Below are 57671 nucleotides of genomic sequence, written 5' to 3' on the forward strand. Positions count from 1 at the left end.
ACGGCCGGGCCATCCACAACGCCGATCCTCCGCCTTGCGATCGCCGCTCGGCATCCAGGGAGGAATCAAGGCGCCGAGACGAAGAGAGCGCAGCGAACGCAGTGCACCAGACGCCGCGGCCTGATCCGCGAAAACCGACCGGACAGGACCTGGCGGAGATGGCCGACCGTCCCGCCGGACCTCAGGTCGCCGGGTCCAGCTCGCGCGCGTCCACGATCCTGAACCCCAGCCCCGCCGCCCGCAGCCGCCCCAGCAGCGCGTCGCCCATCGCCACCGCCGTGGTCACCTGGCCCGCGGTGTCGGGCAGCTCGTCCAGGGCGAGCGAGAGCGCCGACTCGGCCAGCATCTTCGCCGACTCGTCATAGCCGGGGTCGCCGCCCGAGACCTCGGTGAAGACCCGGTGCCCGCCGCCCGTGCCCACCAGGCGCAGCGTGAAGCTGCTCGCCCGCCTGCGTTCCAGGTCTGGTCCGGTGCCCGACTCGAACCGCCGCGTCAACCAGCTCCGGACCGCGGGAAGTTGGGCCAAGGCCACGCCAGCCCCGGCCGCCGCGCTCCCGCCCAGCGCCACCGGCAGTGTCCTCACCCCGGCGAAGTACCGGAAGCGGAAATCGGGGCCGTAGCGCGGCAGCGCCGCCGCCGAGCGCGCCACCACCTGTGCGTCGAGCGTCGGCAGCGGCAGCGCCCAGTACCCGGTCTCCCGGCTGAAGTGCGGTGCGCCGAGGGACCCCCGCGCGCGGCGGTCGAGCTGCCTCGGTTCGTACAGCCGCCGCTCCCGCGCGGCGTGCAGCGACTGCCGGCCGCGGCTCATGACCGTCATCACGGAAGCGAGCGTTCCGCCGGAGAAGAGGGCGTTGGAGCGTACGAACGCGTCCACGCGCAGCGGTACGTCCTCCGGCAGTTGCTGGACGGTGAGGTACGCGCCCAGATCGCTCGGGACCGCGTCGAAGCCGCAGGCGTGCACGAGCCGCGCCCCGGTCTCCCGGGCACGGACGTCGTACCGCAGATACATCCGGTCCAGGAACTCCGCCTCGCCGCACAGGTCGGCGTAGTCAGTCCCCGCCTCCGCGCACGCCGCGACGAGCCCCTCGCCGTACCAGATATACGGTCCGACGGTCGAGGCGACGACCTGCGCGGACTCGGCGAGGGCGCGCAGCGAGTCGGGGTCCGCCGAGTCGGCCTGCAGCACGGGGAGCACGGCGCAGCCCGGATTGAGCGCGGTGAGCCGCTCCCGCAGCCGCTCCAGCCGGGTGCGATCGCGTCCCGCGATGGCCCAGCGGCAGTTCTCGGGCGCGTGGGCCGCGAGATACTCCGCGGTCAGTGTCCCCACGAAGCCCGTCGCTCCGAAGAGCACGATGTCGTACGGGCGCTCCGTCCCGCTCCTCCTGCTGGCCATTGGTCCTCCGCCGTTCGCCCCGCGCCATTGCCGGTGCCCGACGCTAGCGTGAGATCTCATGGCAGTGAGCGGGAACGCTCATCGCGAACCGGTCCGGGTCGGCATAGGCTCGGCAGAGAACTAAGCGCTTGCTCGGCCCGAGGGGTTGTGCGGAGTGGAACACGTTCTTAGCATCACTGCTGTTACATCAGTTGTGTCACACAGTGCTGGGAGCCATATGGCAGCCGCAGGAAACGGTCCGCTGACCGGCGTACGCGTGGTCGAGCTGGCCGGTATCGGCCCCGGCCCCTTCGCCGCGATGACCCTCGCCGACCTCGGCGCCGATGTCGTACGGGTCGACCGTCCCGGCGGCGCGGGCCTCGGTATCGATCCGGCGTACGACCTGACCAACCGCAACAAGCGCTCCGTACTGATCGACCTCAAGACCGAGGACGGTGCGGCCCGCGTCCTCGATCTGGCCGAGCGCGCCGACGTACTCATCGAGGGATACCGGCCGGGGGTCGCCGAGCGCCTCGGCGTCGGCCCGCGGGAGTGTCTGGACCGCAACCCGCGGCTGGTGTACGGGCGGATGACCGGCTGGGGCCAGGACGGCCCGCTCGCCGAGCGCGCCGGGCACGACATCGGCTATATCGCCGTCACCGGCGCGCTCTCCATGATCGGCACGGCCGGGGAGCCCCCCGCGCTCCCGGCGAATCTGCTCGGTGACTACGCGGGCGGCTCGCTCTATCTGGTCATCGGGGTCCTCGCCGCGCTCCAGCACGCGCGTACGCCCGACGGCGCGGGGCAGGTGGTGGACGCGGCGATCGTCGACGGCACCGCCCATCTCACCACCATGATCCACGCCATGATGGGCGCGGGCGGCTGGCAGGACCGGCGGGGTGCCAATCTGCTCGACGGGGGCAGTCCGTTCTACGGTTCGTACGAGACCGCCGACGGCGAGTACATGGCGGTCGGCGCGCTGGAGCAGCGGTTCTACAACGAGTTCGTGGAGCTGCTGGGCATCGCCGAAGAGCTCCCGCCGCGCAAGGACTTCGGGCGCTGGGACGAACTGCGCGAGGCGGTCGCGGCCCGGTTCAGAACGAAGACCCGCCAGGAGTGGACGGCGGTCTTCGAGGGCTCCGACGCCTGTGTCGCGCCGGTGCTCTCCCTGCGCGAGGCCCCGGCCCACCCCCATCTGGCGGCCCGCGGCACCTTCACCGACCACGCGGGACTCACCCAGCCCGCCCCCGCGCCGCGGTTCTCCGTCACTCCCGGGTCGGTGCGCCGCCCGCCCGCGCGGCCCGGCGCGGACACCGCCGAGGTGGCCCGCGACTGGGATCTGCCCGTACGCGCCAAGGCCGAACGCGCCGAGCCCGAACGCGCCAAGGAGGACAGCTGAGTTGAAGCGCCAGATCTTCACCGCCGAGCACGAGGCGTTCCGCGCGACCGTCCGTACCTTCCTGGCCAAGGAGGTCCTGCCGCACTACGAACAGTGGGAGAAGGACGGGATCGTGAGCCGCGAGGCATGGCTCGCGGCGGGCCGGCAGGGGCTGCTGGGGCTCGCCGTCCCGGAGGAGTACGGAGGCGGCGGCGCCACCGACTTCCGCTACAGCGCCGTCCTCGCCGAGGAGTTCACCCGCGCGGGCGCCGCCGGGCCGGCGATCGGCCTGCACAACGACATCATCGGCCCCTACCTCACCACCCTGGGCACGGAGGAGCAGAAGCGGCGCTGGCTGCCCGGCTTCTGCTCCGGCGAGACCATCACCGCCATCGCGATGACGGAACCGGGCGCGGGCTCCGATCTCCAGGGCATCCGTACCGCCGCCGAGGACCGCGGTGACCACTGGCTGCTCAACGGCTCGAAGACCTTCATCTCCAACGGCATCCTCGCCGACCTGGTGATCGTGGTCGCGCGGACGACCCCCGAGGGCGGTGCCAAGGGGCTGTCCCTGCTGGTGGTCGAGCGCGGCACGGAAGGGTTCGAGCGCGGGCGGAACCTCGACAAGATCGGTCAGAAGTCCCAGGACACCGCCGAACTGTTCTTCCACGACGTACGGGTCCCCAAGGAGAACCTGCTCGGCGAACTCCACGGCGCCTTCGGTCATCTGATGACCCATCTGGCTCAGGAGCGGCTGCATATCGCGATGGCCGCGATCGCGGGCGCCGAGCATCTGCTGGAGATCACCACGCGATATGTGAAGGAGCGCGAGGCGTTCGGACGGCCGCTCTCCCAACTCCAGCACATCCGCTTCGAGATCGCGGAGATGGCCACCGAGTGCGCCGTCACCCGTACCTTCCTCGACCGCTGCATCACCGATCACACGCACGGCGAACTCGACGCCGTACACGCCTCGATGGCCAAGTGGTGGGCCACCGAACTCCAGAAGCGGGTCGCCGACCGCTGTCTTCAACTGCACGGCGGCTACGGCTATATGACGGAGTATCCGGTCGCACGGGCCTTCACCGACGGCCGGATACAGACGATCTACGGCGGTACGACCGAGATCATGAAGGAGATCATCGGCCGCTCGCTCCTCGCTCCTGATCCGCACGCCTGACCCCCCATCGTTTCGTTTGCCTCCCCCTCCCGAAAGGCAGTCGCCGTGAGTACCGAAGCGTTCGTCTACGACGCGATCCGCACCCCGCGCGGCCGGGGCAAGGCCCACGGCGCCCTGCACGGCACGAAGCCGATCGATCTCGTCGTCGGACTGATCCATGAGCTGCGCCGCCGCTTCCCCGGACTCGACCCGGCGGCGATCGATGACATCGTGCTCGGTGTGGTGAGCCCGCTCGGCGACCAGGGCTCGGACATCGCCAGGATCGCGGCCGTCGCCGCCGGACTGCCCGACTCCGTCGCCGGCGTACAGGAGAACCGCTTCTGCGCCTCCGGTCTGGAGGCCGTCAATCTGGCCGCCGCCAAGATCCGCTCCGGCTGGGAGGATCTGATTCTCGCGGGCGGCGTCGAGTCGATGTCGCGGGTGCCGATGGGCTCCGACGGCGGCGCCTGGGCGATGGACCCGATGACCAGCTTCGCGACGGGCTTCGCCCCGCAGGGCATCGGCGCCGACCTGATCGCCACCCTCGGCGGCTTCAGCAGGCGCGACGTGGACGAGTTCGCCGCGCTGTCCCAGGAGCGGGCGGCCACCGCGTGGAAGGAGGGCCGCTTCGACCGCTCGGTCGTGCCCGTCCTCGACCGCAACGGGCTCACCGTCCTCGACCACGACGAGCACATGCGCCCCGGCACCACCGCCGACTCGCTCGCCGCCCTGAAGCCGTCGTTCGCCAGGATCGGCGAGGCGGGCGGCTTCGACGCCGTCGTCCTCCAGAAGTACCACTGGGTCGAGAAGATCGACCATGTCCACCACGCGGGCAACTCGTCCGGCATCGTGGACGGCGCGGCCCTGGTCGCCATCGGCTCCCGGGAGACCGGCGAGCGTTACGGACTCACGCCCCGCGCCCGGATCGTCTCCGCGGCCGTCTCCGGCTCCGAGCCGACCATCATGCTGACCGGCCCCGCCCCCGCCAGCCGCAAGGCACTCGCCAAGGCCGGACTGACCATCGACGACATCGATCTCGTCGAGATCAACGAAGCCTTCGCGGCGGTCGTCCTGCGCTTCGTCGGGGAGATGGGCCTCTCGCTGGAGAAGGTCAACGTCAACGGCGGCGCCATCGCGCTCGGCCATCCGCTCGGGGCCACCGGCGCGATGATCCTCGGCACCCTCGTGGACGAACTGGAGCGCCAGGACAAGCGGTACGGCCTCGCCACGCTCTGCGTCGGCGGCGGCATGGGGGTCGCCACCGTCGTGGAACGCCTCTGACGGCCCGCACTCCCCGCCCCTCCCCGGACCCCTCCCGGACCCCCGCCCGGATTCCCCCGATACGGAGCAGCAGCATGAGCGAGTCCACCACCCCGGCCTCCCCGGCGATCCGCTGGGAGCAGGACGGGACCGGCGTCGTCACCCTCGTCCTCGACGACCCGGTCCAGTCCGCCAACACCATGAACCAGGCGTTCCGGCAGTCCATCGCGGCGGTCGCCGACCGCGCGGAGGCCGAGAAGGACAGCATCCGCGGAATCATCGTCACCTCCGCGAAGAAGACCTTCTTCGCGGGCGGCGACCTCAAGGACATGATCAAGCTCGGCCCGGCCGACGCCGGGCAGGTCTTCGAGAGCAGCATGGCCATGAAGCGCGCCCTGCGCAGTATCGAGACGCTCGGCAAGCCCGTCGTCGCGGCCCTCAACGGCGCGGCCCTGGGCGGCGGTTACGAGATCGCGCTCGCCTGCCACCACCGGATCGCCCTGGACGCGCCCGGCTCCAAGATCGGACTGCCCGAGGTGACGCTCGGACTGCTGCCCGCGGGCGGCGGAGTCACCCGTACCGTACGGCTGATGGGCATCGCGGACGCGCTGCTCAAGGTGCTGCTCCAGGGCACCCAGTACACCCCGAGGCGCGCCCTCGACAACGGGCTGATCCACGAGATCGCCGCCACCGGGGACGAGATGCTGGCCCGCGCCCGCGCGTTCATCGACGCGCACCCCGAGTCGTCCCAGCCATGGGACGTCAAGGGCTACAAGATCCCGGGCGGTACTCCGTCCAGCCCCCGCTTCGCCGCGAATCTGCCCGCGTTCCCCGCCAACCTGAAGAAGCAGACGGCGGGCGCCCCCTACCCGGCGCCGCGCAATATCCTCGCGGCGGCCGTCGAGGGCTCCCAGGTCGACTTCGAGACCGCGCAGACCATCGAGGCCCGCTACTTCGCCGAACTGGTCACCGGCCAGACCGCCAAGAACATGATCCAGGCGTTCTTCTTCGACCTCCAGGCCGTCAACTCCGGCGCGGGCCGCCCCCAGGACATCGCGCCGCGCGCCGTACGCAAGGTCGCCGTCCTCGGCGCCGGAATGATGGGCGCCGGCATCGCGTACTCCTGCGCGCGCGCCGGAATCGACGTCGTCCTGAAGGACGTGTCCGAGGAGGCCGCCGAGAAGGGGAAGGCGTACTCCGAGAAGCTGCTCGCCAAGGCGCTCTCCCGGGGCCGTACGACCGAGGCCGACCGCGACGCGCTGCTCGCCCGGATCACCCCCACCGCAGACCCCGCCGACCTCGCCGGATGCGACGCCGTGATCGAGGCGGTCTTCGAGGACACCGCGCTCAAGCACAAGGTGTTCCAGGAGATCCAGGACATCATCGAGCCCGACGCGCTGCTCTGCTCCAACACCTCCACGCTGCCCATCACGGTGCTCGCCGAGGGCGTCTCCCGGCCCGCCGGCTTCATCGGGCTGCACTTCTTCTCACCGGTCGACAAGATGCCGCTCGTGGAGATCATCAAGGGCGAGTGGACCGGGGACGAGGCGCTGGCCCGCGCCTTCGATCTGGTGCGCGCGATCAGGAAGACCCCGATCGTGGTCAACGACTCGCGCGGCTTCTTCACCTCGCGGGTGATCGGGCAGTTCATCAACGAGGGGGTGGCGCTGGTCGGCGAGGGCGTCGAGCCCGCCTCGGTCGAACAGGCCGCCGCGCAGGCCGGCTACCCCGCCAAGGTCCTCTCACTGATGGACGAGCTGACGCTCACCCTGCCCAGGAAGATCCGGAACGAGGCGAGGCGCGCGGTCGACGAGGCCGGCGGCACCTGGACCGCGCACCCGGCGGACGCCGTCATCGACCGGATGGTGGACGAGTTCGGCCGGCCGGGACGTAGCGGGGGCGCGGGCTTCTACGAGTACGACGAGGACGGCAGGCGAACCCGCCTCTGGCCGGGCCTGCGCGAGCACTTCGGCACGCCGGCCGGCGCGGCCCGCGCGGAGGTCCCCTTCCTCGACATGAAGGAGCGCATGCTCTTCTCGGAGGCGCTGGACTCCGTCCGCTGCCTGGAGGAGAACGTCCTCACGTCGGTCGCGGACGCCAATATCGGCTCCATCATGGGCATCGGCTTCCCGGCCTGGACGGGTGGAGTGCTCCAGTACATCAACGGGTACGAGGGCGGCCTGCCCGGCTTCGTGGCGCGCGCCCGGGAGCTGGCGGAGCGGTACGGCGCCCGGTTCGAGCCGCCCGCGCTGCTGGTCGAGAAGGCGGAGAGGGGCGAGACGTTCGGCGACGGGTGAGACGCGGTGCGCGCGGGTCGCGTTGCCGACGTACGAACGTCTCCTACGGAGTACTCACTCCGCCTGGAACGCGGCCCGCAGTTCCTCCTTCAGCGACCGCTGGAACGCCGTCACCAGCGCCTGCACTACTAGCGGCTGCATATGGGCCGAGAGCGACTTCATCGCCGCGACATGCTCGGGGTCGGACCCCTGGTTCCGGTACGGGGTCCACACCTCGTCCCGGAACAGCCGCGTCAGCTCGTACGCCGCCTCGCGCGTGTGCTCCAGCAGGACCGTGCGGGCGGCGAGGATCGTCTCGTGCGGGATGGGCACGTCCAGCAGCTCGACGCCGAGTCGCAGCAGCCCGAGATCGAGCCGGTAGCCGCCGTCCGGGCCGTCGGCGCGTACGAGGACGCCCATCGCGGCGAGCCGGTCGATGTCCTCCTCGGACAGCGCCCGCCCGGCCCGGCGCTCCAGCTCGGCCCGGGTCGCGTCCTCGGCGGAGTCCGGTGCCCAGGACGCCACCAGCGCCCGGTGGATGGCCAGGTCCTGCGCGCTCAGATCGGGCGGCAGCCGCTCCAGATAACGTTCGATCGCGGCGAGCGTCATCCCCAGGTGCTGAAGCTCCTCGATGAGGGCCAGCCGGGAGAGATGGTCGCGCCCGTAGTGCCCGACCCGGCGCGGCCCGATCACCGGCGGCGGCAGCAGCCCGCGGGTGCTGTAGAAGCGGATGGTGCGTACGGTGACCCCGGCACGGGCCGCCAGCTCATCGACGGTGAGCGTCGGCTCCTCGGTCCCTGTGGCCATTTCCGCGCCTCGCCTTCCGCTGCTGTGGGCCGACAGATCGACAGGTCGACTCGGTGCAACAGTATTGCTGTGCCACCGGCGCTGTGAAAGGGGCGCCACCTCGGGCGCCGCGGCCCGGGGTGGCGCCCCGGCGGAGGTCGGTCAGGGCCTGAACGTTCAGCCGCGGCTCAGTCCAGACCGCCCCGGCCGATGACCCTCGCGTACCAGCGCGCGCTGTCCTTCGCCGTGCGGCGCTGGGTCGCGAAGTCGACGTGGACGATGCCGAACCGCTTGCTGTAGCCGTACGCCCACTCGAAGTTGTCCAGCAGCGACCACAGGAAATAGCCGCGCACCTTCGCGCCGTCCGCGATCGCGCGGTGGACCGCGTGGAGATGGGCACGCAGATAGGCCACCCGCTCGGGGTCGTGGACCGCGCCGGACGGATCCGCGTAGTCGTCGTACGCCGCGCCGTTCTCGGTGACCATCAGCGGGGTGGCCGGCAGCTCGTCCCGCAGCCGCGTCAGCAGTTCGTACAGTCCGTCCGCGTCGACCGGCCAGTCCATCGCGGTGCGCGGTCCCGGCGCGGGTACGAACCGCACCCGCTCCTCCGCGCCGGGCCACGGGGACGGGGTGTCGCAGGAGCCGGCCGCGACGACCGTGGGGGAGTAGTAGTTGATCCCCAGCGAGTCGATGGGCGCGGAGGCTGTCGCCAGATCGCCGTCCCGGACGAACGACCAGTCCGTCAGCGCGGCGGTGTCCTCGACCAGATCCGCGGGCAGCCGCCCGTGGAACACCGGATCGAGGAAGATCCGGTTCCCCAGGGCATCGATCCTGCGCACCGCGTCGAGATCGGCCGCCGAGTCCGTCAGCGGCCGGACGGCGTGCAGATTGAGGGTCAGCGAGATCTCGGACCTCCGCGGCAGCGCGTCGCGCAGCGCGCGGGTGGCCAGACCATGGGCGAGATTGAAGTGGTGGGCGGCGCGCAGCGCGGCGACCGGATCCGTACGGCCCGGGGCGTGGACACCGGAGGCGTACCCCAGAAACGCCGCGCACCACGGCTCGTTGAGGGTGGTCCAGGTGGCCACCCGGTCGCCGAGGACCTCGGCGACGATCCGCGCGTACTCCGCGAACCGCTCGGCCGTGTCGCGCTGGGGCCAGCCGCCGGCGTTCTCCAGCTCCTGGGGCAGATCCCAGTGGTAGAGCGTGGCGACCGGCCGGATCCCCGCCGCCAGCAGCGCGTCCACCAGCCGCCGGTAGAAGTCCAGACCGCGCTGTACAGCCGGGCCGCGGCCGGTCGGCTGGACGCGCGGCCAGGCCACCGAGAACCGGTAGTCGGTGACCCCCAGCTCCTTCAGCAGCGCGACGTCCTCGTCCATCCGGTGGTAGTGGTCGGCGGCGATGTCGCCGGTGTCGCCGTTGCGGACCCGGCCGGGAGCGCGGCTGAAGGTGTCCCAGATGGACGGGGTACGGCCGTCCTCGGCGGCGGCCCCCTCGATCTGGTACGCGGCGGTGGCCGTCCCCCAGCGGAAACCGCCGGGGAAGCGCAGCTCCGCGGTGGTCTGGGGACGTGCGTCGACAGCGGTCATATGGAAGGAACTCCCGTGAGATGAGACAGAAGGGTGGGGGGAGGCGGCGGGGGACTCGTACGGGCGCGGTGGCGGGTGCGCGGCGGGCGGTGGGACGCGCGACAGGTGGGGGATCAGCCCTTGACGGCGCCCTGCATGATGCCGCCGACGATCTGCCGGCCCAGCAGACCGAAGACCAGCAGCACGGGCAGGGTGCCGAGCAGGGTGCCCGCCATGATCACGGACTGGTCGTGGACATAGCCGCCGCCGAGCTGGCGCAGCGCCACCTGCACGGTCGGATTCTGCGAGGAGAGCGCGATGATCGGCCAGAAGAAGTCGTTCCAGGCGGCCATGAACGTCAGCATGCCGAGCACGGCCATCCCCGGCCGGGCGATGGGCACCACGATCGACCAGAAGATCCGCGCCGTGGAGGCGCCGTCCACCCGGGCGGCCTCGATCAGCTCGTCGGGCAGCGACTGCACCAGATACTGCCGCATGAAGAACACCCCGAAGGCGGAGACGAGTCCGGGCAGGATGACGGCCTGGAGCTGGTTCACCCACTGGAGTTCGGCGATCAGCATGAACAGCGGGATCACCCCGAGCTGCGGCGGGATCATCATCGTGCCCACGGTCACGGCGAGCAGCGCGCCCCGGCCGCGGAAGCGCAGTTTGGCGAAGGCGAATCCGGCGAGGGTGCAGCAGAGCACCGTACCCACGGTGATCGAACCGGACACGATGAAGGAGTTGAGGAGGGCCTTGCCGATATCGGCCTCCTCCAGCACCGCCTCGAAGTTGCGGATCAGGTTCGGCCCCGGCAGCAGGCTCGGCGGCACCTTCGCCAGATCGGCGTTGGAGCGGCTGGCCGCGACGATCGTCCAGTAGAACGGGAACGCCGAGAAGAGCAGCGCGACGGCCAGGATCGCGTACGAGAGCCTGCCCCCGTGCATCGTGCGCCCGGCCCGGCTTCCGCGTCGTACGGACCGCCGTGGCCGGTCCTCGGTCCCCGGCGGCGGGGTGGGCGGTGCGGCGAGCGCGGTCATCGGCCGGCCTCCTTACGGGAACGGCGGCGGGCGATCAGGGCGTTGACGCCGACCAGCAGCAGGATCAGGACGAACATCACCCAGGCGATCGCGGCGGCCCGGCCCAGATGGAAGAAGCCCCAGCCCTGCTCGTACATGTACAGGCCGAGGGTCTGGTACTGATGCGCGATACCGCCCGAGATGGACCCCTCGAAGAGCAGCGGCTCACCGAAGAGCTGGGTGGCGCCGATCGTCGAGACGACGACGGTGAAGACGATCGTGGGGCGCAGCCCCGGCAGGGTGACATGGAGGAACTGCCGCCAGCGCGAGGCCCCGTCGACCTCGGCGGCCTCGTACAGCTCGCTGGGGATGGACTGCATCCCGGCCAGATAGATCAGCGCGTTGTAGCCGGTCCAGCGCCAGATGACGATGGACGACACGGCGATCTGCGAGGCGACCGTACCGGTCTGCCAGTCCACCGGACTGAAACCGACCAGCCCCAGCGCGTAGTTGATCAGACCGAAGTCGCGGCCGAAGAGCTGGGCGAAGACCAGCGTCGCTGCGGCGACCGAGGTGGCGTACGGCAGCAGGATCGCCGTACGGATGAAAGTCCGGCCGCGCAGCTTGTAGTTGAGCAGATGGGCCAAGCCCAGGGCCATCGCCAGCTGCGGGACGGTCGACAGCACCCCGATGGTGAAGGTGTTGCGCAGCGACATCCAGAAGAACTCGTCGGTGAACAGCGCGGTGTAGTTGCCGAGCCCGCGCCACTCCATGTCGCCGGGCGTCTGGAGTTCCACCCGGTAGAGCGAGACGAACGCGGTGTAGAGCAGCGGGAACAGCCCGAAGGCCGCGAACAGCGTGAAGAACGGGGCGATATAGGCGTACGGCGAGAAGGCGCGCCAGGCGCGGCGCACGGCGGAGGGCCGGGCGGCGGGGGGTCCGGGCGGCGGCGGGGGCGCGGCCTTCGCGGTGGCGGTGAGGGTCATGGAACGGCCTTCGGAAGCGGGGGCGAGGGGGAAGGACGGGACCGGGACCGGGGACAGGCCCTGAGCGGGGACGAGATGTGGAATCCGCCCGGAACCCGCCCCCGGGGACCGCGTCGGCTGACGCGGTGATCAGCCGATGACGATGCCGATGACGACGCCGACGTCAGCCGATGACGTTGTCGACGCCCTTCTTCGCGGTGGACCACGCCTTGTCGGACGAGGTGCCCTTGCGCTCCACCTCGCTCAGCGCGTTGGTGATCTGCTGGGCGACATTGGCGTCATGCACCCCGAGGACCTGCACGGGGGAGGACTTGGCCGCGTCACCGAAGATCTGGCCGATCGGCGCGTCCGAGAAATACGGGTCCTTGGCGCCGGAGACCTTCTCGATGGCGCCCGTGGCGGACGGGAAGAGCCCCTGCTTCTGGAAGAGCTTGGCCTGCTGCTCGGGCGCGGTCAGCCACTCGATCAGCTCGTACGCCTCCTTCTTGTGCTTGGCGGCGCGCGGGACGGAGAGATACGAGCCGCCCCAGTTGCCCGCGCCGCCGGGCAGCTTGGCGACATCCCACGTGCCCGAACCGCCCTTGCCGGCCTGGCCCTTGATATAGCTGAGCATCCAGGCGGGGCACGGAATGGTGGCGAACGAGCCGGCCGCGAACGCCTGGTTCCACTGCGGCGACCACTGGTCGAGCTTGGCGCTCAGCCCGGACTCCGCGGCCTCCACCGAGGTGTCCCAGGCGGTCTTCACCGCCGGGTTGTTCTCGTAGATCAGCTTTCCGGAGGCGTCGTAGTACCGCTCCTTCTCCTGGCCGATCATGATCGAGTAGAGGCTGCCGATGCTGTCGATCCAGGCGCCCTTCGCGGGCGCCTTCTTCTTGTACTCCTCGCCGAGCGCGAGATATCCGTCCCAGGTGGACCATTTCCGGCTGAGCTCGTCACGGTCCGTCGGCAGCCCCGCCTGCTTGAACAGATCCGTGCGGTAACACATCGCCTCGGGCCCGACATCCGTGCCGAGCCCCAGGATCCGGCCGTCCTCCGTCGTGGCGGCGGACCACTTGGCTTCGGCGAACTGGTCCTTCAGCTTCTCGGCGCCGTACTGCTTCAAGTCTTCGAATTTGTCGGACTGCTGCTGGGTGACCGACGCGATCCGGCCCACCTCGACGCCCTGTACGTCGCCGAGCCCGCCCCCGCCGGCCAGCCGGGTCTGGAGCGACTTCCAGTAGTCGGCCTCGTCCTCGGTGTCGCTCTGCTTGATCGTGATGTCCGGGTGGAGCTTCTGGTACTCCGCGTAGAGTCCCGCCTCCTTGTAGCCGAACGATCCGAAGAGGTCGACCGTCAGCGTGACCTTGCCACCCGCGCTGTCGGAGGTTCCCCCCGAGGAACCGGATCCGCACGCGGCGAGGAGTGCCCCGGAGAGCACGACCGCACCGATACGGACCGCGGCCCTCCTGGCGGCTCGGGCGTTGGGCATGGGAAGCCTCCCTTGGCTTCGGAATACAACGGAGTACCCGCGAGAGGCTTTTGAGAGCGCTCTCAAGAGATGGCTTGGAGCGTCCCCCGGCCTGCCACTCCTCGTCAAGACTCGAACACATAACAGCTGCCGGTCTGGACCAAGGCTCGCCTTGAACTGCCTTCCGCGCCACACGTATTGACACTTCTGTTTCAGGAGTTTTACGTTTCCTGCCATCTGAGAGCGCTCTCGGACGCCCTTGCCCCCCATGTCTTCGAGGTGCCGTCCATGTCCGTCTCCCGCGCCAGACCCGCCTCGGCGCTGATTCTGGCCACCGCCCTGGCCGCCGTCGGCCTGGGTCCCGCCGCGTCCCCGGCGCTGGCCGCCAATGTGCCTGTCGGCTCCGGCAGTTACTCGGACAGCCGGCCCGCCGGCACATCCGGCCCCACCACCAACACCGGCACTCCCGTCACCCCGAAGGTGACCGAGGCCGCGCGCGACCAGCCGCTGCCCACCAACGACTGGTGGTCCTCGCTGGCCTTCCAGCGGTACGGCGACAATCCGTACTCCACCCCCATGTACGGCCACCCGCTCACCTATCAGGCGACGGCGGGCGGTCTGGAGGTCGGCTATCCGACCACCCCGGCGATCGTCGGCGACGGCCGCCAGTACGAATACGCCCACAAGGCCGATCTCACCCTCGGCCTGACCGGGCTCAACTCGCCCGACACCAAGGCCGACGCCTGGTCCGACTGGACCGTCACGCCGTACTGGTCCGACGGCGCCCGCACCCTGCGGGCCACCATCGGCCACGGGCTGCCCTTCGTCTACGCCAAGGGCTCGGGCGGCGACGCGCGGATCACCACCGCCGCCGCGCCCGATGTCTTCGCCGACGACGGCAATGTCCTCGGTATCACCGTCGCGGGCCACCACTACGCCCTGTTCGCCCCGTCCGGCAGCGACTGGGCCGTCTCCGGATCCACCGTGACGGCCGGGCTCGGCGGCGCCGACTACTTCTCGCTGGCGGTCCTGCCGTCCACCGACGCGCTCGCGACGTACCGGAAGTACGCGTACAGCTTCGTCACCGGCTCGAAGGTGAGCTGGAGCGCCGAGGGCGGCACGGTCAGGGCGACCTACAGCCTCACCACCGAGCCGCAGGAGGGCACCGAGACCGGTACGCTCCAGGCCCTCTACCGGCACCAGTGGCTGAACACCACCGACGCGCTGACCCCGTACACCTATGTCTCACCACGCGGCACGATGAAGGTCCGCGAGTCCGCCTCCTTCACCACCTCCCAGGCGTCCTCCGGGGTGCTGCCCGCGCTGCCGAAGTCCAGTGGTGTCGATCAGGCGCGGCTCAAGGGCTATCTGGACGAAGTGGCGGGCGCGGCCGATCCGTTCTCGGGCGCGACCGACACGTACTGGACCGGCAAGGCGCTGGGCAGACTCGCCCAACTGGTGCCCATGGCCGACCAGATCGGCGAGAGCGCGACGCGCGACAAGCTCCTCGGGCTGCTCAAGAGCCGGCTGGAGGAGTGGTTCACGGCGGGCGGCGCGAGTGAGTTCTCGTACGACAAGGACTGGAAGACGCTGACCGGCTACCCGGCGTCCTACGGCAGTGACACCGAGCTCAACGACCACCACTTCCACTACAGCTACTACGTCTACGCGGCGGCGATCGTCGCGCAGTACGACCAGCAGTGGGCCGCCGACTCCGCCTGGGGCGGCATGGTCAAGACGCTGATCCGTGACGCCGCCAACCCCAGCCGCACCGACACCGCCTTCCCCTTCCTGCGCGGCTTCGATGTGTACGCGGGCCACAGCTGGGCCTCCGGACACCAGGGGTTCGCCGCGGGCAACAACCAGGAGTCGTCGTCGGAGTCCACCAATCTCAGTGCCGCACTCGTCCTGTGGGGCTCCGCGACCGGTGACGCCGAACTACGCGATCTGGGAAGCTACTTGCTGGCCACCGAGTCCGAGGCGATCGCCCAGTACTGGTTCGACGCCGACGAGGAGGTCTTCCCGTCCTCCTTCGGCCATGACACGGCCGGCATGGTGTGGGGCAGCGGCGCCGCGTACTCCACCTGGTGGACCGCCAATCCGGAGGAGATCCACGGCATCAACGTCCTGCCCGTGACCGGCGGTTCACTGCATCTGGCCCGGGAGAAGGCGGCGATCCAGCGCAATCTCGCCGAGCTGGAACGGGAGAACGGCGGCCCGGCCGTCGAATGGCGCGACATCCTCTGGGAGTTCGAGGCCCTCGCCGATCCGGCGGGCGCCAAGGCCAAGTGGGACGCGGGCAACGCGGGGTACACGCCGGAGGCCGGTGAGTCCAAGGCGCACACCTACCACTGGATCGCCACACTGGACGCGCTCGGCGCTCCCGACGCGACGGTGACCGGGTCCGTTCCGGCCTCGGCCGTCTTCAGCAAGGGCGGCGTGCGCACCTACGCGGCGCACAACTTCGAGTCGGCGGCGCGTACCGTCACCTTCTCGGACGGTACGACACTCGACGTACCGGCCCGCTCGACCGCGACGAAGTAGTCAGGCCGCCCATGACGATGGGCGGACGAGGTACGGCGGGCCCGGCTCAGGCCGAGGCCCGCCGTACCAGCGTGGTCGGGGTGATCACCGACGCCGGGGCCCGCTCGCCCTCGCGCTCGCGGTCGAGCCCGCGCAGCAGCAGCCGCGCCATCAGCCGGCCCTGCCCCTCGATGTCCTGCTGGACGGTGGTCAGCGGCGGATCGGTCACCGCGGCGACCGAGTCCATGTCGTCGAACCCCACCAGCGCCACCTCGTCGGGCACCGCGATCCCGCGCTCCTTGAGCACCCGCAGCGCGCCCGAGGCCATCAGATCGTTGGCGGCGAACACCGCGTCCAGCTCGGGACACCGCTCCAGCAGCTCGGTCATCGCCCGCGCCCCGCTCTCCTCGGTGAACGCCCCCTCGGCGATCAGCGCGGGATCCTCGTCCAGCAGCACATCGCGGTAGCCGTCGAGCCGGTCGACGGCCGAGGTCTGGTCGCGCGGCCCCGCGATATGCGCGATCCGCCGCCGGCCGAGATCCCACAGATACCGCACGGCCTCCCGGGCGCCGCCGCGGTTGTCGGCGTCCACATACGGCACGGCGCGGTGGTCCGGCGCCGACGTCCAGCTCGGCCGCCCGCCGTAGACCGTCGGCATCCCGGCCCGCCGGGTGATCTCGGGGATCGGATCGTCGGTGTGCAGCGAGAAGGCGAGCGCGCCGTCGACATGACCGCCCGCGAGATACCGGGCGATCCGGTCGTAGTCGCCGGGGCCTTCGAGGAGCAGCAGCACCAACTGGTAGTCGTGCGCGGTCAGTTCCTTGCTGATACCGCGGATCTGCTGGGAGAAGAACGGGTCGGAGAAGATCCGGATCTCCGGCTCGGCGATGATCACGGCGACGGCGCCGGTACGCCGGGTGACCAGCGTGCGGGCCGCGTGGTTCGGTACGTATCCCAGCTCCTCGACCGCCCGTTGCACCTTCTCGACCAGCGGCTGTCGCACCCCCGCACCGCCGTTGACGACCCGGGAGGCCGTGGCCCGGGAGACACCGGCGCGCGCCGCGACGGCTTCCAGAGTGGGGCGGGCCCCAGGGAACGGCTCGGTCAAGACATGCGCTCCTCGTCGGAGGGGATACGGGCTGCGGAGTACGGCGGGTACGGAGAGTACAAGGGACAGGACAACCCCCAGCCTAGCCGCTCCCGGCGCTTTTCTGAGAGCGCTCCCATGCCGCCCCAGCAGGGAAAGCGCCGTGCCGCGCCACCCGGGAAGGGCGGTGCGCCCGAAGTCGGGATCGAAGCGGGAGAGGTCCTGCCGGGCGGTGGCGAGAAGGGGCGCCGTGCCCGTACGGTCACCTCCCGCCCCTCGCCTCCCACGACTGCCCTCTTTTGCGGGCGAGTTGACGGGGGTACCTTCCGCCCCATGGAGATCCGTGCGCGGGGCGCCCGCTGGTCATGCAGAACGCTGGTCGCGGCAGCCTCCGCCGCGCTGCTGGGGGTGCTGCTCACCCCGACAGGAGCGCAAGGAGCACAGAGCGCGCGGCCGGCGGCGACGGCCGGGCCGCCCCCCCGCCAGAGCGAGCCCGTCTACTCCTACGAGAACGCCATCCGGGAGTCCGTCTGGGTGGACACCGGGATCGACGGCGACGCGAACGGCAGCACCGACCGGGTCGCCGTCGATGTCGTACGGCCCCGCGAGGCCGCGCAGGCGGGCCGGAAGATCCCCGTGATCATGGACGCCTCCCCCTACTACTCCTGCTGCGGACGCGGCAACGAGAGCCAGAAGAAGACCTATGACGCGAACGGCGACCCCGCCGGCTTCCCGCTGTACTACGACAACTACTTCGTGCCGCGCGGCTACGCCTTCGTCGCCGTCGATCTGACCGGCACCAACCGCTCCGACGGCTGTGTCGACGTCGGCGGACGCTCCGACGTCCTGTCGGCCAAGGCCGTGGTCGACTGGCTGAACGGCCGCGCCCGCGCGTACGGCAGCCGTACCGGCACCGACCCCGTACGGGCGTCCTGGACCACCGGCGCCACCGGCATGATCGGCAAGAGCTACGACGGCACGGTCGCCAACGGCGTGGCCGCGACCGGCGTCAAGGGACTCAAGACCATCGTCCCGATCGCCGCGATCAGCTCCTGGTACGACTACTACTTCCAACAGGGCGCCCCGCTCTACGACTCGGGACCCGAATGGCTCTCCGACTACGTCGAGAGCCCCGAGGCCCGCGCCCGCTGCGAGGCCGTCCAGCAGCGGCTGATCGACGAAGCGCCGCGCACCGGCGACTGGACCCGGCTGTGGAGCGAGCGCGACTACGTACGCGACGCCGACAAGGTCAGGGCCAGCGTCTTCGCCGTACACGGCATGCAGGATCTCAACGTCCGCACCAAACACCTCGGCCAGTGGTGGGACGCGCTCGCCGACGCGGGCGTGGAGCGCAAGATCTGGCTCTCCCAGACCGGCCATGTCGACCCGTTCGACTTCCGCCGCACCGAATGGGTGGCCACCCTGCACCGCTGGTTCGACCACTATCTGCTCGGTTACGCCAACGGCGTCGACCGCGAGCCCATGGCGGACATCGAGCGCGCCCCCGACCGCTGGGCCACCGACACGGTATGGCCGCCGCGCACCACCGCCGCCACGACCGTACGGCCCGCCGCGGGCACGGTCCCCGGCGTCGGCACACTCGGCCGCACCCCCGCCCGGCCCGGTACGACCGAGACCTTCACGGACGACCCGCGGCTGAGCGAGTCCGACTGGGCCGCGGACATCGACCGGTCCACCACCGCCAAGACCGGCTTCGTCACCCGGCCGCTCAGCCGCGATCTACGGCTCTCCGGCTCCTCCACGGTGACCGTCACCGCCACCCCGTCCACCTCGACCGCCCATCTCTCCGCGGTCCTTGTCGACCTCGGCCCCGACACCATCCGTGACTACGGGCACGCGGGCGAGGGCATCACCACCCTCACCGCACGCACCTGCTGGGGCCCGAGCACCACCGCCGACAGCTCCTGCTACCGGGAGACCGCGGCCAGGACGGCGGACGTCGACCACACCGTCTTCAGCCGGGGCTGGGCCGATCTCGGCACCTACGCCTCGGCCGGTCACGGCCGTCCGCTCACCCCCGGCAAGCCCCACACCCTCACCGTCCAACTCGCCGCGAGCGACCATGTCGTACCCGCCGGCCACCGGCTCGCCCTGATCATCGGCGGTACGGACCGGGGCCTGATCGACCCGCCGTCCACCACCCCGACCCTCACCCTCGATCTGGCCCGTACGTCCGCGAAGCTGCCGCTCGTCGGCGGCGCCGAGGCGTTCGCGCGCGCCACGACCGGCACCGTCCCGCCGCACAGCGCACCCCGAGAGTCCCGTCCGAACGGCGTGGCCGAGCCGCGCCGGACACCTCCGATCCCGGGAGACCGCACCTGATGACACCCCGTCTGCGTACCCTCGTCCTGGCCGTGACCGCCGCGGCCCTCGTGCTGCCGATCGCGGCCCTCCCCGCCCAGGCCACCTCCGCTCCTTCCGCCGCCGGTCAGGACGTCTCCGGTCCGGACGCGGCTTCCCTGCCACGTACGGAATTCGAGACCAGCGACGGCGCGAACTGGACCAGTCAGGCGCAGGAGCAGCGGTTCCTGGCCGCCGTCGACCAGGGCAGCGACCGCGCCACCCTCACCACCATCGGCACGACCAAACAGGGCCGGCCGCTCCAGCTCGTCGAACTCGGCGCCCGGCGCGCGCCCGCCACCGTGCTGCTGGTGTGCAGCCAGCACGGCGACGAACCGTCAGGCCGCGAGGCCTGTCTGACCACCGTCCGCGACCTCGCCTACGCCAAGGACCGCGCCACCCAGCGCTTCCTGGCCCGTACGACCGTGCTCGTCCTCCCGACCGCCAACCCGGACGGCCGGGCCGCCGACACCCGCGGCAACTCCGACGGCGTCGACATCAACCGCGACCACATCGCGCTGAAGACGGCCGAGGGCCGCGCGATGGCCGCCGTGATCCGCGACCGTCAGCCCGACATCATCTACGACCTGCACGAGTACGGCGCCACCCCGCCGTACTACGACGAGGACCTGTTCGACCTCTGGCCGCGCAATCTCAACACCGACGCGCGGGTGCACGACGAGGCGCAGGCGCTGTCGGAGCGGTACGTACGGCCCGCCGCGCGCGCGGCCGGCCACTCCATCGGCACGTACGGCATCTGGACCGACCCGGTGACCGGCGACCCCGTCAAGCAGACCGCCGGCGACGGCCAGGAGCGCATCCTGCGCAACGCCTCGGGCGTCAAGCACGCGATCGGCCTGCTCATCGAGAGCCGCGTCGATCCCCTCACGGACGCCGAGAAGGCCGACGAGGCGCTCAACAACCGGCGCCGCGTCACCAGCCAACTCGACTCCCTGAAGGGCCTGTTCTCCTTCACCGACGAGCGCAGGGCGCGGATCGTGACCGCCACGGCCACCGCCCGGCTGGCCGGACTCAAGGACCGCGGCCCGGTCTATCTCGGCGGCGCGGACAACGACCCCGCGGCGCCCGAGAAGATCCTCCAGGACCCGCCGTGCGGCTACCGTCTCGACGCGGCCCAGTACGCGGACGTCAAGGACGAACTGGCCCTGCACGGCGTGGTGTCCGTGCCGCTCGGCACGGGCGCGTTCGTACCGCTGCGCCAGTCGCAGCGGAGCCTGGTGCCGCTGCTGCTCGACGAGCGCGCGGAGTACCACCTGACGGCCGCGACGCCCGCTGCCTGTTGACCCTTCGTGCCGCCTCGTTCTAAACGGAGGCCACCGCCAGCCGGGCGGCGGCCTCCGCGCAGCCCCAGGCCACGGTGACACCCGCGCCGCCGTGCCCGTAGTTGTGCACCACCCGCCCGCCCCCGGGCACCGGTAAGGCCTCCAGCCGCACCCGGGGACGGGCGGGCCGCAGCCCCACCCGGTGCTCAAGCACCCGCGCCCCGGCCAGCTCGGGCCGGATCCGGGCGCAGCGCGCGACGATGGCCTCCGCCTCGGCCGGGTCGGGGCTCAGATCCCAGGAGTGATCGCTCGCCGTGCCGCCGAGCAGTACCCCGTACGGCTGAGGCAACAGATACGTCGTCTCGGAGGAGCCGGGCACGGCCGCCACGAACCACTCGTCGATCCCCGGGTTCTCCACGATCACTACCTGACCGCGCACCGGATACAGCGACGCGTCCCCCGCCAGCTCCCGGGCACCGAGCCCGCTGCAGTCGACCACGACCGACGCCTCGGCCGCGGGCTCGGCGAAGCCCGTGACCGACCGCCGCTCGACCGTGCCGCCCGCCGCGCGCAGCCGCGCCTTCAGGTACCGCAGATACACCGGCATGTCGATCAGCGGGACCGCGGCCCGCAGCCCCTGGGCGACGCCGTCGGGCAGCTCGTCCGTACGGGCCTCGCGCAGCTCGGGTACCCGGGAGGCCCAACTGCCCAGTCCCGTAAGCGGAGTGTCCGCCATCAGACCCGCCACGATACGGACCCCGGTCCTGTCCGGGATCCGCGCCAGCCGTACGTAGTGACGCAGCGACTCCTCCAGCCAGACCCCGACCTGGCGCGCGGGCTCGATGCGATAGGGCCAGACCAGGGCTCCCGCCACCGCCGAGGTGGTCCGCGCCACCGGATCGCGGGTCCACAGTCCGACACGGTGACCGCTCTCCGCGAGGACCACCGCCGTCGTCAGCCCTATGACTCCGCCGCCCACCACGATCACCTCAGTGTCTGTGCCGCTCATGCCCGGACCGTACCGGAATCCACCCCGGTAGGATCAGCGGTCTGATGACTGCCACGCTCGTAGCCAAAGACCTCGCCGCGGGACACGGCGACCGCTCACTGTTCTCCGGGCTCGATCTGGTCGTCGCGCCCGGCGATGTGATCGGACTCGTGGGTGCCAACGGCGCCGGGAAGTCCACCCTGCTCCGGCTGCTCGCCGGACTGGACAAGCCCGAGGACGGACAGCTGAGGCTGTCCCCGCCCACCGCCGCCGTCGGCCACCTCCCCCAGGAGCCCGAGCGGCGCCCGGGGGAGACCGTACGGGCCTTCCTGGGCCGCCGCACCGGCGTCACCGCCGCGCAGACCGCCCTGGACGAGGCGACGCAGGCGCTGGTCGACGGCGCGCCCGGCGCCGATGACGCCTACGCGACCGGTCTGGAGCGCTGGCTCGCCCTCGGCGGCGCCGACCTCGACGAACGGGCCGAGGAGGTCGCCGCCTCACTCGGGCTGACCGTCGGCCTCGACCAGCCCATGACCACGCTCTCCGGCGGCCAGGCCGCTCGCGCGAGTCTGGCCTCGCTGCTGCTCTCGCGCTACGACATCTTCCTGCTCGACGAGCCGACCAACGACCTCGATCTCGACGGCCTCGACCGACTTGAGGGCTTCGTCTCGGGCCTGCGCGCCGGCACGGTCGTCGTCAGCCACGACCGCGAGTTCCTGGTGCGCACCGTGACCAAGGTGCTCGAACTCGACCTGGCCCAGCAGAAGATCACACTCTTCGGCGGTGGCTACGAGGCGTATCTGGAGGAGCGCGAGACCGCGCGGCGCCATGCCCGTGAGGAGTTCGAGGAGTACGCCGACAAGAAGTCCGCCCTGGAGGCGCGGGCCCACACCCAGCGTTCCTGGATGGAGAAGGGCGTCAAGAACGCCCGGCGCAAGGCGGCCGACAACGACAAGATCGGCCGGAAGTTCCGTGCCGAATCCAGCGAACAGCAGGCGGCGAAGGCGCGCCAGACGCAGCGGCTGATCGAACGCCTCGATGTGGTCGAGGAGCCCCGCAAGGAGTGGGAACTGCGGATGGAGATCGCCTCCGCGGACCGGTCCGGAGCCGTGGTGGCCACGCTCCGCGCGGCCGAAGTGGCGCGCGGTGACTTCCACTTCGGGCCGGTCACACTCCAGGTCGACCGGGCGGACCGGGTCGCCATCACCGGAGCCAACGGCAGCGGCAAGTCCACGCTCCTGGCCGCCCTGCTGGGCCGCCTCCCGCTGGACGCGGGCCACGCCACGCTCGGCTCGGGCGTGGTCGTCGGGGAGGTGGACCAGGCACGCGCCCTCTTCCACGGTCCCGAGACCCTGCTGGACGCGTTCCGTCAGGCGGTCCCCGACACCGAACCGGCCGATATCCGTACGCTGCTCGCGAAGTTCGGCCTCAAGTCCGGCCATCTCCTGCGCCCCGCGACCACGCTCTCGCCGGGCGAGCGCACCCGCTCCGCGCTCGCGCTGCTCCAGGGCCGGGGCGTCAATCTCCTGGTCCTGGACGAGCCGACCAACCACCTCGACCTGCCGGCCATCGAACAGCTGGAATCGGCGCTCGACTCCTATGACGGCACGCTGCTGCTGGTCACCCATGACCGCAGGATGCTGAACGCGGTCCATACGACCCGCCGTCTCGATGTGGCGGACGGCAAGGTCATCGAGATCTGAGCCGGATGCGGGGGCTCCCGGTCGTCTCCGGAGCCCCCGCACCGCGCCCGGCGCCGCGACGCCTCAGCGCCGCTTGCCACCGCCGTTCGGATCCGTCAGACCGGCCCGCCGCAAGGCGTCCGCCATCGCGCTGTTCGCCGGAGGCGGGGCCGAAGCCTGGCGTCCGCCACCGCCCCCGCGTCCGCCACGTCCCGCTTGCCGCTGCTGCGGAGGCCGCCCGCCGCCCCCGGACCGCTCCCGGTCCTGCTTCGCCGGCTGCGCCTCGTCGTCCAGCCGCAGGGTCAGGGAGATCCGCTTACGGGGGATGTCGACGTCCATCACCTTCACCTTGACCACATCACCCGGCTTCACCACCTCCCGCGGGTCCTTCACAAAGGTCCTGGACATGGCGGAGACATGGACCAGACCGTCCTGGTGCACCCCGATGTCGACGAACGCGCCGAACGCCGCGACGTTCGTCACGACCCCCTCCAGCACCATCCCGGACGCCAGATCGCCGAGCTTCTCGACGCCGTCCTTGAACGTGGCCGTCTTGAACGCCGGCCTCGGGTCACGCCCCGGCTTCTCCAGCTCGCGCAGGATGTCGGTGACGGTCGGCAGACCGAAGGACTCGTTCACGAAATCGTCGGGCCGCAGCGTGCGCAGCACCGACGCGTTCCCGATCAGCGAGGCGACCTCACTGCCCGTCTTCTTCACCATCGACCGCACCACCGGATACGCCTCGGGGTGCACACTCGACGCGTCCAGCGGGTCGTCACCGCCGCGGATACGGAGGAAGCCCGCGCACTGCTCGTACGCCTTCGGACCGAGCCGCGCCACATCCTTGAGCGCGCGCCGCGAGCGGAACGGCCCGTTGGCGTCGCGGTGGGCCACGATGTTCTCGGCGAGCCCCGCTCCGATGCCCGACACCCGCGAGAGCAGCGGCGCGGAAGCGGTGTTGACGTCGACACCGACACCGTTCACACAGTCCTCGACGACCGCGTCCAGCGAACGGGACAGCTTCACCTCGGACAGATCGTGCTGGTACTGCCCGACACCGATCGACTTGGGGTCGATCTTCACCAGCTCGGCCAGCGGGTCCTGGAGCCGGCGTGCGATGGAGACCGCGCCACGGATCGACACATCCAGATCGGGCAGCTCCTGCGAGGCGAACGCGGAGGCGGAGTACACGGAAGCGCCCGCCTCCGAGACCATCACCTTCGTGAGTTTCAGCTCGGGGTGCTTGGCACAGAGCTCACCGGCGAGCTTGTCCGTCTCCCGGGACGCCGTGCCATTGCCGATGGCGATCAGATCGACGGAGTGCTCCTTCGCGAGCCGGGCCAGCTTCGCGAGCGACTCGTCCCACTTGTTCGCGGGCACATGCGGGTAGATCGTGTCGATGGCGACGACCTTGCCGGTCGCGTCGACCACGGCCACCTTCACGCCCGTACGGAACCCGGGGTCGAGCCCGAGCGTGGCGCGGGTGCCGGCCGGGGCGGCCAGCAGCAGATCGCGGAGGTTGGCGGCGAACACCCGTACCGCCTCGTCCTCGGCGGCGGTCCGCAGCCGGAGCCGGAGGTCGATCCCGAGATGCACCAGGACGCGGGTGCGCCATGCCCAGCGCACCGTGTCGGCGAGCCACTTGTCGGCGGGACGGCCGCGGTCGGCCACGCCGAAGCGGCGCGCGACCATGTTCTCGTACATGCTCGGGCCCGGCTGCTCCGATGGCTCCTCGGGCTCCAGGACCAGATCGAGGACATCCTCCTTCTCGCCCCGCAGCATCGCGAGCACGCGGTGCGAGGGCAGCTGGGAGAAGCCCTCCGCGAAGTCGAAGTAGTCGGCGAACTTGGCGCCGGCCTCCTCCTTGCCGTCCCGCACCTTCGCCACGAGCCGGCCCCGGGTCCACATCCGTTCACGCAGCTCACCGATGAGATCGGCGTCCTCGGAGAACCGCTCGGTGAGGATGGCGCGGGCGCCCTCCAGCGCCGCCGCGGGGTCGGCGACCCCCTTGTCCGCGTCCACGAACGCGCCGGCCGCCGCGAGCGGTTCCACCGACGGGTCGCTCAACAGCCCCTCGGCGAGCGGCTCCAGACCGGCCTCCCGGGCGATCTGCGCCTTCGTACGCCGCTTGGGCTTGAACGGCAGATAGATGTCCTCCAGCCGCGCCTTGGTGTCGGCGGCCCGGATCCGCGCCTCCAGGGCGTCGTCCAGCTTGCCCTGCTCGCGCACGGACTCCAGGATCGCTCCCCGCCGCTCTTCCAGTTCGCGCAGATAGCGCAGCCGCTCCTCAAGCGTGCGCAGCTGCGCGTCGTCGAGCATCTCGGTCGCTTCTTTGCGATAGCGCGCGATGAACGGCACGGTCGACCCGCCGTCGAGCAGCTCGACGGCCGCCTTCACCTGCCGCTCCCGTACGCCGAGTTCCCCGGCGATCCTGCCTTCGATGGACGTCGTCACGATCACGCTCCGCTGTTCAGTGGTCCGCCGTCTGCATTGTGGCAGGTGGCACCGACATCGGCGGGCACGACCGGCGGTGACGGGCCGGTGCAAGGTGCCGTACGGCAGACCTCGGCCCGGTCCCGAAGCGAAGAGGGACCGGGCCGGGGAACCGATCGGGCCCGCGGCGGGAGACCCTCATCCGTGTGCGGCGCCGCCGAAGAGACGGGCGAGCGCGCGGAAGGGGAGCGTCACCACGGAAGCGATCGTGGAGCCGATGGCACGAAGGACATCGGCGATGGCACTGAACACGTGGACCTCCTCCGGGTGGCTGTCGAGTCGTCGGCCGCGTCGGGCGCTTCGCGCACACGGCGTACGGGCCGGTGCCTGCGTACGGGGCACGCGCTGTGAGCACCCTCGAACGGGGTGAACCACGGCCTACCACCTACCTAAGCGAGTGTCCGTTCGAGGCGCGGGTAAACACTGTCCGCGGGCTTCAGTCGCGGCACCGCCCTCAGCGCTTCCCGATGAGGTCCGCGGGAAACGCGCCGGCCGCCTGCGCCGCTCCCGCGAGGGCCCCGCCCAGCTCGGTGAGGCGGGCCACGCCCGCCGCCCCCAGATGTTCGTACGGTGCCCGGTCCAGCCGGTCGGTCTCGTCCTCCAGGGCCTTGCGCAGCTCCGTACCCGCCGCGGTCAGTTCACCGCCGTCGTCCAGCAGCCCCCGCCCGCGCAGCCGCTTCTCGGCCGCCTCCCACTCCTCCTGGCTCCAGCCCCGGCTGGCCAGGACCCACTTCGGTGACATGCCCCGGCCGCTGGCGGTGTGGCTGGCCAGTGCCTCCAGCGGGTCGAGTCCGGCGCGCAGCAGAGCGGCCAGATGACCGTCACCGCGGTATTCCCGCAGCAGCGTGGCCGCGTGCCAGTACGCCAGATGCGGCGCCTCGGGCACCGGCAGATCGGCGTTGGCGGCGTACAGCGGACGCGCGGGGCGCGCGCACGCCTCGGTGGCCCGTAGCGCCAGCTCCGCCGCCTCGGCCAGCTCCTTCGAAGCGAGGACCTCCTCGCCCAGCAGCCGGCGCAGCAGCGAGTCGACCGCCCGCAGCCGCGCGTCGAGCGCGTCCTCGGGCGAGACGGACTCCCAGGCGCGCGGGATGTGCCGGGCGACGAGATCGTGCCGGAAGTTGTAGAAGGCCGCGGTGACGGTCCCCGCGCCGGCCCGGCCCAGGGGCGCGGCGCGGGCCGCGAAGTAGGCGGCGCGCGCGTCGTCCAGACCGGCGCGCGCGAACTCGCGTCCGAGGTCGGGCGAGAAGTAGAGGGCCGAGTGGAACGGATTGACGACGGCGTAACAGCGCCGCGCGGCACGCTCGGGCAGAGAGGTCATGCCCGTACGTTACCGACTGGTCGGTACGTGCGACAGAACGGGTGGGCAGCGGGCAGGGAATGGCAGGGAAGGCGGGGTATTCGTCATTGCGGCCGCCGCCCGTCGGGCCAAGGATGAGAACCATGACAGAACGATCCGTACTCGTCGTCCTCTTCGACGAGGTGCAGAGCCTCGATGTGACCGGCCCCGTGGAGGTGTTCCACGGCGCCGGGCTCGCCACCGGCGACCGCGACGCGTACCGGATCCGTACGGCATCTCTCGACGGCGCGCCTGTACGGACCTCCAGCGGGCTGACCCTCGTCCCCGACCTCGCGCTCACCGACGCCCCCGATCCGCACACCCTCGTCGTGCCCGGCGGAAACGGCACCCGCGGCCCCGATCCGCTGCTGATCGCATGGCTGCGCGAGCGGGCGCCGCGCGCCGGGCGGCTCGTCTCGATCTGTACGGGAGCCCTGCTGCTCGCCGCGGCGGGCCTGCTCGACGGGCGCCGCGCGACCACCCACTGGCGGGCCGCCGGCCTGCTGGCCACGCACTACCCCGCCGTCGAGGTCGACCCGGACCCGATCTACATACGCGACGGGGAGATCGCCACCTCCGCCGGCGTCACCTCGGGGATCGATCTCGCCCTCGCCCTCGTCGAGGAGGACCTCGGCCGCGAGGCGGCGCTCACCGTGGCCCGCCATCTCGTCGTCTTTCTGCGCCGACCCGGCAACCAGGCGCAGTTCAGCGCCCAGCTCGCCGCCCAGACCGCCCAGCGCGAGCCGCTGCGCGACGTACAGAGCTGGATCAGCGACCACCCCGGCGGCGATCTCTCGGTCGAGTCCCTGGCGGCGCGGGCCAGGCTCTCGCCACGGCACTTCGCGCGCGCCTTCCGGGCGGAGACCGGTATGACCCCGGGCCGCTATGTGGAGCGCGTACGGGTCGAACACGCCAGAAGGCTGCTGGAGGAGAGCGCCGACGGCGTCGAGGAGATCTCCCGCGCGTGCGGCTACGGCACGCCCGAAGCCATGCGCCGCGCGTTCATCAGAGCCCTCGGCACGGCGCCCGCCGAGTACCGCCGCCGCTTCCGTCCGACCACTGCCGTCGCACTCGTTGCGAACTGACCAGTGCCCCCGGCAACCCCACCGAAAGGCCCGTTATGAAGATCGCGATCGTCCTCTTCGAAGGCTTCACCGCGCTCGACGCCGTCGGCCCGTACCAGATGCTCTGTTACACCCCCGGCGCCGAGACGTTCTTCGTCGCCGAGAAGACCGGGCCCGTGACCGACGACGTCGGCTCTCTCTCGCTCGTCGCCGGGAAGACGCTCGCCGAGGTCCCCTCGCCGGACGTGCTGGTGGTGCCCGGCGGGCCCGGCCAGGAGGGTCAGATGGAGAACGAGACGCTTCTCGGCTGGCTGCGCGCGGCCGACGCCACCTCCACCTGGACCACCTCCGTCTGCACCGGCTCCCTGCTGCTCGCCGCCGCCGGGCCGCTCCGGGGGCGCCGGGCCACCTCCCACTGGCTGGCCGTGGAGACACTGCGTACGTACGGCGTCGAGCCCACCGGCGAACGCGTCGTCACCGACGGCAAGTACGTCACGGCCGCCGGGGTCTCCGCAGGGATCGACATGGGGCTCACCCTCGCGGGACGGCTCGCCGGCGACCGGTTCGCCCAGACCGTCCAACTGCTGACGGAGTACGACCCGCAGCCGCCCTACGACGCGGGCTCGGCGGACAAGGCGCCCGCCGATCTGGTCGCGGAGATGCGGGACGGGAGCCGTTTCATCCTTCAGTGACAGCCCCGCTCATCCTTCAGTGACAGCTCCGCCCGCTCCGGCGGGTCCGTAGGTCCAGCTGAAGCGCGGCTCACGGCGCTCCAGGAAAGCGGCGACCCCCTCCGCGGTGTCGCCGCTGCCGCGCGCCTGCGCCGCCCAGTACGCCGCACGGTCCGTACGGCCCGAGGCGAACTCCTTGGCCGCCGCCTGGGTCAGCCGCGAACGCGAGAGCAGTACCCGCGCGAACTCCGCCACCCGCTTGCCCAACTCGCCTTCCGGCAGCACCTCGTCGACGAGTCCCGTACGCAGCGCCCGTTCCGTCTCGATCAACTCGGCCGAGAACAACAGGTATTTGGCCGTGGCGGGCCCCACCAGCGAGGCCAGCCGGCGGGTGGACGACTCCGGGTAGACGATCCCGAGCCGCGCCGGAGTGACCCCGAACCGCGCCCCCTCCTCGGCGAACCGCAGATCACAGGCGGCGGCCAACTGGCAGCCGCCGCCCACGCAGTAGCCGCGTACGGCCGCGAGGGTCGGCTTGGGGAAGGCGGCCAGCGCCTCTTCCGCGGCCACCGCCAGCGACGACGGATCCTGGCCCGGCTCGCGCAGCGAGGAGATGTCGGCGCCCGCGCAGAAGGTGGCGCCCTCACCGGTCAGGACCAGCACCCGTACGGCGGGGTCGTCCGCCAGTACGCCGAGCAGCGGTGGCAGCTCCCGCCACATCCGCGCGGTCATCGCGTTGCGCTTGGCGGGATGGTGGATCACCACGGTCGCGATGCCGTCCGCGACGGTGTGCAGCAGCTGGGGCTCCATGCGCCGGATGCTATCGCCGCTCTCCGTGACACCGGCAACCGCTCCGAAATCGTCAGCAGATGAGCAGAGGCGATCGTGTCTTCGGTCGTGTCGCTCGAATGCGGTCGCGACGCGCCAATTCCGGCTGACTTCTGTTCAGTACTCCGGTACGGACGGCGCCGGTCCCAAGACTCGGTACCGATGGACGACACCGTTCGAGGCAAGGGTGGGTGCCGCACGATGGAGAGCCGCGGAAGTGTTCCGGCCCGGCCACTGTCGTACGAGGGGGTCTGGCGGTTCACCGCACCCGCCGTCGACATCTCCGTACCTCAGGCCAGACACGCCGTACGTGACCTGCTGAGACGTCAGCGCGTACCGGTCAGGGACGGGGTGGTCCAAGGGGCGCTGCTCATCGTCTCCGAGCTGGTCACCAACGCCGTACAGCACGCGGCCCTGCTCTCGCCGGAGATCGCCGTCGAGGTCGCCATCGGCGCGGCGTGGATCCGGGTGTCGGTCGAGGACAACCATCCGTACCGGCCCGCGGCGCTGGAGACGGATCACGCCCGGACGGGCGGGCGCGGGCTGCTGCTCGTACAGGAGACCTCGCGTGAGGCCGGCGGCGACTGCGGTGTGGAGCACACCGCCGGCGGCGGGAAGATCGTCTGGGCGGTGCTGCCCTTCCCGTCGCCGGTCGCGCCCGATGAGCCGCCGCCGCGAGGAAGTGTTACCAGCCCCCGGCAGACCCGGTGAGCTCTCTGATGGCCGGCCGCGCCGTGTCCAGGACGGTCATGAACCACGCGGAGAACGCGGCCTCGCCGTGCCGCTCGGTCAGCTCCGCCGGGGTGACGAACGCCGTCTCGCCGACCTCCTCGGGGTCCGGCCGCGGCGCGGACTGCGCGAGCCCGACGAAGAGATGGTTGTACTCCTGCTCGACCAGCCCCGAGGCCGGGTCGGGGTGGTTGTAGCGCACCGTCCCCGCCTCGGCGAGCAGCGAGGGCGAGATGCCCAGCTCCTCATGGGTACGGCGGGCGGCGGCGGCGAACGGCGCCTCGCCCGGGTACGGATGCCCGCAGCAGGTGTTCGACCAGACACCGGGGGAGTGGTACTTGCCGAGCGCGCGGCGCTGGATCAGCAGCCGGCCCTGCTCGTCGAAGAGGAAGACCGAGAACGCCCGGTGCAGTCTGCCCGGAGGCTGATGGGCCGAGAGCTTCTCGGCGGTGCCGATGGTATTGCCGTGCTCGTCGACCAGCTCCAGCATGATCGTTTCTTGTGCGCCGTTCGACGAGCTGTTCGCCGCAGTGACTGGTGTGGTCGGCATAACCATCCTTCGCATCGGGCCTCGGGGCCCAAGTCTGCCGTACAAAAGCCTCGTGTCCGCACTTCGGGAGCGTGGGCATGTCCGTTCGCCCCGTGGGCGTCAGTGGCAGAGCTTCGCCTCGTGCTCCGCATGGCCCCGGGGCTCCAGCTGGAAGGTGCAGTGCTCGACATCGAAGTGATGGCCCAGACATCCCTGCAGGTCATGGAGCATCTTCTCGTGCCCCACCGTGTCCAGCGCGTCCTGGTCCACCACCACATGCGCGGAGAGCACCGGCATCCCGGACGTGATCGTCCAGACATGGAGATCGTGTACGTCATCTACTCCGGGCAGTGCGAGCATATGTGCGCGTACCTCATTCATGTCCACGTTCTTGGGCGCCGCTTCCAGCAGGACGTTCAACGTCTCCCGCAACAGCTTCACCGTACGCGGGACGATCATGAGCCCGATCAGCAGGCCCGCGATCGGGTCGGCCGTCTGCCAGCCTGTGGTCAGGATCACGACGGCCGAGACCAGTACCGCGAGCGATCCCAGGGTGTCCGCGAGGACCTCCAGATACGCCCCGCGCACATTGAGGCTCTCCTTCTGCCCCCGCATCAGCAGCGAGAGGGAGACCATATTGGCGGCCATACCCACCAGGGCGAAGATGATCGTGAGCCCGCCCCTGGTCTCGGGCGGTACGAGGAAGCGCTCGATCGCCTCGTACAGCAGGAAGCCGCCGACCCCGAGCAGCAGCACGCAGTTGGCCAGCGCGGCGAGGATCTCGGCCCGCGCGAAACCGAAGGTGCGGGTCTCGTCCGCGGGCCGGGCGGCGAAGTGGATGGCCAGCAGGGCCATCCCGAGCCCCACCGCGTCCGTCGCCATATGCGCCGCGTCCGCGATCAGGGCGAGGGAGTCGGCGGCGATACCGCCGATGATCTCCACCACCATCACGGAAAGCGTGATCGACAGAGCGATCCGCAGCCGGCCCCGGTACGCGGCGGTCGTGGTGCCCGCCGGTGGTCCTCCGTGCGTGTGCCCGTGGTTGTGCCCTGCCCCCATTGAGGACGCCTCCCGGTCGTCTGGACGAACTGCCGACGAGGTCAGTGAACTACGGGCGGGGGGTATCCGGCAACACGGCACTGAACACCGTTGTCATATGCTCTGACCTGCGGAAATGGCCGCAGGTCAGAGCGCGGCACGGTCACCCGACCGAGGCTGCGGGATGGTGCAGCCGCCAGCCCTCCCAGGCCGACTCGACCATCTCGCGCACACCGCGACTCGCCGTCCACCCCAGCTCCTCGGCGATCAGCCCGACCGAGGCGACGGCCCGCGCGGCGTCGCCGGGGCGGCGAGCCTCGACCACCGGCTCCGTACGGTCGCCGGTCACCTCCGCCACCAGATCGGCCAGCTCACGCACCGAGACCCCCTCACCGCGGCCGATATTGACCGTGAGATCCCGGGCGCCCTCCTGGCCGGCCAGCCACCGGGCGGTGGCGAGATGGGCCTCGGCGAGATCGGCGACATGGATGTAGTCCCGGACGCAGGTGCCGTCCGGTGTCGGATAGTCGGCGCCGAAGATCCGCGGCGCCTCGCCCCGGCTGATCCGGTCGAAGAACATCGGGATGATGTTGAACACTCCGGTGTCCGCGAGCTCGGGGCGCCCGGCGCCCGCCACATTGAAGTAGCGCAGACAGCCGGTGGCGATGGAGTGCGCCCGCCCGGTCGCCCGCACCAGCCACTCGCCCGCGAGCTTGGTCTCGCCGTACGGATTGATCGGCACGGCGGGCGTCCGCTCCGTGATCAACTCCACATCCGGCACGCCGTACACGGCCGCCGAGGAGGAGAAGAGGAAGCGCCGCACCCGCGCCGCCACCACGGCCTCCAGCAGCACCGTGAGCCCGTGCACATTCTCCCGGTAGTACATCAGCGGCTGCTCGACGGACTCCCCGACCTGCTTCTTCGCCGCGAGATGCACGACTCCGGTGATCCCGTGCCCGGCGAGGGTACGGTCGACGAGCCCCCTGTCCAGCAAGGAGCCCCGTACGAGCGGGATCTCCGCGGGCAGCCGGTCGGCGACACCGGTCGACAGATCGTCGAGCACGACGACCCGCTCGCCCGCCGCGGCCATGGACCGCGCGACATGTGCCCCGATATAGCCCGCTCCACCTGTGATCAGCCATGTCATGCCGTCACCCTAGACGAGTAGGTCCGAAGTCCCGTCTGCCCGGGAACGCCCGGCACGCACGCTCTCCGCGTTTCCGAAATGTCCTGGTAGCTCCGCTACGAGGACACTCCGGCGCCCTGCGATCGCCGCTCGGCATCCCCCGCTCATGTCCTGTTCGCATCATGGCCCTGTCCACGGCGCCCACGGTTTGTGGGGCGGGCCGTCGATCGACAATGATGATCTCCACGCGGGCTGTTCCCGGCCCAGACCATGGCGTCCGGGGCGTAAACGGTCGGTGAACTAGGTCTTCCGTTCATCCGATAGCCTCTGCCGACGTGCCGCAGCCCGCATCCCGGGGCGTTCGCCGCGCACCCAGCCCTGTCAGCGCCAAGGAGTGAGTTCGTCTGTCGACCGCCATCCTCACCGGTCCTCCGGTACCCGGATCGTCGCTCGAAGGCGATCTGCGGTCGCTGGGTTTCGACGTGCGTACCGCGTCGGGCGCGGAAGAGGCCCGGGGCCTGCTCGCCGCCGCCCCCGCGACCGAGCGTGTCGCCCTGGTCGACGCCCGCTTCGTCGGTCATGTCCACGCCCTGCGGCTGGCCCTGACCGACCCACGCTTCCCCGCCGCCGCGGTGCCCGGCGCGCTCACCACCCAGCCGGGGGCCCGTGCCGCGCTGCTGCGCGCCATGACGGCCCTGGACGGGGACGAGGACGGCCCCCAGCCGGTCGGCGCCCCGGCGGAGGCGCAGCGGACCGCCGCCACGACCGTGGCTCCGTGTGAACCGCTCGCCGACCGGGTCGCCACCGCGCTCGACGCCGGCGGCACCGCCGTCACCCGACCCGAGCTCGGCTCGCTCGTCGCCGCCGTACCGGCCGACGCCGCCGCCCGGGAACGGGCCGAGGCCGCCGTCGCCGCCGTGGACGACGAGGCCGTACGGCTGCGCTCCGCCGTGAAGGCCCGCGACGGCTTCTTCACCACCTTCTGCATCAGCCCGTACTCCCGCTATCTCGCCCGCTGGTGCGCCCGCCGCGGCCTGACCCCCAACCAGGTCACCACCGCGTCGCTGGTCACCGCGCTGATAGCGGCGGCCTGCGCGGCCACCGGCACCCGCGGCGGCTATGTCGCCGCCGGCGCGCTGCTGCTCTTCTCGTTCGTCCTGGACTGCACCGACGGGCAGCTCGCCCGCTACTCGCTCCAGTACTCCACGATGGGCGCCTGGCTGGACGCGACGTTCGACCGCGCCAAGGAGTACGCCTTCTACGCCGGCCTGGCGCTCGGCGCCGCGCGAAGCGGCGACGACGTATGGGCGCTCGCCCTCGGCGCGATGGTCCTCCAGACCTGCCGCCATGTCGTCGACTTCTCGTTCAACGAGGCGAACGTCGATGCCACGGCCGCGAACGCCGAGGGCAAGGCCGTCGTCGGCACCCCCACCGCCGCCCTCTCCAGCAAGCTCGACAGCGTCGGCTGGACGGTCTGGGTGCGCCGGATGATCGTGCTGCCGATCGGCGAGCGCTGGGCGATGATCGCCGTCCTGACGGCCGTCACCACGCCCCGGATCGTCTTCTACGCGCTGCTCATCGGCTGCGCCTTCGCCGCCTGCTACACCACGGCCGGCCGCGTCATGCGCTCGGTGACCCGCAGGGCCACCCGTACCGACCGGGCCGCCCAGGCCCTCGCGGACCTCGCCGACTCCGGACCGCTCGCCGAGCTCGTCGCACGGGTGCTGCGGCGCCCGGCCCGGGTCCTCCCCGGCGTGCTGCCATTCCTGATCGCACTGGCCGGCGGCGTCGTGGTCGTCGCCACGGCGGCCTTCGCGCCGCTGAAGAGCCCCTGGCCCGGCTACGCGCCCTTCGACAGCCCCGTGCTCATTCTTGGCGCTCTGGTCTACGTCCTGACCTCGGGGTTCGCCGTCGCCCGCCGGATGGGCGGCGCCCTGGACTGGCTGATCCCACCGGTTTTCCGGGCGACCGAGTACACCACCATCCTGGTGTTCGCCGCCCGCGCCGATGTGCCCGGCGCGCTGCCCGCGGCATTCGGGCTGGTGGCGGCGGTCGCCTACCATCACTACGACACGGTGTACCGCATCCGCGGCGGCGCCGGCGCCCCGCCCCGCCGCCTCGTCAGGACACTCGGCGGACACGAGGGCCGTACGTTGCTGGTCACCTTGGCCGCCGCCCTCTCCACGCGCGAATTCGACTTCCCGCTGGAACTGACGGTGCTCGCCGCCGCCGTGGCGCTGGTCGCGCTCACGGAGTCCATCCGGTTCTGGATGTCCTCCGGAGCCCCCGCCGTACACGACGAAGGAGAACCCGCATGATCGGCCTCGTACTCGCCGCCGGTGCCGGAAGGCGTCTGCGCCCCTACACCGACACGCTGCCGAAGGCCCTCGTGCCGGTGGACCCGGCGGGGGAGGGGACCACCACGGTCCTCGACCTGACGCTCGGCAACTTCGCCGAGGTCGGCCTCACCGAGGCCGCGATCGTCGTCGGCTACCGCAAGGAGGCCGTGTACGAGCGCAAGGCCGCCCTGGAGAAGACGTACGGGCTGAAGCTCACCCTCGTCGACAACGACAAGGCCGAGGAGTGGAACAACGCCTACTCCCTCTGGTGCGCGCGCGATGTGCTGACGCAAGGGGTGATCCTCGCCAACGGCGACACCGTCCACCCGGTCTCTGTCGAGAAGACCCTCCTCGCCGCCCGCGGTGAGGGCCGCAGGATCATCCTGGCCCTCGATACGGTCAAGCGGCTGGCCGACGAGGAGATGAAGGTCATCACGGACGGCGCCAAGGGCGTACGCCGGATCACCAAACTGATGGACCCGGCCACCGCCACCGGCGAGTACATCGGGGTCACCCTGATCGAGCCCGAGGCCGCCGCGGACCTCGCCGACGCCCTGAAGACCACCTTCGAGCGCGACCCCGACCTCTACTACGAGGACGGCTACCAGGAGCTGGTGAACCGCGGCTTCACCCTCGACGTGGCGCCCATCGGCGACATCCCCTGGGTCGAGATCGACAACCACGACGACCTCGCGAAGGGCCGTGAGATCGCGTGCCAGTACTGACCCGGCTCATCCCGTCCCCGGTCGTCGTCGACATCAGCTGCGGCGCCCTGGACGATCTCGCCGGACTCCTGGCCGACCAGCGGATCTCCAGCTCGGGCCGGCTCGCCGTGGCCATAAGCGGCGGCTCCGGACAGGTGCTGCGCGAGCGGCTCGCGCCGGACCTGCCGGGCGCGGACTGGTTCTCGGTCGCGGACGGCACGATCGACTCGGCGGTCAGGCTCGCGGACGACATCAAGGGCAAGCGGTACGACGCCGTGGTCGGCCTCGGCGGCGGCAAGATCATCGACGTGACGAAGTACGCGGCGGCCCGGGTGGGCCTGCCGATGGTGGCCGTCGCCACCAATCTCTCGCACGACGGCCTGTGTTCACCGGTCGCGACGCTCGACAACGACAACGGCCGCGGCTCGTACGGCGTCCCCACCCCGATCGCCGTCGTCATCGACCTCGATGTGATCAGGGACGCACCGGTCCGCTTCGTCCGGTCCGGCATCGGCGACGCCATCTCGAACCTCTCGGCCATCGCGGACTGGGAGCTGTCGCACCGCACCAACGGCGAGCAGGTCGACGGACTGGCCGCCGCCATGGCCCGTACCGCCGGCGAGGCCGTGCTGCGCCACCCCGGCGGGGTCGGCGACGACGAGTTCCTCACCGTCCTGGCGGAGGCGCTGGTGCTCACCGGTATCGCCATGTCGATCAGCGGGGACACCCGCCCCTCGTCCGGTGCCTGTCATGAGATCAGTCACGCCTTCGACCTGCTCTACCCCAAGCGCGCCGCGCTCCATGGCGAACAGGTCGGCATCGGCGCCGCCTTCGCGATGCATCTGCGCGGCGCCCATGAGGAGTCACACCTGTTCACGGAGGTGCTGCACCGGCACGGGCTGCCCGTGCTGCCCGAGGAGATCGGGTTCACCGTGGGGGAGTTCGTACGGGCCGTCGCCTACGCGCCGCAGACCCGTCCGGGCCGCTTCACCATCCTTGAGCACCTCGACCTGTCCACCGACCAGATCAGGGACGCGTACGCCGACTATGCCAAGACCATCAGTAGCTGAACTCCGCCCGGTCGTACACCCGGAGGGGGTCAAGGACCGGCGCAGCGGTGAGCACTGGGCCGGGCGCCTGTACATGCGGGAGATCTCGCTGCGCGTCGACCGGTACCTGGTGAACACGCGGGTCACGCCCAACCAGGTGACGTACGTGATGACCGTCGCCGGTGCCCTCGCCGCCCCCGCCCTCCTGGTGCCGGGGATCACGGGCGCGGTGCTCGGCGTGCTGGCGGTCCAGCTCTATCTGCTGCTGGACTGCGTCGACGGCGAGCTCGCCCGCTGGAAGAAGCAGTACTCGATGACCGGGGTGTATCTGGACCGGGTCGCCGCCTACGTGTGCGATGCCGCCGTTCTGCTCGGCTTCGGGCTGCGCGCCGCCGACCTGTGGGGCACCGGACGGATCGACTGGCTGTGGGCCTTCCTCGGTACGCTCGCCGCCCTCGGCGCCATCATGGTCAAGGCAGAGACCGACCTGGTCGGCGTCGCCCGTCATCAGCAGGGACTGGCTCCGGTCAAGGAGGCGGCCTCCGAGCCGCGCTCGTCCGGTATGGCGCTGGCCCGCAGAGCCGCCGGGGCGTTGAAGTTCCACCGGCTCATCCTCGGGATCGAGGCGTCCCTGCTGATCCTTCTCCTGGCGATCCTGGACTCGGTCAGGGGCGATCTGTTCTTCACCCGCCTCGGGGTCGCGATCCTGGCCGGAATCGCCGTCGTACAGACCCTGCTGCATCTGGTCTCCATCCTGGCGTCCAGCAGGCTGAGGTGAGCGATATGCGGCTCGGCGCGGTGATCATCACGATGGGTGACCGCCCCGGCGAACTGCGTGCGCTGATCGACTCCGTCCTCCGCCAGAACGGCGACCCGGTCGAGATCGTCGTGGTCGGGAACGGCGCCCCCGTGGGCGCCGTCCCCGACGGCGTACGGACGGTCGAGCTGCCCGAGAACCTCGGTATCCCCGGCGGCCGCAATGTCGGGATCGAGGCGTTCGGGACCGCCGGCTCGGACGTGGACGCCCTGCTCTTCCTGGACGACGACGGTCTGCTGCCCCACACCGACACCACCGAGCTGATCCGCGGGGCCTTCGCGGCCGATCCCGTGCTGGGGATCGTCAGCTTCCGGATCACCGACCCGGAGACCGGTCTCACCCAGCGCCGCCATGTCCCGCGGCTGCGCGCCTCGGACCCGCTGCGCTCCTCCCGCGTGACGACCTTCCTCGGCGGCGCCAGTGCCGTACGGACGAAGGTCCTCGCGGAGGTCGGCGCGCTGCCCGGCGGTTTCTTCTACGCCCATGAGGAGACCGATCTCGCCTGGCGGGCGCTGGACGCCGGCTGGATGATCGACTACCGCGCCGACATGGTGCTGAACCACCCGACCATGCCGCCCTCCCGCCACGCGGTCTACCACCGCATGGTGGCCCGTAACCGGGTCTGGCTCGCCCGTCGCAATCTGCCCGCCGTCGTCGTCCCGTTCTATCTCGGCGTATGGGTCCTGCTCACCCTGGTCCGGCGCCCTTCCCCGAGCGCGCTGAAGGCGTGGTTCGGCGGGTTCAGGGAGGGCTGGGCGACCCCGTGCGGGCCGCGCCGTCCGATGAAGTGGCGTACGGTATGGCGGCTGACCCGGCTGGGCCGACCGCCTGTCATCTGACAAGCTCGGTTCTGAGAGCATCGGACAAGAGGCCGCCTGCCTCTTACCCCCCCGGGGCCGGGCCGTCCGCGCCCGCGCCCGACCGGCTGCGCATCTTGAACACGAAAGTTTCAACTTGTGAGTGACACAACCCAAGAGGGTGCGATCGCTGTGAGCGCCCCCCCGTCGCCCGACGACGGTCTGTCCGCGGCGGATCTCGCCGCCAAGTACGGTCTGTCGGTGAGCGGTGCCCGGCCAGGGCTGCGCGACTACATCCGGCAGCTGTGGGGCCGGCGTCATTTCATCCTGGCCTTCTCCCAGGCGAAGCTCACGGCCCAGTACAGCCAGGCGAAGCTGGGCCAGCTCTGGCAGGTGGCGACCCCCCTGCTGAACGCCTTTGTCTACTACTTGATCTTCGGCCTCATCCTGGGGACCAAGAAGGGCATCCCCCAGGATGTCTTCGTGCCCTTCCTGGTCACCGGGGTCTTCGTCTTCACCTTCACCCAGAGCTCGGTGATGGCAGGCGTCCGTGCCATCTCCGGCAATCTGGGGCTCGTCCGGGCCCTGCACTTCCCCCGGGCCTCGCTGCCGGTCTCCTTCTCCCTCCAGCAGCTCCAGCAGCTTCTCTTCTCGATGATCGTGCTGGTCGTCGTCGCGGTGGCCTTCGGCAGCTACCCGGCCCTGAGCTGGCTGCTGGTCGTGCCCGCGCTGGCGCTCCAGTTCGTCTTCAACACCGGGCTCGCGCTGATCATGGCGAGGCTGGGCAGCAAGACCCCCGACCTCGCCCAGCTGATGCCGTTCGTGATGCGCACCTGGATGTACGCCTCGGGCGTGATGTTCTCGATCCCGCTGATGCTTGAGGGCAGGCCCTCCTGGATCGCCGACGTACTCCAGTACAACCCGGCCGCCGTCTACATGGACCTGGTCAGGTACGCGCTGATCGACGGCTACGGTTCCTCGAACCTGCCCGCGCATGTCTGGCTGGTCGCGCTGGTGTGGGCCGTCCTCCTGGGCGTCGTCGGCTTCGTCTACTTCTGGAAGGCTGAGGAGCGCTACGGCCGTGGCTGAGGACAACACGCAGGGGCGTATCCCCACGGTCATCGCCGACGACGTGCACATCGTGTACCGCGTCAACGGCGGTGGCGGCGGCAAGGGCAGCGCCACCGCCGCGCTCAGCCGCATACTCCGCCGCGACAAGGGGGAGTCGCGGGGCGTCCGCAAGGTCCATGCCGTCCGGGGGGTCACCTTCACCGCGTACCGCGGCGAGGCCATCGGGCTGATCGGCACCAACGGCTCCGGCAAGTCGACCCTGCTGCGCGCGATCGCCGGTCTGCTGCCGGCGGAGAGCGGCAAGGTCTACACCGACGGCCAGCCGTCCCTGCTGGGCGTCAACGCGGCCCTGATGAACGATCTGACCGGTGAGCGCAATGTCATCCTCGGCGGTCTCGCCATGGGGATGACCCGCGAGCAGATCCGGGAGCGCTACCAGGGCATCGTCGACTTCTCCGGCATCAACGAGAAGGGCGACTTCATCACCCTCCCCATGCGGACGTACTCCTCCGGCATGGCCGCCAGGCTCCGGTTCTCCATCGCCGCCGCCAAGGACCACGACGTCCTGATGATCGACGAGGCGCTGGCCACCGGCGACCGCAAGTTCCAGATCCGCTCCGAGCAGCGGATCCGTGAGCTGCGCAAGGAGGCGGGTACGGTCTTCCTGGTCAGCCACAGCAACAAGTCCATCAGGGACACCTGCGACCGGGTGCTGTGGCTGGAGAAGGGCGAGCTCCTGATGGACGGCCCGACCGACGAGGTCATCAAGGCGTACGAGAAGGAGACCGGCAAGTAGCCCGGCCCTCCACGATCGAACGGGCCCCCGCCGGATCGCCCCGGCGGGGGCCTCCTGGTGGGCCGATCGTCAAAGATCGGTCAAGTCCGGTGGGTCGGGGGAAGGTTGGCGTGTATTGCGACGTTCTCGTAATGCGCGTAACACCCCGACGTGTTCCTCTTAGCTGTACAACGTAAGCTGTGCTGGGCTGATTCGCGGCAAGTATGGGGTCATTCCCACGGAGCACTCCGCCTGCCTGACAGCCTTCTGTACTCGGAGGGGCGGGCGGCGTGTCCGAAATGGGATGTATTGGGTCAGCAGTGTAGAACGGGAGATGTGACGGCAATGACGGAAAATCTCCAGCTCCGCGAGGATTCCGCCGTCCCCGTACCGGGCAGCACGCGATGACGGGCCCCCCGCAGGTACGCCCCGACGCCTCCTCGCGCATCACCCTGGACAAGGCCGCGGACGAGAACTTTCCCGTGGCCCCGTTCTTTCTGCCGCGCGCCTGGCGTGACGATCTGATGGCCGTGTACGGCTACGCGCGGCTCGTCGACGACATCGGCGACGGCGATCTCGCCCCCGGCGGCGGCGACGCCCGCCACCTGGGCGTCGCTCCCTCGCAGGCCGATGACCGGCTCGTCATGCTGGACGCCTTCGAGGCCGACCTGCGGCGCGTCTTCGACCCGCAGGGCCCCGCCCCGGCACATCCGCTGCTGCGCGCCCTGACCCCGACCGTACGGCGCCGCTCGCTCACCCCCGAGCCGTTCCTCGGACTGATCGCGGCCAACCGCCAGGACCAACTGGTACGCCGCTACGAGACCTATGACGACCTGCTCGCCTACTGCGAGCTGTCCGCGAATCCGGTCGGCCGGCTCGTCCTCCAGATCACCGGCACCGCGAGCCCGGAGCGCGTCCGCCGCTCCGACGCCGTCTGCACGGCGCTGCAGATCGTCGAACATCTCCAGGACGTCACCGAGGACCTCGGCCGCGACCGTATCTATCTGCCCGCTCAGGATATGAAGAGGTTTCATGTCACCGAGGCGGACCTGGCCGCGGGCACCGCGAACGCGTCGGTGCGCGCGCTGGTGGCCTTCGAGGCCGAACGTGCCGGGCAGCTGCTGAATGAGGGCACCCCCTTGGTGGGTAGCGTCCACGGCAGGCTCCGGCTGCTGCTCGCCGGATTCGTCGCCGGAGGGCGTGCCGCCCTCGCTTCGATCGCGGCCGCCGGGCACGATGTGCTCCCCGGACCGCCCAAACCCACCAAGCCGCGTCTGCTGCGCGAAGTGGGAGCTGTCCTGCGAAGTGCGCACAGAGAGGGGTGAGCCGGAACGTGGAGGGACAGACGCCCATGTCCGCGCCGGTACTGGCGGCCTACAGCTACTGCGAGGCCGTCACCGGGCAGCAGGCCCGTAATTTCGCCTATGGCATCAGGCTGCTGCCGGCCGAGAAGCGGCAGGCCATGTCCGCGCTGTACGCCCTCTCCCGGCGGGTGGACGACATCGGCGACGGCACACTCGCCCCGGAGGCCAAGCTGGCACGCCTCGACGACACCCGTGCCCTTCTGGACCGGGTCAGGAAGGGCGCGGTGGACGAGGACGACACCGACCCCGTCGCCGTCGCGCTCACCGACGCGGCGCGCCGCTTCCCGATCCCGCTCGGCGGCCTCGACGAACTGATCGACGGCGTGCTGATGGACGTACGCGGCGACACCTATGAGACCTGGGACGACCTCAAGGCCTACTGCCGGTGTGTCGCGGGCGCCATCGGCCGGGTGTCGCTCGGCGTGTTCGGCACCACCCCCGGCGCGCCCGGTGCCGAGCGCGCCGCCGAGTACGCCGACACGCTGGGACTCGCCCTCCAGTTGACCAACATCCTGCGCGACGTACGCGAGGACGCGGGCAACGGGCGTACGTATCTGCCCTCCGACGACCTGGCCAAGTTCGGCTGCTCCGCGGGCTTCCACAGTGCGACCCCGTCGGCCGGGGCCGACTTCGCCGGACTGGTGCACTTCGAGGTGCGTCGCGCCCGCGCGCTTTTCGCCGAGGGCCTGCGTCTGCTGCCCATGCTCGACCGGCGCAGCGGCGCCTGCGTCGCGGCCATGGCCGGTATCTACCGCCGGCTGCTCGACCGCATCGAGCGCGACCCCGAGGCCGTGCTGCGCGGCCGGGTCTCGCTGCCGGGACGCGAGAAGGCGTATGTCGCCGTGCGCGGGCTCTCGGGGCTCGACGCGCGCCAGATCTCCCGGCAGACCATCAGGAGGCGTGGCTGATGCGGCTCACCGCCCGACTCGGCCCGCTCCCCACGCCCCGCGGAATCCACCGGAACACGCACGCGCACCCGCGGTTCTCAACCCCGCGTCGTGATGACGCGTCCCTGACTGCGACGGAACCGACGGTCCTGGCGAAACGTCGCGGACAAACCCTAGGAAGGCACGAATGACAACGGCCGAGGGCACGTCCCGCCACGCGGTCGTGGTCGGCGCGGGACTCGCCGGCATCACGGCCGCCCTTCAGTTCGCCGACGCCGGAGTGCGGGTGACGCTCGTCGAGGGGCGGCCCCGGCTCGGTGGTCTCGCCTTCTCCTTCCAGCGCGGCGACCTCACCGTCGACAACGGTCAGCATGTGTATCTGCGCTGCTGCACGGCGTACCGCTGGTTCCTCGACCGGGTGGACGGCGCCGCGCTCGCGCCGCTCCAGGACCGGCTGGACGTACCCGTACTCGATGTCGCGCCGGCCGGCGGGCCCAGGCTGGGGCGGATCCGTCGCAACGGGCTGCCCGTACCGCTGCATCTGGCCGCCGGGCTCGCGACGTATCCGCATCTCTCGCTGGCCGAGCGTGCCTCCGTCGGGCGCGCCGCGCTCGCGCTGAAGAGGATCGACCCCGCCGATCCGGCGCTGGACGGCATCGACTTCGCCACCTGGCTCGGCCGGCACGGCCAGTCGGAGCGCACCATCGAGGCCCTCTGGGACCTGGTCGGCGTGGCGACCCTCAACGCCACCGCGCCGCACGCGTCCATGGGGCTCGCCGCGATGGTCTTCAAGACCGGGCTGCTCTCCGAGTCCGGAGCCGCCGACATCGGCTGGGCGCGTGTCCCGCTCGGTGAACTGCACGACACGCTCGCCCGCAAGGCGCTCGACTCCGCGGGGGTACGGACCGAGACCCGCACCCGGGTCAGCTCCGTCTCCCGCGCGGAGAGCGGCGGTTGGCATGTCGACATGGACGGAGAGCGGCTCGACGCGGACGCCGTCGTCCTCGCCGTACCCCAGCGCGAGGCCCACTCGCTGCTGCCCGGGGGCGCACTGGAGGATCCGGACCGGCTGCTGGACATCGGCACCGCGCCGATCCTCAACCTCCATGTCGTGTACGGCCGCAAGGTGCTGCGCCGGCCGTTCTTCGCCGCGCTCGGCAGCCCGGTCCAGTGGGTGTTCGACCGTACCGAGGCGTCCGGACTGAAGGACGGCCAGTATCTGGCGGTGTCCCAGTCGGCCGCCCAGGACGAGATCGACACGCCCGTGTCGGAGCTGCGGGCGCGCTATCTGCCCGAACTGGAACGACTCCTTCCGGCCACTCGGGGCGCGGAGGTGCGGGACTTCTTCGTGACCCGCGAGCGCACCGCGACGTTCGCGCCCGCACCGGGTGTGGGCAGGCTGCGGCCGACGGCTCACACCCGCGCCCCCGGCCTCTTCCTGGCCGGCGCATGGACCGCCACCGGTTGGCCCGCGACCATGGAGGGGGCGGTGCGCAGTGGCTTCAGCGCCGCGGGCGCGGCCCTCTCCGAGCTGGGGCGCCGCCACGAACACCCCTTGCGGGAGGCGGCATGAGCCCGAGCACCGCACCAACGAGTACTGGAACAAGAGGAGAGACCGTGCCGACTGTGCCACCGGCGAATCCGGCTGTCGACACCGCGGATGTCCACGCGCTGCTGGAGCGCGGACGGAGCCTGTCAACGCCGGCGCTGCGCGCCGCTGTTGAGCGCCTGGCCGCGCCCATGGACACCGTCGCGGCCTACCACTTCGGCTGGATCGACGCCGAGGGCCGGCCCGTCGACGGAGACGGCGGGAAGGCGGTGCGCCCCGCGCTCGCACTGCTCTCCGCGGAGGCCGCCGGCGCCCCCGCGGAGAGGGGCGTCCCCGGCGCGGTCGCGGTGGAGCTGGTCCACAACTTCTCGCTGCTGCACGACGATCTGATGGACGGCGACGAACAGCGCCGGCACCGCGACACCGTATGGAAGGTGCACGGCCCCGCCCAGGCGATCCTCGTCGGCGACGCCCTCTTCGCGCTCGCCAACGAGGTGCTGCTGGAGATCGGCACGGTCGAGGCGGGCCGCGCGACACGCCGGCTGACCACCGCGACCCGCAAACTGATCGACGGTCAGGCGCAGGACATCTCCTACGAGCACCGCGAGCGGGTCACCGTCGAGGAATGCCTGGAGATGGAGGGCAACAAGACCGGCGCCCTGCTCGCCTGCGCCGTCTCCATCGGCGCGGTACTCGGCGGCGCCGACGACCGTACGGCCGACACGCTTGAGGCGTACGGGCACCATCTCGGCCTCGCCTTCCAGGCCGTTGACGATCTGCTCGGCATCTGGGGCGACCCGGAGGCCACCGGCAAGCAGACCTGGAGCGATCTGCGTCAGCGCAAGAAGTCCCTGCCGGTCGTCGCCGCGCTCGCCGCGGGGGGCCCGGCTTCCGAACGGCTCGGCGAACTGCTCGCCGCCGACGCCAAAAGCAATGATTTCGAGACCTTCTCGGAGGAAGAGTTCGCCACCAGGGCGGCGTTGATCGAGGAGGCGGGCGGCCGGGAGTGGACCTCGCAGGAGGCCCGCAGGCAGCACGCCGTCGCCATCGAGGCCCTGGATGGAGTCGATATGCCGGAACAGGTCCGGGCGCAACTCATCGCGCTCGCGGACTTCGTCGTCGTACGAAAGAGATGATCACTATTCCCCTATGCCTTCCTTCCGGGGGATGACCCCCATACCCCAAGCAGTCGCCGTCCACAGCCCGTAGGGCGCCGGACGACGGAGACCCCAGCACAGCAGAAGCACACCACTGCACGAAGGGGAAGCCATGACAGCGACGACCGACGGAAGCACCGGGGCCGTGGGACCCCGCGCAGCCTCGGCAAGCGGACCGACCGAAACCACCATCCCCGCGGCGGGCGGTGACCTCCGGGTCGCCGCCGAGCGGGCCACCGCACGATCCGTCGAGCATCTGCTCGGCAGGCAGGACGCCCAGGGCTGGTGGAAGGGCGACCTGGCGACCAATGTGACGATGGACGCCGAGGACCTGCTGCTCCGCCAGTTCCTCGGAGTCCAGGACGCGCGCACCACGGCGGCGTCCGCCCTCTTCATCCGCGGTGAGCAGCGCGCGGACGGTACGTGGGCCACCTTCTACGGAGGCCCCGCCGATCTCTCCGCCACCATCGAGGCGTATGTCGCCCTGCGACTGGCCGGCGACAGTCCCGAAGACCCGCACATGACGCGCGCCTCCCACTGGGTGCGCGGGCAGGGCGGCATCGCGGGCTCCCGGGTCTTCACCCGGGTCTGGCTCGCTCTCTTCGGCTGGTGGAAGTGGGACGACCTGCCCGAACTGCCGCCCGAAATGATCTTCTTTCCCAAGTGGTTCCCGCTCAACATCTATGACTTCGGCTGCTGGGCACGGCAGACGATCGTGCCGCTCACCATCGTCTCCGCGAAGCGGCCCGTACGGCCCGCTCCCTTCGCCCTGGACGAGCTGCACGCCGACGCCGCGCGCCCCAACCCGGGCAAGACCTTCGCGCCCATGACCAGTTGGGACGGGGTGTTCCAGCGCCTCGACAAGGCGCTGCACGCCTACCACAAGGTCGCGCCCCGCAGGCTGCGCCGCACCGCGATGAACGCCGCCGCGCGCTGGATCATCGAGCGGCAGGAGAACGACGGCTGCTGGGGCGGAATCCAGCCCCCCGCCGTCTACTCCGTGATCGCCCTGCATCTGCTCGGCTACGACCTCGACCACCCGATCATGCGCGCCGGTCTGGAGTCGCTCGACCGGTTCGCCGTCTGGCGCGAGGACGGCGCCCGGATGATCGAGGCCTGTCAGTCCCCGGTCTGGGACACCTGCCTCGCCACCATCGCCCTCGCCGACGCCGGGCTGAACCCGGACCATCCGGCCCTCGTCAAGGCCGCCGACTGGATGATCGGCGAACAGATCGTGCGCCCCGGCGACTGGTCCGTACGCCGGCCCGGACTCGCCCCGGGCGGCTGGGCGTTCGAGTTCCACAACGACAACTACCCCGACATCGACGACACCGCCGAGGTCATCCTCGCGCTGCGCCGGGTCAGACATCCGGACGCCGAGCGGCTCGACGCGGCCATCGAGCGCGGCGCCCGGTGGAATCTGGGCATGCAGTCGAGGAACGGGGCCTGGGGCGCCTTCGACGCCGACAACACCAGCCCGTTCCCCAACCGGCTGCCCTTCTGCGATTTCGGCGAGGTCATCGACCCGCCGTCCGCGGACGTCACCGCGCATGTCGTCGAAATGCTCGCCTTCGAGGGCAAGTCCCACCACCCCGGCACCCGGCGCGGAATCGAGTGGCTTCTCGCCGAACAGGAGACCAACGGCGCCTGGTTCGGCCGCTGGGGCGTCAACTACGTATACGGGACCGGCTCTGTGGTGCCCGCGCTGACCGCCGCCGGACTGCCGGCCTCCCACCCCGCCATCCGCCGTTCTGTCGCCTGGCTCGAATCCGTGCAGAACGAGGACGGCGGCTGGGGCGAGGATCTGCGCTCGTACGACGACGAGGCGTGGATCGGACGCGGTGCCACGACCGCCTCCCAGACCGCGTGGGCGCTGCTCGCACTCCTCGCGGCCGGCGAGCGGGAGAGCAAGGCCGTCGAACGGGGGATCGCCTGGCTCGCCGGGGCCCAGCGGGAGGACGGCTCCTGGGACGAGCCGTACTTCACCGGTACCGGCTTCCCCTGGGACTTCTCCATCAACTACCACCTCTACCGGCAGGTCTTCCCGCTCACCGCGCTCGGCCGGTACCTCCACGGCGAGCCCAAGCCGCTCGCGGTCCGTGCGGGCGTCCGCAAGGGGAGTTGATGGAACGGCCTTCCGGCCCGTCCTCGGCTCCGTCCCCCGGTCCGTCGACAGGTCCGGCACCCGGTCCCGCCGTACCGCTGCTGATCGCCTGCGCGCTCGGCATCGAACGGTTCGCCCTGCGCGCGGGCCGGGCCGGCGCGGCGGGTCCGGTGACCGTCCTGCGTACGGGCATGGGGCCCAAGAACGCCGAGCGCGCCGTGGCACGCGCGCTCGGCGAGGGCCGGAACAGGGACGCGGCCGTGATCGCCTCCGGGTTCTGCGCCGGACTCGTCCCCGGGATGAACCCGGGGGATCTGATCGTCGCCGACGAGACCCGGGACCCGGACGGCTCCACGCCCTGTACCGGCACCGCACTGCTGGTGGACGCGCTGGCCAGGGCCGTGCCGGGGCATACGGTCCACACCGGAACGCTGACCGGCTCCGACCATGTGGTTCGTGGTCAGGAGCGGGCCGCACTGCGCGCCACGGGGGCGGTCGCGGTGGACATGGAATCCGCCGCCACACTCCGAAGTGCTCTGAGCGCCGGGTCCCGCCCGGTTGCGGCCGTCCGGGTGGTCGTGGACGCTCCAGAGCATGAGCTCGTCCGTATTGGCACAGTGCGCGGTGGAATATCGGCCTTCCGCGTTCTCCGTGCCGTCCTTCCAGCTTTCCATGAATGGCACCGTTCTTTGCTGCTCCCCAGGAGGTGAGCTAGATGGCCATGCCGCTCCGTCAGACCATCAGGGTCGGGACCTACCTCTTTGAACAGAAGCTCCGCAAGCGTGAGAAGTTTCCGCTCATCGTCGAGTTGGAACCTCTCTTCGCCTGCAATCTGAAATGTGAGGGCTGCGGCAAGATCCAGCATCCGGCCGGCATCCTGAAGCAGCGTATGCCCGTGGCCCAGGCCGTCGGGGCGGTGCTGGAGTCCGGGGCGCCCATGGTCTCCATCGCCGGTGGCGAGCCGCTGATGCACCCGCAGATCGATGAGATCGTCCGGCAGCTGGTGGCGAAGCGGAAATACGTCTTCCTGTGCACCAACGCGATGCTGCTGCGCAAGAAGATCGAGAAATTCACCCCCTCACCGTATTTCGCGTTCGCGGTGCATATCGACGGGCTGCGTGAGCGGCACGACGAGTCCGTGGCGAAGGAGGGCGTGTTCGACGAGGCCGTGGCGGCCATCAAGGAGGCCAAGCGCCGCGGCTTCCGGGTGACCACCAACTCCACCTTCTTCAACACCGATACCCCGCAGACCATCATCGAGGTGCTCAATTACCTCAATGACGATCTGAAGGTCGACGAGATGATGATCTCGCCCGCCTATGCCTACGAGAAGGCCCCCGACCAGGAGCACTTCCTGGGTGTGGAGCAGACCCGGGAGCTGTTCAGGAAGTCGTTCGCCGGCGGTAACCGGGCGCGCTGGCGTCTCAACCACTCACCGCTGTTCCTGGACTTCCTCGAAGGCAAGGCCGACTTCCCGTGCACGGCGTGGGCCATCCCCAACTACTCGCTCTTCGGCTGGCAGCGCCCCTGCTATCTGATGAGCGACGGGTATGTGCCGACGTACCGGCAGCTCATCGAGGAGACGGACTGGGACAAGTACGGTCGCGGCAAGGACGCGCGCTGCGCCAACTGCATGGCGCACTGCGGCTATGAGCCGACCGCCGTCCTGGCCACCATGGGCTCGCTCAAGGAGTCCTTGCGGGCGGTCCGTGAGACGGTCGCCGGGACGCGGTGACGACATGACCGCAGGAGAGCCAGTCTCGCTGGGGCTCCCCGCGCTGCCGGCCCGGCCGATCGCGATACGCCGCCACTCGCGGCGTATCGAGGTGGGGTCGGTGGCGGTCGGCGGGGACGCGCCGGTGTCGGTGCAGTCGATGACGACGACGCGTACGTCGGACGTCGGGGCGACGTTGCAGCAGATCGCGGAGTTGACCGCGGCGGGGTGCCAGATCGTGCGGGTGGCATGTCCGACGCAGGACGACGCGGACGCGCTGGCGACGATCGCGCGGAAGTCGCAGATCCCGGTGATCGCGGATATCCATTTCCAGCCGAAGTACGTGTTCGCGGCGATCGGCGTCGCTGTTCGAGGAGCACGGTTTCCGGGACATCAAGATCTCGGTGAAGCACAACGATCCGGTCGTGATGGTCAACGCCTACCGGCAGTTGGCGGAGCGGTGCGACTATCCCCTGCACCTCGGTGTGACGGAGGCGGGTCCCGCGTTCCAGGGCACGATCAAGTCCGCGGTCGCCTTCGGGGCGCTGCTGTCGGAGGGGATTGGCGACACGATCCGCGTTTCTCTATCGGCGCCGCCGGTGGAGGAGGTCAAGGTCGGCATCCAGATCCTGGAGTCGCTGAATCTGCGGCAGAGGCGGCTGGAGATCGTCTCCTGCCCCTCCTGCGGGCGGGCCCAGGTCGATGTCTACAAGCTGGCCGACGAGGTGACGGCCGGTCTGGAGGGCATGGAGGTCCCGCTGCGCGTGGCCGTCATGGGCTGTGTCGTGAACGGTCCCGGCGAGGCCCGTGAGGCCGACCTCGGTGTCGCGTCCGGCAATGGCAAGGGCCAGATCTTCGTCAAGGGCGAGGTCATCAAGACCGTCCCGGAATCGAAGATCGTGGAGACCTTGATCGACGAGGCGATGAAAATCGCCGAATCCATGGAGAACGCGGGGGTTCCCTCGGGGACTCCCGCCGTCACCGTGAGCTGAAGAAGCATTCCGAGAGGGGGCCCGAGCGTGTCAGTCTTGGAGAATATCCGGGGGCCGCGCGATCTCAAGGCGCTGAGTGAAAGTGACCTCGGTGAACTGGCCGAGGACATCAGACAGTTCCTGATTCAGGCGGTCGCCAGAACCGGCGGCCATCTCGGGCCCAATCTCGGGGTGGTGGAGCTGACCATCGCCCTGCACCGGGTCTTCGATTCGCCCGTCGACCGCATTCTGTGGGACACCGGCCATCAGAGCTATGTGCATAAACTCCTCACCGGCAGACAGGACTTCTCCAAACTGCGCGGCAAGGGCGGCCTTTCCGGTTATCCCTCACGCGCCGAGTCCGTACACGATGTCATCGAGAACTCGCACGCCTCGACCGTGCTCGGCTGGGCCGACGGACTCGCCAAGGCCCGTGAGGTGCTGGGCGGCGAGGACCATGTCGTCGCGGTCATCGGGGACGGCGCGCTCACCGGCGGAATGGCCTGGGAGGCGCTGAACAATATCGCCGCCGCCAAGGACCGGCCCCTGATCATCGTGGTCAACGACAATGAACGGTCCTACGGCCCGACGATAGGCGGACTCGCCGATCACCTCGCCACGCTCCGTACCACCGACGGCTACGAGAGCGTCCTGGCTTGGGGCAAGGACGTACTCCAGCGCACCCCCGTGGTGGGCAAGCCGCTGTACGAGTCGCTGCACGGCGCGAAGAAGGGGTTCAAGGACGCCTTCGCCCCGCAGGGCATGTTCGAGGACCTCGGTCTCAAATACGTCGGCCCGGTCGACGGCCATGACACCGCCGCCCTGGAATCGGCGCTGCGGCGCGCGAAACGCTTCCACGGACCCGTGCTGGTGCACTGTCTGACGGAGAAGGGGCGCGGCTACGCGCCGGCGCTGGAGGACGAGGCGGACCGCTTCCATACGGTCGGCGTGATGGATCCGCTGACCTGCGAGCCGCTGGCACCGCCCGGCGGCCCTTCCTGGACCTCGGTGTTCCGTGACGAGATCGTCGCGATCGGCGAGGAGCGGCCGGACGTGGTGGCGATCACGGCGGCCATGCTGCACCCCGTGGGGCTGACGAAGTTCGCCGAGCGCTTCCCCGACCGGGTCTGGGACGTGGGGATCGCCGAGCAGCACGCGGCGGTCTCCGCGGCCGGGCTCGCCACCGGCGGGCTGCATCCGGTCGTCGCCGTCTACGCCACGTTCCTCAACCGCGCCTTCGACCAGTTGCTGATGGATGTCGCCCTGCACCGCTGCGGCGTCACGTTCGTACTCGACCGGGCCGGGGTCACCGGGGTCGACGGGGCCTCGCACAACGGTATGTGGGACATGTCGATCCTCCAGTGCGTACCCGGACTGCGGATCGCGGCGCCGCGCGACGCCGAGCGGTTGCGGGCGCAGCTGCGCGAGGCGGTGGCCGTGGACGACGCGCCGACCGTGGTGCGGTTCGCCAAGGAGTCGGCGGGGGCGGAGATCCCGGCCGTGGGACGCGTGGGCGGGATGGACGTCCTGCGCCGCGCGGCGGACGCCGACGTGCTGCTCGTATCGGTGGGAGTGCTCGCGCCCGTATGTCTCCAGGCGGCGGAGCTGCTCGCGGAGCGCGGTATCGGCTGCACGGTCGTCGATCCCCGGTGGGTCAAGCCCGTCGACGAACAGCTCGCCCCGCTGGCCGAACGGCACCGGCTGGTCGCCGTCGTCGAGGACAACAGCCGCAGCGGCGGGGTGGGTTCGGCCGTCGGACAGTCGCTGCGTGACGCGGGGGTGGACGTACCGCTGCGGACCTTCGGTATCCCCGAGGAGTTCCTCGCCCACGCCAAACGGAGCGAGGTGCTGGCCGACATCGGTCTCACCCCGGTGGAGATCGCGGGACGGATCAGCGCCGCCCTGGCACGTAAGGAGAGCCCGGCACGTGTGGGGAAGCAGGCGCGCGAGGTGAGCCGGGCGCGCGAGCAGCGCCCGGCAGGCAAGGAGAGAGCGGAATGACCGAGCCCACGGGCTTCGACCTGTCGCGGCTGCTCGCGGAGCGCGGCGCCGAGCGCTACGAGCTGTACACGAAACACCTCAACCACCAGCTCCCGCGCATGCTGCACACCATCGGCTTCGACCGGTTCTACGAGCGGGCCGAGGGTGCCTACTTCTGGGACGAGGACGGCAACGACTATCTCGACATGCTCGCCGGCTTCGGCGTCATGGGCCTCGGCCGGCACCACCCCGTCGTACGCAAGGCGCTCCATGACGTCCTCGACGCCTCGCTCGCCGACCTCACCCGCTTCGACTGCCAGCCGCTGCCCGGTCTGCTCGCCGAGAAGCTGCTCGCCCACTCCCCGCATCTGGACCGGGTGTTCTTCGGCAACAGCGGTACGGAAGCGGTGGAGACGGCGCTGAAGTTCGCCCGGTACGCGACCGGCAGGCCCAGGATCCTGTACTGCTCGCACGCTTTCCACGGGCTCACCACGGGCTCGCTGTCGGTCAACGGCGAGGACGGCTTCCGGGACGGCTTCGCACCGCTGCTGCCCGACACCGCCCTCGCGCTCGGCGATCTCGACACGCTGGAGAGGGAACTCAAGCGCGGCGATGTGGCGGCCTTCGTCGTCGAGCCGATCCAGGGCAAGGGCGTCCACGCGACACCGCCCGGTTTTCTGCGCGCCGCCCAGGAGCTGCTGCACAGACACAAGGCGCTGCTCATCGTCGACGAGGTGCAGACCGGCCTCGGCAGGACCGGGGACTTCTACGCGTACCAGCACGAGGACGGAGTGGAGCCGGATCTCGTCTGTGTGGCCAAGGCACTCTCCGGCGGCTATGTGCCCGTCGGCGCGACCCTCGGCAAGGACTGGATCTTCAAGAAGGTCTACTCCTCGATGGACCGGGTGCTGGTCCACTCGGCGAGCTTCGGATCCAATGCCCAGGCGATGGCCGCGGGCCTGGCCGTGCTGTCCGTGATGGAGGACGAGAACGTCGTCGCCAACGCGCGGGCCACCGGCGATCTGCTCCGGTCACGGCTGGCCGCGCTCGTCGACCGCTATGAGCTGCTGTACGAGGTACGCGGCCGCGGCCTGATGATCGGCATCGAGTTCGGCCGGCCGAACTCGATCAAGCTGCGCGGTCGCTGGACCATGCTCCAGGCGGCCCGCAAGGGACTCTTCGCGCAGATGGTGGTCGTACCGCTGCTCCAGAAGCACCGGATCCTCACCCAGGTCTCCGGCGACCATCTGGAAGTGATCAAGCTGATCCCGCCGCTGACCATCGGCGAGCGGGAGGTCGAGCGTTTCGTGGACGCGTTCACGGCGGTCATGGACGATGCCCACGGCGGTGGCGGACTGATGTGGGACTTCGGCAGGACCCTGGTGAAGCAGGCCGTGGCCAACCGGTAGCGCGAGTCCGCAGGCGAGCTTTGCCTCTCGGGCAAGAAATTTGCCTGAGAGGAAAGTTCCTGGCGCAATGGAGGCATGAGCACACCTCCCGCCGGAGAGGCCGCCGAAGACCTGCCCGACCAGCTGCCCGATGTCGCACCCCGACTGCGCGAGCTGCGCCGCGGCCGGCGGCTCACCCTGGAGACCGCCGCCGCGCGGGCCGGGCTCTCTCCCGCTCATCTCTCCCGGCTGGAGACCGGCCGCAGACAGCCGTCGCTCCCGATGCTGCTGAGCCTCGCCCGTATCTACGGTACGACCGTCTCCGAGCTGCTCGGGGAGATGCCGCCGGAGCGCGATCCCATCGTCAGGGCCGGCCGGATGGAACCGGTCGAGGCCGACGGCTGGACCTACCACCAGGCGGGCGGCTCGGGGCGGGCCATGCAGCCGCTGCGGCTGCAGGTCCCGTACGGGGCGCAGGGCGAGCTCGTCCGCGTACATCCGGGCGAGGAGTGGCTCTATGTCCTCGAAGGGCGGCTGCGGCTGACCCTCGGGGACGCCGTACACGTACTCGACCCCGGGGACAGCGCGCACTTCGACTCGCTCACCCCGCACCGGATCGCGGCGGCCGGAGCCGAGGGGACCGAGCTGCTCTTCGTCCATACCCTGCTGCAGAGCCCCGCCGCCGAGTTGTGCCTCGGCGGCGGGGCTCATCGCCGCTGACCTGCTGAGAGAGGTCTGCCACCATGCCCGAGTCAGAGAAGCCCGAGTCAGAGAAGCCCGTGTCGGAGAACGTCGCTCCGGAGAACCCCCTGCCGGGGAACGCCGCGTCCGGTCATGTCATGAAGGAAGAGGGGAAGTTCCCCCGCGGGCTGGTCATCCGGCTCTTCGCCTATCTGATCGCGGGCCATCTCTTCGCGGCCTTCCTCTATCTGCTCTTCGAGATGGGCGCCCGGGGGTAACGGCGCCCCTCAGCTCTGGTCGAGGAGACGGGCGCGGAGCCGCTCGCGGGTTTCGGGGGCGAGCCCGAGCCCCTCGGTCAGATAGCGGTCGGTGGTGCCCCAGGTCTTCCCGATGGTCTCGAAGGCCGCCGCGAGATACTCGGCGCGAGCGTCGAAGAGCGGGCTGAGCAGCTCCATCACCTCCGAGGACATCCCGGTGGGGGAGTTGTCGGTGCGGTGGATCGGGTAGCGGCGGTGCGGGTCGTTCGACTTGAGATAGTCGGCCTCGATCGCCTCGGGCTCCACCCCGACCGCGAGCAGGGACACCGCGATGGAGAGCCCCGCCCGGTCCTTGCCCGCCGCGCAGTGCATGAGCGCGGGGACGCTGTCCTCGGCGAGGGAGTGCAGGACGCGGCTGTGCTCGGCGGTACGTGTTGTGATGATCGTCCGGTACGAGTCGATCATCCGGGTCGCCGCTCGGCCGTCCGAGAGGAGCGAGCGCAGCTGGTCGAGATCGCCGTCCCGCACCATCAGCCAGAACTCGGCGCCGTCCGCGGGATCGGTGAGCGGCAGGTTCACATTGCGTACGCCGGTCAGTTCCACGTCCGCGCCGTCGAGCTTCAGATCGGCGGCGTTGCGGAAGTCGAAGATCGTGTGCAGGCCGAGGGCGGAGAGGTAGGCGGCATCGGCCGGCGTGGCGTTGGCGAGATGTCCGCTGCGGAAGAGCCTGCCGTGGGCCACCCGCCGGCCGTCCGTGGTCGGCAGTCCGCCCACATCGCGGAAGTTGCGCACGCCGGACAACTCGGGCTCTGTCGACGGGACCTGCGGCAGCTGCTGCGTCACGGCGTGCTCCTCCGTGTCTGCCGTCGGCGCGGCTCGCCGACGATGTCGGCTTCCGACCCTACGACATTTGTTCCTCAGGCAACCTGCGGCAATCGGCCCGCCCTCGGAGGGGTCAGAAGCGCATTATTCGGACACCCCGCGCCGATGAATATCGCCCAAATGCCTATCTGTCCGGAATGAGTGATTCCGCATAACCTGCCCCGGTCGCGGGGGAGATGGGCTCGGGCCAGTGAGCAGGATCATATCCGTGACGTTGCGTGGTGGTACCGGGAAGGGCAATTGCTGCTCCGCAAGGAAATTGGAGAACGGAATCCACGCAGGGTGACCGAATTGCCGGAGCGATATCCGAAACGGGCGCCACCGCCGGAAAACAGCATCTTGTTCCGGCCGTCCGACTCGCTTACGTTCAGCCTCAATCCGAGCGGATCGCCGAATCCTGCCGCCGCTCGGAATTCGCATCCACCCATCAACGCGTGGCAGGAGCGGGGGACCCAGGTAGTACGCCGATCCGGAACTCCGGGCGGCTTGGGGTGAAGTCGCGCACCACGCGCGGCCGGGCCGCTCCAGCCCGAACCCGACAGCTCACCTCGCAGGCGCCGGAGAGGAATTCGCCATGCCCGCGAAGGGTAAGCACCGCCGTCCCAAGAACAACCCGATCTCGCGCGGATTCATCGCCGCCGGCACGGGTGGCGCAGCCATCGCGCTTCCCCTCATCGGCGCCACCGGCGCGCACGCCGCGGAGAAGGCCGCCCCCGCCGTCGCTCCGCAGGCCGTCTCCGCCTCGGCGCACACTACCGCCACCCAGCACGCCACCAGGGTCGCGAGGACCTACACGGTGGTCGCCGGGGACTATCTCTCCAAGATCGCCGTCGAGCACCATGTCCGGGGCGGCTGGCACCGGCTGTACAAGGACAACCGCGAGGCCATCGGCGACAATCCGTCGCTGATCCACCCCGGCCTGAAGCTGACCCTCGGCGGGCGCGGCGCGGCGCACACCTCGTCCGAGGCTCCGGCGCAGTCCTCCAGCTCCTCGGCCGATTCCAGTTCCTCGGGCGATTCCAGCTCCTCCGCCGACTCCGCCGATTCCTCGTCGAGCGACTCCGCGTCGAGCGGCTCGACGGACGAGTCCGCCGCTTCGACCGCCGAGCAGGCACCCGCCGACACCGCCGAGCAGGCACCCGCCGACACCGCGGCGCAGAGCACCGGTTCCGGCTTCACCGCGCCGGTCGACGGACCGACCTCCACGCCGTACCGCGCCTCCGGCTCCAGCTGGGCCAGCGGCTACCACACCGGTGTCGACTTCTCGGCATCCTCGGGCACCCCCGTGAAGGCGGTCAGCGACGGTACGGTCGTGACGGCCGGCTGGGGCGGCTCGTACGGCAACCAGGTCGTCATCCAGCACAGCGACGGCATGTACTCGCAGTACGGCCACCTGTCGTCCCTAGCCGTCTCCGCGGGACAGAGCGTCAGCGCGGGCGAGCAGATCGGACTCTCCGGTTCCACCGGCAATTCCACCGGACCGCACCTGCACTTCGAGATCCGTACCGGCCCCGAGTACGGCTCGGACGTCGACCCGGTGGCCTACCTCCGGGAGAACGGCGTCAACATCTGATTCGTCAGATCACGTCAGTTCAGACCGCTGCCCGGCACTTTCCGTGCCGGGCAGCGGTCATTTATCGCCTATTCCCGCTTGGCCGAAACTTGACCGATGGCATATCTCACCCGGCGTCAACCCCTCCTTACGGTCGCGTAGGTCACATCTGCCGGTGAATGATGTGGTGCTGTGGCAGGCGATTCGAGATCAAGAAGAAATGGCGTACTCGGGTCGTACGCGGCGATCGGCGACAGCTTCACGGAGGGTGTGGGAGATCCGGGCCCCGACGGGATGTATGTCGGCTGGGCGGACCGGCTCGCGGTCCTGCTCGCCGACCAACTGCCGGTCGCGGGTGCGACAGCGGACACCGCCCATGGCGATTTCCGGTACGCCAATCTCGCCGTACGCGGACGGCTCCTCGACCAGATCGTCGACGAACAGATACCGCGCGCGAAGGAACTCGCCCCGGATCTGGTGACGTTCTGCGCCGGCGGCAATGACATCATCCGGCCCGGCACCGACCCCGACGATGTCGCCGAGCGTTTCGAGCGGGCCGTCGCCGATCTCTCCGGCGCCGTCGGCACGGTCATGGTGACCACCGGCTTCGACACCCGGGGCGTGCCCGTGCTGCGCCATCTGCGCGG

At 70.5% G+C, this 57671-nt stretch carries 46 protein-coding genes, 2 pseudogenes and 1 riboswitch (1 of these 49 running past the window's edge); of the genes and pseudogenes, 32 read left to right on the forward strand and 16 right to left on the reverse strand.

Features of this window, described 5'->3' with window-relative positions; all coding sequences use genetic code 11:
• Positions 1–181 precede the first annotated feature (181 nt).
• The gene (locus IF11_RS0131390; RefSeq protein ID WP_030355175.1) at positions 182–1393 is read right to left on the reverse strand and encodes a saccharopine dehydrogenase family protein; all 1212 of its coding nucleotides are present in this window, start codon (positions 1391–1393) and stop codon (positions 182–184) included.
• A gap of 217 nt (positions 1394–1610) precedes the next feature.
• Here IF11_RS0131390 and IF11_RS0131395 point away from each other — a divergent pair, with 217 nt between their 5' ends.
• The 4 genes from IF11_RS0131395 to IF11_RS0131410 all read left to right on the forward strand — a co-directional run bounded on the left by IF11_RS0131395 (position 1611) and on the right by IF11_RS0131410 (position 7466).
• On the forward strand, positions 1611–2771 hold the full coding sequence (locus IF11_RS0131395; protein ID WP_030355176.1) for a CaiB/BaiF CoA transferase family protein: 1161 nt from the start codon (positions 1611–1613) through the stop codon (positions 2769–2771).
• 1 nt (position 2772) lies between these two features.
• A complete protein-coding gene (locus tag IF11_RS0131400) occupies positions 2773–3930 on the forward strand; it encodes an acyl-CoA dehydrogenase family protein (RefSeq protein ID WP_030355177.1) in 1158 nt (385 codons plus the stop codon).
• 45 nt (positions 3931–3975) lie between these two features.
• Positions 3976–5190 (forward strand): acetyl-CoA C-acetyltransferase, encoded by a 1215-nt coding sequence (locus IF11_RS0131405; protein ID WP_030355178.1) that lies wholly within the window; start codon positions 3976–3978, stop codon positions 5188–5190.
• Between the two features lie 74 nt (positions 5191–5264).
• Positions 5265–7466: a 3-hydroxyacyl-CoA dehydrogenase NAD-binding domain-containing protein gene (locus IF11_RS0131410; RefSeq protein WP_030355179.1), complete on the forward strand. Its 2202-nt coding sequence runs from the start codon at positions 5265–5267 to the stop codon at positions 7464–7466.
• Between the two features lie 54 nt (positions 7467–7520).
• Here IF11_RS0131410 and IF11_RS0131415 read toward each other — a convergent pair whose 3' ends face one another.
• From IF11_RS0131415 to IF11_RS0131435, 5 genes are all read right to left on the reverse strand, one after another.
• A complete protein-coding gene (locus IF11_RS0131415) occupies positions 7521–8252 on the reverse strand; it encodes a MerR family transcriptional regulator (RefSeq protein WP_030355180.1) in 732 nt (243 codons plus the stop codon).
• A gap of 167 nt (positions 8253–8419) precedes the next feature.
• Entirely contained in the window at positions 8420–9817 is a 1398-nt protein-coding gene (locus IF11_RS0131420) for a GH1 family beta-glucosidase (protein ID WP_030355181.1), read from the reverse strand.
• A gap of 113 nt (positions 9818–9930) precedes the next feature.
• A complete protein-coding gene (locus tag IF11_RS0131425; protein WP_030355182.1) occupies positions 9931–10836 on the reverse strand; it encodes a carbohydrate ABC transporter permease in 906 nt (301 codons plus the stop codon).
• Positions 10833–11801, reverse strand: coding sequence for a carbohydrate ABC transporter permease (locus tag IF11_RS0131430; RefSeq protein ID WP_030355183.1), 969 nt, complete (start codon positions 11799–11801; stop codon positions 10833–10835). The genes IF11_RS0131425 and IF11_RS0131430 overlap by 4 nt, the downstream gene beginning before the upstream one ends.
• Before the next feature lie 163 nt (positions 11802–11964).
• The gene (locus IF11_RS0131435; RefSeq protein WP_030355184.1) at positions 11965–13269 is read right to left on the reverse strand and encodes an ABC transporter substrate-binding protein; all 1305 of its coding nucleotides are present in this window, start codon (positions 13267–13269) and stop codon (positions 11965–11967) included.
• Positions 13270–13536: 267 nt separating this feature from the next.
• Here IF11_RS0131435 and IF11_RS0131440 point away from each other — a divergent pair, with 267 nt between their 5' ends.
• A complete protein-coding gene (locus IF11_RS0131440; RefSeq protein ID WP_240627579.1) occupies positions 13537–15792 on the forward strand; it encodes a glycosyl hydrolase in 2256 nt (751 codons plus the stop codon).
• 46 nt (positions 15793–15838) lie between these two features.
• Here IF11_RS0131440 and IF11_RS0131445 read toward each other — a convergent pair whose 3' ends face one another.
• On the reverse strand, positions 15839–16879 hold the full coding sequence (locus tag IF11_RS0131445) for a LacI family DNA-binding transcriptional regulator (protein ID WP_030355186.1): 1041 nt from the start codon (positions 16877–16879) through the stop codon (positions 15839–15841).
• Positions 16880–17191: 312 nt separating this feature from the next.
• Here IF11_RS0131445 and IF11_RS0131450 point away from each other — a divergent pair, with 312 nt between their 5' ends.
• Complete coding sequence (locus tag IF11_RS0131450) at positions 17192–19201, forward strand: Xaa-Pro dipeptidyl-peptidase (RefSeq protein WP_030355187.1); 2010 nt, start codon at positions 17192–17194, stop codon at positions 19199–19201.
• Positions 19201–20523 carry a M14 family metallopeptidase gene (locus IF11_RS0131455; protein ID WP_030355188.1) on the forward strand — a complete coding sequence of 441 codons (1323 nt, stop codon included), beginning with the start codon at positions 19201–19203 and terminating at the stop codon, positions 20521–20523. Before IF11_RS0131450 ends, IF11_RS0131455 begins: the two co-directional genes overlap by 1 nt.
• 19 nt (positions 20524–20542) lie before the next feature.
• Here IF11_RS0131455 and IF11_RS0131460 read toward each other — a convergent pair whose 3' ends face one another.
• On the reverse strand, positions 20543–21511 hold the full coding sequence (locus IF11_RS0131460; protein ID WP_030355189.1) for an FAD-dependent oxidoreductase: 969 nt from the start codon (positions 21509–21511) through the stop codon (positions 20543–20545).
• Between the two features lie 44 nt (positions 21512–21555).
• On the opposite strand from IF11_RS0131460, the gene IF11_RS0131465 reads away from it, so the two are divergent.
• Positions 21556–23193 carry an ABC-F family ATP-binding cassette domain-containing protein gene (locus IF11_RS0131465; RefSeq protein ID WP_030355190.1) on the forward strand — a complete coding sequence of 546 codons (1638 nt, stop codon included), beginning with the start codon at positions 21556–21558 and terminating at the stop codon, positions 23191–23193.
• Positions 23194–23256: 63 nt separating this feature from the next.
• Here the strand turns inward: IF11_RS0131465 and IF11_RS0131470 are convergent, their stop codons facing one another.
• The 3 genes from IF11_RS0131470 to IF11_RS0131480 form a co-directional block, all read right to left on the reverse strand.
• Complete coding sequence (locus tag IF11_RS0131470; protein ID WP_030355191.1) at positions 23257–25626, reverse strand: Tex family protein; 2370 nt, start codon at positions 25624–25626, stop codon at positions 23257–23259.
• Positions 25627–25803: 177 nt separating this feature from the next.
• Positions 25804–25917 (reverse strand): LPFR motif small protein, encoded by a 114-nt coding sequence (locus IF11_RS42815; RefSeq protein ID WP_276311274.1) that lies wholly within the window; start codon positions 25915–25917, stop codon positions 25804–25806.
• A gap of 202 nt (positions 25918–26119) precedes the next feature.
• The gene (locus IF11_RS0131480; protein ID WP_030355192.1) at positions 26120–26983 is read right to left on the reverse strand and encodes an SCO6745 family protein; all 864 of its coding nucleotides are present in this window, start codon (positions 26981–26983) and stop codon (positions 26120–26122) included.
• A gap of 122 nt (positions 26984–27105) precedes the next feature.
• Between IF11_RS0131480 and IF11_RS0131485 the strand changes: the two genes are divergently transcribed.
• Positions 27106–28086: a GlxA family transcriptional regulator gene (locus IF11_RS0131485; RefSeq protein ID WP_030355193.1), complete on the forward strand. Its 981-nt coding sequence runs from the start codon at positions 27106–27108 to the stop codon at positions 28084–28086.
• A 35-nt stretch (positions 28087–28121) separates the two neighbouring features.
• Positions 28122–28757 (forward strand): DJ-1/PfpI family protein, encoded by a 636-nt coding sequence (locus IF11_RS0131490; RefSeq protein WP_030355194.1) that lies wholly within the window; start codon positions 28122–28124, stop codon positions 28755–28757.
• A gap of 9 nt (positions 28758–28766) precedes the next feature.
• Here the strand turns inward: IF11_RS0131490 and IF11_RS0131495 are convergent, their stop codons facing one another.
• Positions 28767–29546, reverse strand: coding sequence for an enoyl-CoA hydratase/isomerase family protein (locus IF11_RS0131495; protein ID WP_030355195.1), 780 nt, complete (start codon positions 29544–29546; stop codon positions 28767–28769).
• A 219-nt stretch (positions 29547–29765) separates the two neighbouring features.
• On the opposite strand from IF11_RS0131495, the gene IF11_RS0131500 reads away from it, so the two are divergent.
• Positions 29766–30275, forward strand: a complete 510-nt coding sequence (locus IF11_RS0131500; protein ID WP_051746390.1) for an ATP-binding protein — start codon at positions 29766–29768, stop codon at positions 30273–30275.
• Here the strand turns inward: IF11_RS0131500 and idi are convergent.
• The 3 genes from idi to galE all read right to left on the reverse strand — a co-directional run bounded on the left by idi (position 30250) and on the right by galE (position 33007).
• Positions 30250–30843, reverse strand: coding sequence for an isopentenyl-diphosphate Delta-isomerase (gene idi, locus IF11_RS0131505; RefSeq protein ID WP_030355197.1), 594 nt, complete (start codon positions 30841–30843; stop codon positions 30250–30252). The genes IF11_RS0131500 and idi overlap by 26 nt on opposite strands.
• A gap of 99 nt (positions 30844–30942) precedes the next feature.
• Positions 30943–31881 (reverse strand): cation diffusion facilitator family transporter, encoded by a 939-nt coding sequence (locus IF11_RS0131510; RefSeq protein WP_030355198.1) that lies wholly within the window; start codon positions 31879–31881, stop codon positions 30943–30945.
• A 142-nt stretch (positions 31882–32023) separates the two neighbouring features.
• The gene (gene galE / locus IF11_RS0131515) at positions 32024–33007 is read right to left on the reverse strand and encodes a UDP-glucose 4-epimerase GalE (RefSeq protein WP_030355199.1); all 984 of its coding nucleotides are present in this window, start codon (positions 33005–33007) and stop codon (positions 32024–32026) included.
• A 383-nt stretch (positions 33008–33390) separates the two neighbouring features.
• On the opposite strand from galE, the gene IF11_RS0131520 reads away from it, so the two are divergent.
• The 19 genes and pseudogenes from IF11_RS0131520 to IF11_RS37175 all read left to right on the forward strand — a co-directional run bounded on the left by IF11_RS0131520 (position 33391) and on the right by IF11_RS37175 (position 54611).
• The gene (locus tag IF11_RS0131520; RefSeq protein ID WP_030355200.1) at positions 33391–35304 is read left to right on the forward strand and encodes a DUF5941 domain-containing protein; all 1914 of its coding nucleotides are present in this window, start codon (positions 33391–33393) and stop codon (positions 35302–35304) included.
• Entirely contained in the window at positions 35301–36050 is a 750-nt protein-coding gene (locus IF11_RS0131525; protein WP_030355201.1) for a phosphocholine cytidylyltransferase family protein, read from the forward strand. The genes IF11_RS0131520 and IF11_RS0131525 overlap by 4 nt, the downstream gene beginning before the upstream one ends.
• Entirely contained in the window at positions 36038–37099 is a 1062-nt protein-coding gene (locus IF11_RS0131530) for an iron-containing alcohol dehydrogenase family protein (protein WP_030355202.1), read from the forward strand. The genes IF11_RS0131525 and IF11_RS0131530 overlap by 13 nt, the downstream gene beginning before the upstream one ends.
• A complete protein-coding gene (locus tag IF11_RS0131535; RefSeq protein ID WP_078491020.1) occupies positions 37077–37856 on the forward strand; it encodes a CDP-alcohol phosphatidyltransferase family protein in 780 nt (259 codons plus the stop codon). Before IF11_RS0131530 ends, IF11_RS0131535 begins: the two co-directional genes overlap by 23 nt.
• Before the next feature lie 5 nt (positions 37857–37861).
• On the forward strand, positions 37862–38734 hold the full coding sequence (locus IF11_RS0131540; protein ID WP_030355204.1) for a glycosyltransferase family 2 protein: 873 nt from the start codon (positions 37862–37864) through the stop codon (positions 38732–38734).
• Positions 38735–38851: 117 nt separating this feature from the next.
• Entirely contained in the window at positions 38852–39781 is a 930-nt protein-coding gene (locus IF11_RS0131545) for an ABC transporter permease (protein WP_030355205.1), read from the forward strand.
• Positions 39774–40559, forward strand: coding sequence for an ABC transporter ATP-binding protein (locus IF11_RS0131550; protein WP_030355206.1), 786 nt, complete (start codon positions 39774–39776; stop codon positions 40557–40559). Before IF11_RS0131545 ends, IF11_RS0131550 begins: the two co-directional genes overlap by 8 nt.
• Positions 40560–40942: 383 nt before the next feature.
• Complete coding sequence (hpnC, locus tag IF11_RS0131555) at positions 40943–41863, forward strand: squalene synthase HpnC (RefSeq protein WP_030355207.1); 921 nt, start codon at positions 40943–40945, stop codon at positions 41861–41863.
• On the forward strand, positions 41860–42810 hold the full coding sequence (gene hpnD, locus IF11_RS0131560; RefSeq protein ID WP_411978309.1) for a presqualene diphosphate synthase HpnD: 951 nt from the start codon (positions 41860–41862) through the stop codon (positions 42808–42810). Before hpnC ends, hpnD begins: the two co-directional genes overlap by 4 nt.
• A gap of 112 nt (positions 42811–42922) precedes the next feature.
• Positions 42923–44362, forward strand: a pseudogene (gene hpnE / locus IF11_RS0131565) (hydroxysqualene dehydroxylase HpnE); the annotation flags it as partial.
• A 53-nt stretch (positions 44363–44415) separates the two neighbouring features.
• Positions 44416–45474, forward strand: a complete 1059-nt coding sequence (locus IF11_RS0131570) for a polyprenyl synthetase family protein (protein WP_030355210.1) — start codon at positions 44416–44418, stop codon at positions 45472–45474.
• A 133-nt stretch (positions 45475–45607) separates the two neighbouring features.
• Positions 45608–47620: a squalene--hopene cyclase gene (shc, locus tag IF11_RS0131575; protein WP_030355211.1), complete on the forward strand. Its 2013-nt coding sequence runs from the start codon at positions 45608–45610 to the stop codon at positions 47618–47620.
• Complete coding sequence (locus tag IF11_RS0131580; protein WP_078491021.1) at positions 47620–48309, forward strand: phosphorylase family protein; 690 nt, start codon at positions 47620–47622, stop codon at positions 48307–48309. The genes shc and IF11_RS0131580 overlap by 1 nt, the downstream gene beginning before the upstream one ends.
• A 5-nt stretch (positions 48310–48314) precedes the next feature.
• On the forward strand, positions 48315–49334 hold the full coding sequence (gene hpnH / locus IF11_RS0131585) for an adenosyl-hopene transferase HpnH (protein ID WP_030355213.1): 1020 nt from the start codon (positions 48315–48317) through the stop codon (positions 49332–49334).
• A gap of 4 nt (positions 49335–49338) precedes the next feature.
• Positions 49339–50305 (forward strand): annotated as a pseudogene (locus IF11_RS37170) (flavodoxin/ferredoxin-dependent (E)-4-hydroxy-3-methylbut-2-enyl-diphosphate synthase).
• A 27-nt stretch (positions 50306–50332) separates the two neighbouring features.
• Positions 50333–52285, forward strand: a complete 1953-nt coding sequence (gene dxs, locus IF11_RS0131595; protein ID WP_030355214.1) for a 1-deoxy-D-xylulose-5-phosphate synthase — start codon at positions 50333–50335, stop codon at positions 52283–52285.
• Positions 52282–53673 carry an aspartate aminotransferase family protein gene (locus IF11_RS0131600; protein WP_030355215.1) on the forward strand — a complete coding sequence of 464 codons (1392 nt, stop codon included), beginning with the start codon at positions 52282–52284 and terminating at the stop codon, positions 53671–53673. Before dxs ends, IF11_RS0131600 begins: the two co-directional genes overlap by 4 nt.
• A 75-nt stretch (positions 53674–53748) precedes the next feature.
• Positions 53749–54372: a helix-turn-helix domain-containing protein gene (locus IF11_RS0131605; RefSeq protein WP_037729083.1), complete on the forward strand. Its 624-nt coding sequence runs from the start codon at positions 53749–53751 to the stop codon at positions 54370–54372.
• Positions 54373–54491: 119 nt separating this feature from the next.
• The gene (locus IF11_RS37175; protein ID WP_037729095.1) at positions 54492–54611 is read left to right on the forward strand and encodes a DUF6126 family protein; all 120 of its coding nucleotides are present in this window, start codon (positions 54492–54494) and stop codon (positions 54609–54611) included.
• A gap of 9 nt (positions 54612–54620) precedes the next feature.
• Here the strand turns inward: IF11_RS37175 and IF11_RS0131615 are convergent, their stop codons facing one another.
• Positions 54621–55433, reverse strand: coding sequence for a tyrosine-protein phosphatase (locus tag IF11_RS0131615; RefSeq protein ID WP_030355217.1), 813 nt, complete (start codon positions 55431–55433; stop codon positions 54621–54623).
• Between the two features lie 450 nt (positions 55434–55883).
• Positions 55884–56042: riboswitch (cyclic di-AMP (ydaO/yuaA leader) on the forward strand.
• Between the two features lie 4 nt (positions 56043–56046).
• Here IF11_RS0131615 and IF11_RS0131620 point away from each other — a divergent pair.
• Positions 56047–57045 (forward strand): M23 family metallopeptidase, encoded by a 999-nt coding sequence (locus tag IF11_RS0131620; RefSeq protein ID WP_030355218.1) that lies wholly within the window; start codon positions 56047–56049, stop codon positions 57043–57045.
• 171 nt (positions 57046–57216) lie between these two features.
• On the forward strand, positions 57217–57671 hold the 5' portion of the coding sequence (locus IF11_RS0131625) for an SGNH/GDSL hydrolase family protein (RefSeq protein ID WP_030355219.1). The gene runs 370 nt beyond the window's last position; 455 of the gene's 825 nt are visible here — the first part of the coding sequence; the start codon lies at positions 57217–57219; its stop codon lies off the right edge, out of view.

Origin of the sequence: Streptomyces scopuliridis RB72 (assembly GCF_000718095.1) — a bacterium.
In the GTDB taxonomy this organism is placed as follows: domain Bacteria; phylum Actinomycetota; class Actinomycetes; order Streptomycetales; family Streptomycetaceae; genus Streptomyces; species Streptomyces scopuliridis.

What these genes read in the sequence shown, in the direction of transcription:
- shc (WP_030355211.1), top strand. Translation starts at nt 45,608, where the DNA reads ATGACAGCGACGACCGACGGAAGCACCGGGGCCGTGGGACCCCGCGCA.
- IF11_RS0131580 (WP_078491021.1), top strand. Translation starts at nt 47,620, where the DNA reads ATGGAACGGCCTTCCGGCCCGTCCTCGGCTCCGTCCCCCGGTCCGTCG.
- IF11_RS0131395 (WP_030355176.1), top strand. Translation starts at nt 1,611, where the DNA reads ATGGCAGCCGCAGGAAACGGTCCGCTGACCGGCGTACGCGTGGTCGAG.
- IF11_RS0131450 (WP_030355187.1), top strand. Translation starts at nt 17,192, where the DNA reads ATGGAGATCCGTGCGCGGGGCGCCCGCTGGTCATGCAGAACGCTGGTC.
- IF11_RS0131465 (WP_030355190.1), top strand. Translation starts at nt 21,556, where the DNA reads ATGACTGCCACGCTCGTAGCCAAAGACCTCGCCGCGGGACACGGCGAC.
- IF11_RS0131620 (WP_030355218.1), top strand. Translation starts at nt 56,047, where the DNA reads ATGCCCGCGAAGGGTAAGCACCGCCGTCCCAAGAACAACCCGATCTCG.
- IF11_RS0131420 (WP_030355181.1), bottom strand. Translation starts at nt 9,817, where the DNA reads ATGACCGCTGTCGACGCACGTCCCCAGACCACCGCGGAGCTGCGCTTC.
- IF11_RS0131410 (WP_030355179.1), top strand. Translation starts at nt 5,265, where the DNA reads ATGAGCGAGTCCACCACCCCGGCCTCCCCGGCGATCCGCTGGGAGCAG.
- IF11_RS0131440 (WP_240627579.1), top strand. Translation starts at nt 13,537, where the DNA reads ATGTCCGTCTCCCGCGCCAGACCCGCCTCGGCGCTGATTCTGGCCACC.
- IF11_RS0131480 (WP_030355192.1), bottom strand. Translation starts at nt 26,983, where the DNA reads ATGACCTCTCTGCCCGAGCGTGCCGCGCGGCGCTGTTACGCCGTCGTC.
- IF11_RS0131485 (WP_030355193.1), top strand. Translation starts at nt 27,106, where the DNA reads ATGACAGAACGATCCGTACTCGTCGTCCTCTTCGACGAGGTGCAGAGC.
- IF11_RS0131390 (WP_030355175.1), bottom strand. Translation starts at nt 1,393, where the DNA reads ATGGCCAGCAGGAGGAGCGGGACGGAGCGCCCGTACGACATCGTGCTC.
- IF11_RS0131490 (WP_030355194.1), top strand. Translation starts at nt 28,122, where the DNA reads ATGAAGATCGCGATCGTCCTCTTCGAAGGCTTCACCGCGCTCGACGCC.
- IF11_RS0131605 (WP_037729083.1), top strand. Translation starts at nt 53,749, where the DNA reads ATGAGCACACCTCCCGCCGGAGAGGCCGCCGAAGACCTGCCCGACCAG.
- IF11_RS0131535 (WP_078491020.1), top strand. Translation starts at nt 37,077, where the DNA reads ATGCCAAGACCATCAGTAGCTGAACTCCGCCCGGTCGTACACCCGGAG.
- galE (WP_030355199.1), bottom strand. Translation starts at nt 33,007, where the DNA reads ATGACATGGCTGATCACAGGTGGAGCGGGCTATATCGGGGCACATGTC.
- IF11_RS0131435 (WP_030355184.1), bottom strand. Translation starts at nt 13,269, where the DNA reads ATGCCCAACGCCCGAGCCGCCAGGAGGGCCGCGGTCCGTATCGGTGCG.
- IF11_RS0131600 (WP_030355215.1), top strand. Translation starts at nt 52,282, where the DNA reads ATGACCGAGCCCACGGGCTTCGACCTGTCGCGGCTGCTCGCGGAGCGC.
- IF11_RS0131525 (WP_030355201.1), top strand. Translation starts at nt 35,301, where the DNA reads ATGATCGGCCTCGTACTCGCCGCCGGTGCCGGAAGGCGTCTGCGCCCC.
- IF11_RS0131415 (WP_030355180.1), bottom strand. Translation starts at nt 8,252, where the DNA reads ATGGCCACAGGGACCGAGGAGCCGACGCTCACCGTCGATGAGCTGGCG.
- hpnH (WP_030355213.1), top strand. Translation starts at nt 48,315, where the DNA reads ATGGCCATGCCGCTCCGTCAGACCATCAGGGTCGGGACCTACCTCTTT.
- IF11_RS0131430 (WP_030355183.1), bottom strand. Translation starts at nt 11,801, where the DNA reads ATGACCCTCACCGCCACCGCGAAGGCCGCGCCCCCGCCGCCGCCCGGA.
- idi (WP_030355197.1), bottom strand. Translation starts at nt 30,843, where the DNA reads ATGCCGACCACACCAGTCACTGCGGCGAACAGCTCGTCGAACGGCGCA.
- IF11_RS0131455 (WP_030355188.1), top strand. Translation starts at nt 19,201, where the DNA reads ATGACACCCCGTCTGCGTACCCTCGTCCTGGCCGTGACCGCCGCGGCC.
- IF11_RS0131495 (WP_030355195.1), bottom strand. Translation starts at nt 29,546, where the DNA reads ATGGAGCCCCAGCTGCTGCACACCGTCGCGGACGGCATCGCGACCGTG.
- IF11_RS0131460 (WP_030355189.1), bottom strand. Translation starts at nt 21,511, where the DNA reads ATGAGCGGCACAGACACTGAGGTGATCGTGGTGGGCGGCGGAGTCATA.
- IF11_RS0131425 (WP_030355182.1), bottom strand. Translation starts at nt 10,836, where the DNA reads ATGACCGCGCTCGCCGCACCGCCCACCCCGCCGCCGGGGACCGAGGAC.
- IF11_RS0131500 (WP_051746390.1), top strand. Translation starts at nt 29,766, where the DNA reads ATGGAGAGCCGCGGAAGTGTTCCGGCCCGGCCACTGTCGTACGAGGGG.
- hpnC (WP_030355207.1), top strand. Translation starts at nt 40,943, where the DNA reads ATGACGGGCCCCCCGCAGGTACGCCCCGACGCCTCCTCGCGCATCACC.
- IF11_RS0131510 (WP_030355198.1), bottom strand. Translation starts at nt 31,881, where the DNA reads ATGGGGGCAGGGCACAACCACGGGCACACGCACGGAGGACCACCGGCG.
- IF11_RS37175 (WP_037729095.1), top strand. Translation starts at nt 54,492, where the DNA reads ATGAAGGAAGAGGGGAAGTTCCCCCGCGGGCTGGTCATCCGGCTCTTC.
- IF11_RS0131540 (WP_030355204.1), top strand. Translation starts at nt 37,862, where the DNA reads ATGCGGCTCGGCGCGGTGATCATCACGATGGGTGACCGCCCCGGCGAA.